Raw genomic sequence first — 54,641 nt, 5'->3', positions numbered from 1 at the left:
CCCTGGGCAAGCTTGGCCTGGCGATAGTGCTCCTCGGCGTTTTCGCCGCGACCTTCGGAGCGGCATTGGAGACGGCGCTGTCGTGTGGCTACACCATCGCGCAGTACCGCGGCTGGCAGTGGGGAAAGTTCGTCCGGCCGCGCGAGGCGTCCCGGTTCCATGTCGTGATGATCGTCTGCCTGGTGCTGGCGGTGCTGACCCTGATGACGGCGGTCGACCCGGTGAAGGTGACGGAGTACTCCGTGGTGTTCGCCGCGATGGCGCTGCCGCTGACCTATCTGCCGATCCTGATCATCGCCAACGATCCCGACTACGTCGGCGAGCAGACGAACGGGCGGGTCAGCAATTTCCTCGGCCTGATCTTTCTGGCGCTTCTGGTGATCGCGTCGATCGCCGCCATACCGTTGATGATCGTGACGAGAGCGGGGCAATGACATGACCGGGCGCATCCTGCACGCGCAACTGCATCTGCTCGACCGGCAGCTGATCGACCAGCGCAACGGCCGGCTCCTCGGCAAGGTCGACGACGTCGAACTCGACCTGGACTCCGATCCACCGGTCGTCACTGCACTGATCGCCGGCCGCGAACGGATCCCGGCATCGCAGATTGCAGAGATCGACACCGCGGTGAAGATCGTCAACCAGGATCTCGACCTCACCCGCCACGACGACTGGGTCCGGCAGCACGTCATCAACCACATCCCCGGAGCCGGCGATGCAGCTGAATGAACTCCTCGGTTACCGGGTGACGGACGGCACCGGCGCCGACATCGGCGGGGTCGCCGACGTACGACTGGTCCAGGACGGACCACTCCTCGCCTCGATGAACCGCGCGCTGCGGGTCGACGGCCTGATCATCGTCGAGAACCGCACCACCCGCCTGCTCGGTTACGAGCGCCGGGTCGGCCCGGCGCTGTTGCGCCGGCTGGTCCACCGCCGCCTCGGAAACGTCTGGTACCTGCCGTGGAACGACATCGACCGCATCACTGACGGAAGGGTAACCATCCGCCCCAGGAGGTCCAGTCTCAGCCTCCTCGAGGACGTTGGCCACTGATCCGGTTTCCGCGACTGTTAAGCACACGCTGCGTAACCGAACTCATGAGATGTCCGCCGGGCTGAGTGAGTCCGTAACTGTTGGGGTACCGGCGGTCACGAGTGCCCGAGCCCACCGGCATTCAGTGGAACCTCGAGAACCGGGGAAGAAGGAATGAGCCTCACCACACTGACCAGTACGCGCCGCCGGCTCACGGCCTACTGGGCGAGTGCGACGATCCACCTGGTGGCCGTCGCCTTCGATCTGCGCGCCCTTCGAATGATCTCCAAGGCCGCCCTGATGCCGTCGCTGGCCGCCTGGGTACGTGCTCAGCAGGGGCCTCCGCTGCTCGTTGCCGCGCTGCTGGCCTCCGCCGTCGGCGACGTCCTGCTGGAGATCAATCTGTTGCTGCCGGCAATGGCTCTGTTCGCCCTGGCACACGCCTGCTATATCGGAGAGTTCAGCCGTGGCACGAAACGCCGGACGCTCCTGGTGCCGCTGGCGTACGCCGTACTCTCGATAGCGGTGATGGTCACGCTCTGGCCCGGGCTGGGCGCTTATCGCGGGCCCATCGCGGCGTACGCCGGCATGTTGACCACGACGGCCGTGACCTCGCTGTGGTACGGCGGGCGTACCGGGCTCGGCGGCGCACTCTTCCTCGCGTCCGACAGCCTGATCGCCGCTCAGCTGGCCGGTCACGACTTCCCGCTCCGGACCTATCTGCTGAAGGTTGCCTACGGCGCCGGCCAGTACCAGATAGCCCGGGGCCTCACCGCGACCTCGCCATAGAAGGGGGAACCCGTTGCCTGACTCCGACCAGCCCGCGGAACTGTCCGAAGAGGCAGCTGCCATCGCCGCCGAAATCTCTGCGCGTCTCCGGCAGAGCGACGGCACTGTTGCCGTGGCCGAATCACTCACCAGCGGGAGGATCGCGAGCGAGCTGGGCGCGGCGCCGGAGGCCAGTGCGTGGTTCGCGGGTGGAATCACCGCCTACGCGTCCGAGATCAAGTTCAAGGTCCTCGGCGTCGATCCTGGCCCGGTGATCACCGCGCACTGCGCGCGTCAGATGGCCGATGGCGTCGTACAACTGATGAACGCCGACTACGGCGTGGCCGTCACCGGTGCCGGTGGACCCGACAGCGAGGAGGGCCACCCGGCCGGCACCGTTTTCGCAGCCGTGCACAGGCCCGGACACACCGAGACTTCCGAGTACCACTTCACTGGTGACCCGGCGACCGTCGTCAAGACGGCTACCCGGGAGGCACTGGCCATCCTGCTGGCCGCAGTCCGTGCCGACCTCGACCGCGAAGGGACCGGCTGATGACGGACCGGGCAGGGCTGTTCGTCCGGCTCGCCACGCTGGCGGCCGCGGATGTCGTTCACACCGACCTGGCCGCCCGGTTGTGTGCTGCGAGCCAGTCGATCCTCGGGGCCGACGGCGCGGCGATCACGGTAGAGAACACCACTTCCAACCGGACGACCTTGTCGACGACCGACCAGGTGATGGCAACGCTGGAAGACCTCCAGGACGTCACCGGCGAGGGGCCCTGCCTGGACGCGTTCAGATACAGCACCTATTTCACCTTGGCGGTGGACAACCAGCCCAACCCGCGCTGGCCGGAGTTCGCCCGCTCCGCCTGGCAGGCCGTCGGGGAACTGAACATGTACTCCTTCCCGATGCGCCCGGCCGGTGGCACCTTCGGCGTCATCAGCGTCTACCTCACCGACCATCGGGAGCTTCCGGAGCCGATCGACGCCGCCCAGTTCCTGGCCGATGCTGTCGGTGCCGCGCTACTGCGTGATCCGACGGCCGAAGGATTCGCCGCCGAGAGCGCCTGGGCGTCCCGCGCCCAGGTCCACCAGGCCTGCGGCATGATCACCGGCCAGCTCCGCTTGCCACCGGACGACGCGTTGGCCATCCTGCGGGCCCACGCCTACGCACACAACATCACGCTGGCCGAAACCGCACGCCAGGTCGTGGATCGCGAACTAGACTTCAGAGGAGGATCATGAACAGCCAGCTCGATGCCGCACTCAGGGATCACGCCGTGCAGGAGCTCGCGGCCGCTACCGCGGTCCTGGTCGCCGACCATGACATCCTCGGATCGGTGACCAACCTGCTGGCCGGCTGCCAGCGGTGCCTGCGCGCGGACGGCAGCGGTATCGTCGTCCGGCGCCCCGATGACGGGCGGCTGGAATTCCTCGCCGCGACCAGCCATCGGGCCGAAGACATCGAGCTGTACCAGGCGCAGCTCGATCGTGGCCCTGCCCCCGACACCATCGCCAGCGGCCGGCCGGTGCTGGCCGAAGGCGCCGCCTTCGACAGGCGGTGGCCGGAGCTGGCGGAGCCGTTCCATACCCGCGGCTTCCGCAGCGTCTACGCACATCCGATGCAGTGGCGCGGACAGACACTTGGTGCGGTGAACCTGTTCTACGCGGGCGAATCGGTCCCCGACGGCGCGGAGCCGGTCACTCGGGCGTTCTCCGATATCGCCACCGTCGTCATCATGCAGTCCGGAGCCGTCCGCACCACCGACGTCGTCGCGCAGCTGCGGACCGCCTTGACCGAACGGATCGTGATCGAGCAGGCCAAGGGCGTGCTCGCGTACACCGAGGACCTGACCGTCGACGCCGCGTTCGAACGGCTGCTGACGCTGGCCGCGGAACGTCACCGCACGCTGTCGGAAGTTGCCGCAGGCATCATCGACGGCGTCGCCGGCACAGCTTCAAAGATGCCTTCGGCCACTGACGAAGCGTGAAGCCCGACACCGTGGGTACCGGTTGACCATGACCGAACTCGACCAGACGTCCGCGCCGGTGCTCGAAGCGTTGCGCGAGTACCACCGCCGCAACTATCGCAATTTCTCGCCGCCCGGGCACAAGCAGGGCAAGGGTGCCGACGAGCTGGTTCGGCAGGTCCTCGGCGCTGACGTGTTCTACTCCGACGTGCTGGCCTCGGGAGGTCTGGACGACCGGAAGTCGAGTGGAAAGATTCTGCCGCGGGCCCAGGAGCTGATGGCCGATGCGGTCGGTGCCAAGCACGCCTTCTTCTCCACCTGCGGCAGTTCGCTCTCGGTCAAGAGCGCCATGATGGCGGTCGCCGCCCCGGGCGAGAAGCTGCTGATCGGCCGTGACGCCCACAAGTCGGTGGTTTCAGGACTCGTCCTGGCCGGTATCCATCCGGTTTGGGTCCGGCCGAAGTGGGACACCGACCTGCATCTGGCGCACCCGCCCAGCCCGCAAGCTTTCGATCAGGCCTTCGAGGAGAATCCGGAGGCAGTCGGCGCCCTGGTCACCAGTCCCTCGCCGTACGGGACCTGCAGTGATCTGCAGTCGATCGCGCAGCTGTGCCACCAGAGGGGCAAACCACTGATTGTGGACGAAGCGTGGGGAGCACACCTGCCCTTCCATGACGACCTGCCGACCTGGGCGATGGATGCCGGCGCGGACGTCTGCGTGGTGTCGATCCACAAGGCGGGCGCGGGTTTCGAGCAGGGCTCGGTGTTCCACCTGCAAGGCGATCTCGTCGACCCGGTCAGGCTGCAGGAGAGCGAGGACCTGCTCTCCACGACCAGCCCGAACGTGCTGCTGTACGCCGCGATGGACGGCTGGCGACGCCAGATGGCACTGGGCGGTCACGAACTGCTGGGCGCCGCACTCAAGCTGGCCCGGACTGTGCGTACCGACATCGACGGCCTACCGGGCCTGCGGGTCTTCGAGGACAGGCTGATCTCCGACGAGGCGTCACACGACCTGGACCGCCTGCAGATCATGATCGACGTACTCGACGCCGGCATCTCCGGTTACCAGGCCGCCGACTGGCTCCGGGAACAGAAGGCCATCAACGTCGGATTGTCCGACCACCGACGCGTCCTTGCCCAGTTCACCTTCGCCGACAACCAGGAGGACGCCGACCAACTGGTCGCGGCGCTGGCCGAACTCACCCGTACGCCGATGCCCGCGCCCTCGTCGGTCGTGCTGCCGGACCCGAGCGATCTCGAACTCGAACAAGCAATTCTGCCGCGCGAAGCGCACTTCGCACGTCCGGAGACCATCGACGTCAAGGACGCGGTCGGCCGGATCGCCGTGGAGCAGATCACCCCCTACCCGCCGGGAATCCCCGCGATCGTTCCGGGCGAACGCATCTCCGCCGGGGTGATCGACTATCTGCGGTCAGGGGTCGCCGCGACCATGGTGCTCCCCGACGCCGCCGATCCCGAATTCAAGACGATCCGAGTCGTCCAGCAATAGATCGGGCACGACGTTCGCGGCCTGGGTACCGAGACTGCATGCGACTTCGACGAAGCCATCCTGATCAGCCGGGGTTCTCCCGCCGGCGCCGCGGCAGCGGCTTCAGCTACCTCGACACCGAGGGGCATCGGATCGAGAACGCGGACGTGGTGGAGCGGATCCGCACGCTGGCGATCCCCCCGGCCTGGCAGGACGTCTGGATCTGTCCCTATCCCAACGGCCACATCCAGGCCATCGGCACGGACGAGGCAGGCCGGCGTCAGTACCTGTACCACGACGACTGGCGCACCGCTCAGGACGCCGACAAACATGACCGGGTACGGCGTCTCGCGCGTAAGCTGCCCGCCTTCCGGGAGGCCGTCGACGCGGACCTGTGCGCCCCGGGGCTCGGCCGGAGCCGCGTGCTGGCCGTTGCCTTGCGGATGCTCGACTACGGCGTCTTCCGGACCGGCAACACCCGTTACGCCGAGGAGTACGGCAGCCGCGGCGCGGCCACCCTGCTGCGCGAGGACGTCCGGGTCAGCAAGGGAAGGGTCGTGTTCGACTTCGTGGCCAAGGGTGGGCAGCGGCGCACCCTCGAACTGGACGACGACCTGCTGGCAACCGCGGTCCGGTCTCTCAAGCGGGCCAGGCACGACAGTCCACGACTTCTCGTCTACCGCGACAGCTCGGGCTACCACGAGATCGACGCCGCGATGGTCAACGATCGTTTCCACGAACTGGTCGGCGACGACTACACGGTCAAGGATCTGCGCACCTGGACCGCCACCGTGCACGCCGCCGTCGACCTGGCCGAGGCCGATCCGCCGACGACGAAGAAGGCGCTGAACGGCGCGGTGAAGCAGATGCTCGACGAGGTCTCCGACCATCTCGGCAACACCCCGACCGTGGCCCGTGCCTCCTATGTCGACCCCCGGGTGATCGAGCAGTACGAGCACGGCCGCACCATCGCCGGCGCGATCGACCGGGTCGGCACAGACCTCGACGACGACAAGACCCGCGCCACCGTGGAGCGCTCCGTGAACCGCCTCCTCGACCAGGACAGCCGCGACCAGGCGATGGATTGAAGGCCTCGCCGAGCCGGTCCGACACCGAGGCGCTGACAGGTTTGAGCCGTCTCCGCAGGGGCACCGCACAGCTGTCCAGTGACGGCTGGGCAATCCCCGAGAGAAGTGGAGAAGACGATGACCAAGGCACGGGACCTGATGACCGCCGGTGCCGAGTGCGTCGGTGAGAACGAGACACTCGTGGATGCGGCCCGCAAGATGCGCGACCTCGATGTCGGCATGTTGCCGATCTGTGGTGAGGACAACCGGCTGAAGGGAGTGCTCACCGACCGCGACATCGTGGTCCGCTGCCTCGCCGAGGGTGGCGATCCGGCGACCGCTCTGGCCGGTCAGTTCGGCCAGGGGAAGCCGGTCACGATCGGCGCGGACGACAGTATCGAAGAGGCGCTGGCGACGATGACCGAGCACCAGATCCGGCGGCTCCCGGTGATCGACGGACACGACCTGGTCGGGATGCTCGCCCAGGCCGACATCGCCCGCGCGATGCCCGAGAAGGCCACCGGCGAAACAGTCCAGAACATCTCCCGTTGACATCGCCGACCCCGAACGAATGGAGAGCAGCGAACGATCATCGTTCCTGCTCTCCATCGCCTTCTAGGGCAGCGGGTTGCCGCCGGTGATGCCGATGCGTTCTCCGGTGATGTAACTGGAGTCGGTGGAGGCCAGGAAGACGTACGCCGCGGCCAGCTCGGCCGGTTGACCGGCGCGACCCAGCGGCGTGTCCGCGCCGAACTTGTCCACCGCGTCCGCCGGCAGAGTTGCCGGGATCAACGGAGTCCAGATCGGACCGGGCGCCACCGCGTTCACGCGGATCCCCTTGGGCGCGAGCTCCTGCGCCAGTCCCCTGGTGAAGTTGAGAATCGCGGCCTTCGTCGTCGCGTAGTCCAGCAGCTGCGGGGACGGTTGGTAGGCCTGGATCGAAGTGGTGTTGATGATCGTCGAGCCCGGTGGCAGATGCGGGATCGCGGCCTTGCACAACCAGAACATCGCGTACACGTTGGTCTTCATCACCCGGTCGAACTGGTCGGTGGTGATCGCGGCGATCCCGTCCTGCGACATCTGGTAGGCGGCATTGTTGACCAGGACGTCCAGCCCGCCGAGCTCGGAGACCGCCCGATCGACCAACTCGACACACTGCTGTTCTTCGCGGATGTCGCCGGCCACCGGTACGGCCTTACGACCGGCGTCCTCGACCAGGCCGCAGGTCTCGCGGGCGTCGGTCTCCTCGCTCGGAAGATACGAAATCAGTACGTCGGCACCCTCCCGCGCGAACGCCAGTGCGACAGCCCGCCCGATCCCGGAGTCGCCCCCGGTGATCAACGCCTTCCTCCCCTCGAGCTTCCCGCTCCCCCGATACGTCTTCTCCCCGTAGTCCGGCTGCAACCCCATTTCCCGACTGAGCCCAGGGTGCTCGAGCGACTCCCGCCCCTGCTGCTCAGGGCCTGGATATTGAGTAGTCGGATCGATCAGTTTCTCGTTCACTACTTTCCCTTTCCGCTCAGGGCCTACGCCAGTCGTCGGAACTCAGATGGCTACCGGCCATCGGACCCATGTTGAGCATCCCGCCGTCCGCGGCGATGCTCGCGCCGGTCACATACGCGGCTCCCGGCGAAGCCAGGAACGCAATGACAGCAGCGATCTCCCGCGCATCGCCCGGCCTGCCGAGCGGTACGCCGGGACGCTTCGCAGCGCGCGGCTCCTGGTCCTCCTGGCCGGTCATCGGGGTCGCGATCTCACCCGGCGCCACGGCGTTCGCGGTGATCCCGTACTCGCCCAGCTCGAGGGCCAGTGTCTTGATCAGCAGACCGAGCCCGCCCTTCGCCGCGTCGTACGGCGCCGAACCGACCCGCGGCTGATGCTCGTGCACGCTGGTCACCGCGATCAGCCGGCCACCGCGATCCTGCTGGATCATCCGGCGGGCAGCACGTTGCAAGCAGAGGAACGCGCCGTCCAGATCGACCGACAAAACCTTCCGCCAGTCCTCGAAGGCGAGATCGACCGCCAGTTCGCTGCTGCCGGTACCGCTGTTCGCGACCAGCACATCGACACCGTCCAGCGCCTCGGCCAGCTCGTCGACAACGTCAGCCGCGGCAGGCAGGTCCAGCAGATCGAGTCGCCGGACCTCGGCCCGCCGCCCGTGCGACCGGACCTCGTCGGCCGTCTCCTCAGCACCCTCCGCGTCGCTGTGCCAGGTGACGCCGACATCGAACCCGTCCTTCGCCAAGGCGACCGCGGTCGCCTTGCCGATACCACTGTCGGACCCGGTAACTATCGCTGTAGGCATGGACCGCAGGTACCCCACAGCCGAGCGACTTAACGTGCTCGACCCAGATCACTCGCTGGGTAGGGTCTCCACGTCGTCCGGCCCTACGTCGGTGCGGTGCCGTACCAGCCGGAGCGGATGGCGATAGTGCCCGGCCTGCAGAGCAGCGTCCGCGGTGACTTCGACGACCACCCGAGGCTGAACCTTGATGAGCGGTGTCTTGCTGCCTTTGCCCCAGTGCGTGGCGATCTCGTCAGGCCACGGATGCCGGCTTCCAGCTGGTCTCAGCAGCTTCCCGATCACAGCCGCCTGCTCATCCTTCAACAGCACGGTCCGGCCAACCACTTCCAGGACCTTGCCACGGTAGCGGCCGACGACCAGCACCTCCGGTGCTCGCAGACTGCCCGTGACCGCACCGACAATCACGTCGACCGTATCCCTGGTCTTCCACTTCACCCAGTCGCGGCGGCCTGGCTGGTAGCGGGTGCTCGCGCCTTTCACCACCAGGCCTTCCACCCCGCTGGACTTGAAGGCCGCCAGCCATTCCCGTGCCTCGTCGACATCTGCTGTCACCGGCGACAACTGCAGTGGCGGCCGCCATGTCTTGGCGAGGCTTTCCAGCCGGGCCCGGCGAGCGGTCCAACGCATCGGCCGTACGTCGACGCTGCCGACCGCGAGCACATCGAACACCACGAGGGCCGCCGGCTGCTCTCGCACCAGGCGTCGCCGTACGGTCGCGGCGGTATTCACCATCCGAGCCTGCAACGCGTCGAAATCCATCCGCTCGCCGGTCCACACCACAAGCTCCCCGTCGAGAACACACTCGGTGCCGACCTGCTCGGCGAGCGCCACCTGGATGTCGGGAAACTTGCCGGTGAAGTCCTTGCCGTTGCGCGACCACAACCGCACCTCACCGCCGCGGCAGACAGCCCCGACCCGGAAGCCGTCCCACTTCAGCTCGAACCTCGACCCGCCGGGCATGGCGCGAGGCCCCGGGAGCTGTTCCTCGGCCCGGGCCAGTTCCAGCGCTACCGGCCCCATCAGACCGGTGACCAGCTCGGCCACCTTGCCAGTGTTGCTCAAGGCAAGCTTCTGGTCCACCGCCGGGGCCGCTGATGGCGGCGTGGCGCGGCCGGTGACCAGCTACGCGATGTCCTCGGCAGCCAGCGGCAGGGCAAGTGACGGGTTTTCGGGAGGTCCGGACGGGTACTTCGGTACATGGACACGAAGCATGTGCTTGTGACAGGCGGGGCCGGGTTTCTCGGGAGCCATCTCTGTGAGCGGTTGATCGCGGACCGACACCGGGTCACCTGCCTGGACAACTTCCTGACCGGCTCACCGGCCAACGTCGCGCATCTGGAGGCGCACAGCGGCTTCCGGTGCCTGCCGGTCGACCTCACCGAATCGGTCCCCATCCTCGCCCCCGTCGACCTCGTACTGCACTTCGCCAGCCCGGCGTCACCGATCGACTATCTACGGTTACCGATCCAGACCCTGAAGGTCGGTGCCATCGGTACCTTGCACGCCCTCGAACTGGCCGAGGAGAACAACGCACGCCTCGTCCTGGCCAGCACCTCCGAGGTGTACGGCGATCCGCAGATTCATCCGCAACCGGAGTCCTACTGGGGCCATGTGAACCCGATCGGACCGCGAGGCGTCTACGACGAGGCCAAGCGGTACGCCGAGGCGCTGACCACCGCCTACCGGACCAGTGAGGGCGTGGACGCCGCGATCGTCCGCATCTTCAACACCTACGGTCCACGGATGCGCCCGAACGACGGCCGCGCCATCCCGACCTTCATCCGCCAGGCGCTGGCAGGCGAGCCACTCACGGTGGCCGGCGACGGCAGCCAGACCCGCTCGGTCTGCTACGTCGAGGACACGGTCGAGGGCATCCTGCGGATGGCGTTCAGTGACCACCCAGGTCCGATCAACCTCGGCAATCCCGACGAGCGGTCCGTACTACGGATCGCCGGTGACGTGCTCGCCGCGACCGGCTCGGACTCGGCCATCGAGTTCATCGATCGTCCGGTCGACGACCCCGGCGTACGGCGGCCCGACACCGCACTGGCCGAGCAGGTCCTCAGCTGGAAACCTCAGGTCGGCTGGCGGGAAGGACTGAGCTCGACGGTCGAGTGGTTCCGTACCCAAGCTGTGCCCGGGCAGCCAGCAAAACCTCCGCAGCGGTAATGCGCAACAGCCCCTCGTCGACCCGGTCAGCGTGCGGATCGCCGAGCCTGCTGCCGTGGTAGAGCACCGTGTGCGATTCGGCATCGATGGCCGGTCCCCACCAGGCGGGCGGAGTCGGACCGAACAGGGTCACCGACCTGGTCCCCGCGGCGGTGGCCAGATGCGCGACGCCGGTGTCACCACTGACCACCAACGCCGCGGAACCGATCCTTGTGGCCAGTTCGTCCAGCGACAATCGACCACTGAGATCCTCGGCGCCGGTCTTCTCGGCCAACCGACCGCACAGCTCGGTCTCAGTGCCCGTCAGTACTACGGTCTGCCCGTCGGCACGTAACTCCTGGATCACTGCGGCCCACCTGATCGGTGGCCATTGCCTGGCCCGGCTGGCCGCTCCCGGATGAACGACCACGGCACCGTCTCCCGGGCCGCCGAGCGGTAACCGAAGGTCCTCGACCGTGCAGGCTCCCCCGGCATCGGACACCAGTCGGCACCAGCGATCCACCTCGTGCTCGCCGAACCTCCAGCAGGTCCTGCTCCGATATGAGGCGGCTGAGCAATCAAAGGCGATCAGCTGCTCGGGGGCCGCAGACCTCAGCAGCAGATGACTCTGCGGCCCCCGGCCGTGCAGGTTCACGGCGAGATGACGGCCCAGTCCGCGACCCGGCGACGGGCCGGACAGGCCTGCCGTGGCGACGACGCCGTCGACCAGGCCCAGCCCGGCCAGCCAGCTCGCGAACGGTTCCCGCCCGGCCAACAGCAGCGGCCGATCGGCGTACCGGCGCCGTAATCCCCGAAGAGCCGGTACTGCGGTCAGTGCGTCGCCGAGACCGAGTGCCCGCAGCACCAGAACCGGTGCGGACATCAGGGCCAGGACGGCTCGATCGACGGGCAGACGACGAGTTCACGGATCTCCACGCCACGCGGCTGACTCAGTGCGTAGACGACCACCTCCGCGACCTTGTCCGGATCGTTGAGCATCGCGTCCGGCCCCGGCTTGTACTGGTCCGGCCGCCCGTCGAAGAACGACGTCTGCATGCCACCGGGCACCAGCATCGTCACCCCGACCCGGCCGGCGGTCTCGACAGCCAGCGCCCGGGTGAAGCCCACCACGCCGAATTTCGAGGCGCAGTACGCCGTCGCGTCGCTGAGTGCCCGCAGTCCCAGCGTCGAGGCGACGGTGACGAGGCGTCCGCCGGATCGCTCGAGCCGCGGGACGGCCGCCTTCGCGATCGCGGCGGTGCCGATCAGGTTGACGCTGATCACCTTGGCCCAGTCGTCGATCTGCACGTCCTCGATCCGGCCGCAGGCGTCGATCCCGGCCGCGGTCACCACGCCGGTCAGCGGACCGATCTCGTTCTCGGCGGCGGCCAGTGCCGGTTCGGCCGCGGCCGGATCGGTCAGGTCGACCTCGACCCAGCCGGCCTCGTCGCTGGGTCGTTGCCGGTCGAGTACGACGGCCGTGCCGCCCTGTTTACGGACGGCGCGGACAACGGCGGCTCCCAGGCCGCTGGCTCCGCCGGTGACGGCGACTCGCTCGAAACTCATGAGATGCTTCCTCCCTGGAGGATTGCGGTGGTGGAATGGCCGGGCAGGAACGGGACCAGGACGACCCGGCCGCCCCACCCGGCGATAACAGGGGCCTCAGGCAACATTTCCGCGGTGTAGTCGCCGCCTTTGGCCCAGATGTCCGGTCGCAGCTCGCACAGGGCAGCCACCGGATCGTCGCCGTCGAACACGACGACGGCGTCGACGAAGCGCAGCGACCGCAGCACCCGGCAGCGGTCTTCCTGCGAGTTCACCGGCCGGGTGTCGCCCTTCAGGCGGCGCACGCTCGCGTCGGAGTTCACCAGCACGATCAGGGCGTCGCCGAGTGCCCGGGCCGCCTCGAGACTGGCGATGTGTCCCGCGTGCAGGATGTCGAAACATCCGCCGGTGGCCACGACGGTGCCACCCGCCGACCGCACCCGATCGGCGACCGCGAACGCCTCCGCCGGATTGGCCTGCGCCGTCGGATCGGCCTCCTGGGGCATCCCGCCCGGTGCCGGATCGGCCGCTGGGTTCACCCCGCCCAGCGCCAGCCAGGTCGCGGTGTCCTTCACCGCCGTGTCGATGGCCGCGCTCATCGTCGTACCGGCCCCGATCTCCGCCGCGACCGTCCCGGCGAAGCGGTCGCCCGCCCCGCAGGCGTCCCCGGCGTACCGGAACGGCGCCGGCACGAAGGAGGGGCCGTCGCCGGCCGCGAGGTAGACGCCGTGCGCCCCGTCGGTGACGGCTACCGACCAGGCCTGCCAACGGTCCCGCAGTTCGACCGCGAGCCGATCGAGGTCGTCCGTGCTGCCGAACTGCAGCGCCTCGCTCCTGTTCGGGGTCACCACGGTGACGGCCGGCACGGGTTCGTTGCCCCTGGGGTGCGGATCCCAGACCATCGGCCTGCGCAGGGCACAACGCTCCAGCGTGGCACGGACCACCGGATGGCTCACGACTCCCCCGGCATAGTCGGACACCAGGACGACGTCGGCTTCGTCCAAGGCCGCCTCCAGGACAGCGACATCGCAGTCGCCGTGCACCTCCGCGGTCGGCGCGGCATCGATCCGCAGCAGCGACTGACCGGCACTCCGCACCCGCGTCTTGCAGCGGGTCGCGGACGCGTCGAGGACCGAACTGACCTCCACCTGCTGTTTCAGCAGGTCCAGCAAGCGTGCACCTGGCTCGTCAGCGGCGATCGCGGTGACCAGATGTGGGATGACCCCCGGCCGGTTCAGCAGCGTCGCGACGAGGCCGGCGCCGCCTGCTCGCTCGGTGGTCCGGTCGAGGTCGACCACGGGCACCGGGGCGTCGGGGCAGACCCGCCGGACGTCGCCTTCCAGATCGCGGTCCAGCAGCACGTCACCGACCACAACCACGCGCACTGTCATCGCGACACCTCCGCCGCGACCGCCGCCCAGCGGGCCGAGGGCAGGTAACGCTCCACCGCGCTGCAGAGTGCGTGGATCGCGACCAGGTGAACCTCCTGCACAGCGGTGGGTGCGGAGCACTCGACGGCCAGCACCTCGTCCGCCAACTCCGCCAAGGGGTTGACCCGCGGTCCGGTCAAGGCCCAGACCCGCAGACCGCGGTCCTTGGCCTTCGCAGCCGCCGCGAGCAGGTTCGGGCTGCGGCCGCTGGTCGACAGCAGCACCAGCACATCTCCCGAGCGGCCGTGCGCTCCGACCTGCCGGGCAAAGACCGTCTCGGCCCCGAAGTCGTTGCAGATCGCCGTCACGGTCGAGGTCTCCACATGCAACGCGATGGCGGGCAGCGGTTCGCGCTCACCCTCGAACCGCCCGACCAGCTCCGCGGTCAGGTGCTGGGCCTCGGCCGCACTCCCGCCGTTGCCGGCAGCAAGCAATTTGTGTCCGGAGACGAAGGCGGTGGTGAGCTGCTGCCCCCAGCTGTCGATCAGACCCGCCTGGCGGTCCAGGCTGGCCAGCCCCAGCCGGAGATGCTCGAGATGTTCCCCGACGGTTCCGAAGCGTGTCATCAGTGTGCTCTCCCCACGACGATCGGTTGCGTGGTCGTGATCCGCCGGTAGACCGCCTCGGTCTGCGCGGCGACCGTGGCCCAGGTGTACTTCTCCGCGACCCGCGCCGCGGCGGCCAGCCCGAGCCGCCGGCGCAGCTGCGGATCAGCCAGCAGTTCGCCGAGCGCGGCAGCCAGCCGTTCCGCGTCCCTCGGCGGCACGTGGATCCCGGTGACCCCGTCGACCACTGTGTCCAGCAGACCGCCAACGGCCGAACCGACCACGGGACGTCCGCAGGCCATCGCTTCCAGCGGCACGATCCCGAACGGCTCGTACCACGGTGTGCAGGCGACCACGTCGGCCGACCGCAGCAGCCCGGGCACCTGGTCCCGCGTCACCGCACCGACCAGCCGAACCCGGTCCGTCAGCCCCAGCCGCTCTACCTGGGCACGCAACCGGCGTACCTCGGGATCGTCCTCGAAGTTCGCGGCCGGCCCACCCGCGATCACCAGCTCCGCCTCCGGTAGCGCGGCCATCGCGGCGATCACGGTGTCGACGCCCTTGCGCTCGACGAGCCGTCCGAGCGACAGCACCCGGCCCCCGCTACCGCGCCACCATTCGTCGGCTGGCGTCGTCCCTTCGAACAGATCGACCCCGCAGGGCACGACATGGAGCGACTCCGCCCGGGCTCCCAACGCCAGTAACTCGTGCACCTCCTCCGTGGCGGTGGCGATCACGGCATCCGCGTCGTACGCCAGCCGCTGCTCCGCAGGCTGCCTGATCGACGGACTGGTGTCGGCGGCACCCTGATGGCGGCGTTTGACCACACCGAGAGCGTGAAAGGTCTGGGCGAACGGGAAGCCGGCCGTACGACGCGCCTGCGCGCAGGCCAGTCCGGACATCCAGAAATGCGCGTGCACTACATCCGGGCGGCGATCGGTCCAGCGCGCGGCGAGCCAGTCGCCGAAGGCCGGCATGTAACCGTGCAGCTCGTCCTTCGGAATCGGCAGGGCCGGTCCGGCCGGGACATGGATCACCTCGACCCCTGGACCGAGCGGCACCACCTCGGCCGGGCCAGGATCGTCCCGCCGGGTGTACACCTCGACCTCGTGTCCCAGTTCGGCCAGTGCGAGTGCGAGCGCGGCGACATGGACGTTCTGACCGCCCGCGTCGGCGCCGCCCAGCACGGCCAGCGGACTGGCATGTTCGGACACCATGGCGATTCTCATCGGGCCACCTCCTTCAGCAACCGGTCCCAGTCGTCCAGGAATCTGAGCAACCCGAACGTGCGCAGGGCGTGTTCGCGAGCGGCCCGCCCGACCTGCCTGGCCTCGTCCGGATCGGCCAGCCATCGTCGTGCGGTCCCGGCCAGCCGTTCAGGGTTGGTACTGACCACACCCGCTGCCGGCGGGACAGCTTCGTAAGCGGCCGTCGAGCCGTTCACCAGCACCGGCGCACCCAGCGTCATCGCCTCGACCAGGGACAGACCGAGACTGGTCCATCGGTAGGGATGCAAGTAGGCGAAGTGACGAGCCATCCGTTGGTGGAGGGCTTGCTGGGACAGGTCCTCGACCGCGGCCAGCCCGTCGGTGATCCGGCCGCGGAGCGCTTCCGCGCCCAACCCGTACACGGCAACCGGAACGCGGGTCGCGATCTCCGCGACCAGGTCCAGCCCGGCGACGTGCCAGCGGCGTACAGGCTCGTTGACGGCGACGCAGAGCGAGCCGGTATCGCCGACGTACTGACCGCCATAGTCCGGTACGCCGTGCGCGATCACCACCGTCGGCGCCTTGCCGTTGTCCCAGGCCATCTGGTTGAACTCGGTCACGTGCGCCACCGGGATGTCCGAGCGGGCAGCCAGTACGTGCTGCCACTCGTTGACGTCACCTCGGGGCGTGTTGTGCTCGACGTAGACCGCCGGCACCCCGTTGCTGCCGAGCGTCCGCCCGGTCCAGCGCTCGAACAGCGCCGGCTCCTGAGGTCGCTGCAGCACGACCACATCGAAATCGGTGACGGCGATCTGCGCCGGGGTGAGCTCGTGCACACTCGCGGGCCAGGGATACGTCTGCGCCCGGCCCTTTCCGTCGTCGCTGCGATCGGGCAGCAGCGGTACGCAGTACTCGTGCGGTCCCTGGACGAACGATGTCATCCACGCCGCATGGACATGCCAGACCAGGATCTTCATCCCGCGGCCTCCTCAATCAGTTTGCGGACGGCAACAACCACTTCCTCCGGGCTGATGCTGTTCAGACAGGGGTGTCCGGGAACCGGGCACTCGCGCGCCCTGCTGTCCCGGCACGAAGCTTCTTGGTCGCCCAGCAGGACGTACGGCACCCGCCACGGCGCCCAGCTCTGCGACGGGACGACGGGAGCGAACAAGGAGACCACCGGCGTGCCGACGGCTGCCGCCAGGTGCGCCGGACCGGTGTTGCCCACCACGACACAGGACGCCGCGCGGAGCAGCGCGGCCAACTGCCCGTACCCGGTTCTTCCGCCCAGGTCGATACCGTTGCTGCCAGCAACCATCGCGGTGAGCGCACGCTCCCGCCCGGATCCGGTCACCACGACCTGATGGCCGGCGGCGCTGAGCGCGCGGACCAGCTCGGCGGCCCGGCGGGGATCCGCCGCCCGGGCGTGAACCGAGGCACCGGGATGAACGACGACGAACGGCCCGTCGGGCGGCTCACCGCCCGGGGTGGGTCCGGCCGGCAACCCGCCGTCGCCATCGGGCAGGTTCCCGGGGGCCGTGCGCTTGACCAGCAAGCGGCCGTCGTCGCCGTCGGGCAGTTCGTAGCCGGCCGCGCGTACCAGGGACAGCGACCGCTCCACCTCGTGCAGCGGTTCCGGTCGATGGCGCAGATCCAGCAACGAGCCGGGATAGTCCTCGCTGGCCGCCGCGATCCAGCCGATGCCGGCCATCCGCAGTAACAGCGCCATCGGCAGCGGGCTCTGGTGATACGAGGTCAGAATGAAGGCGGCGCCGAGACGGGACAGGGCCAGCGCATCCACCAAGGTGTTCGTACTGCGTCGATCGACCGGCGGTGGCTCGAAGCCGGTCCAGGGACAGGGCCACACCAGGAGATCGTGGACGCCGGGCAACAGCCGGGCGGCCTGCTCGCCGGACGGCGCCACCAGCAGGATCACGCGATCCCTCGCTGCCACCGCGCGGATCGCCGGGCCTGCCAGCAGGACATCGCCGTCATTGTCCATCCGGGTGATCACGACCGATCTCATCGACGTCTCCCGGACAGCTGGTCCAGTACCTGGTTGACCGCCGACCGCAGATCCGGCGCCGTCGTCGGAGCCTGCAGAATCTCTTCCGGCCGGGTCTGCCGGGTCGGGACCAGGACGGATCGGGCGCCGGCCGCCTCGGCCGCCTCGACGTCCGAGCCGATGTCGCCGATCACGACGATCTGACTCGGCGGGACACCGAGCTCGGCCGCCGCCGCCAGGACCAGCCCCGGAGCAGGCTTGCGGCAGGCACAGCCGTCCTCGGAGTCGTGCGGGCAGACCTGCCAGGTACTGAACGGACCGAGCAACTCGTCGACGCGCCGGTTCACTTCAGCCACTTGTTCGGCGGTGATCAGGCCGCGACCGATGCCGGACTGGTTGGAGACGACGCCGAGCCGAAGGCCCGCAGTACGGAGGCGTTCGACGGCCTGCCGGGCGTCGGGCAGCAGTTCGACGCGGTCGGCATCGCCGTTGTAGGGGACATCGCGGACCAAGGTCCCGTCCCGGTCGAAGAGCACAGCGCGGACCGGTCCCGGCCACGGCGCACTCCCCCGATGCCGCCAGGTGCCTCGCAAGCGATACCAGACAGCGGCGAACGGGATCAGCACCGAGGTCGCTGCCATCCGCAGCATCTCGTCGGTCGTTCGTGGTCCGCCGGAAACCCGGCGCCGGAAGAAGTCCGCGGTCAACAGCGACCACACCAGCCCCGCCGGCCGGCCGAACCTGGTGAACGCCAGGACTGCCGCCGCCACCGTTGCCAAGTGCCACTTGAACCGGCCAGGAGGACAACCGGACTCCCGGCGCCAGTGCCGGCCGTGAACTGCCCGGAACAGTGCGTCGTCCGCGTTGCCCCGCTGGACGCGCAGGCTGACCCAGAACCGTTCGGCCCGAACGGGATGAACGACCGAATGCCGGCCGTGCACCAGCTTCCAGCCGCGCCGGCGGATCCTCAACGCGAGCTCGGCATCCTCTCGATAGGCCCGGGGGAAACGCTCGTCGAAACCACCCACCTCAGCGAGCGCCAACCGCCGGTACGCCATGTCCGCCGTGGCCCAGTCCGCGTTCTCCAGGCCCGCCGTACTGCGTTCCCAGTCCGTCGCCGCGCGTGCTGCCGGCAGCGGTACGGCGATGCGCCCCTGGACTCCGGCGGTCTCCGGTCCCGCACTTCGCAGGTCGGCCAGCAGCTCCTCCGACCAGTCGGTCGGCAGCCGTACGTCGTCGTCCAGGAAGACGATCCACTCGCTGTCGGCCGCTCTCCAGCCGACGTTCCGGGCAGCCGCCGGACCCCGCCCACCGCCGCGAAGTACGACCGCGTCGACCGTCAGAGCCTTCTCCGGGCGACGTCGGTCATCGACGACCAGAACTGCCTGAGGTTGCTGAGCTTGACCGGCCAGGTCGGCCAGCAGCTCGGCCAACGACGCCCGGCCGACAGTGGGAATCACCACCGACCATGAAGTCATCGAAACGCTCCCGCCCGCCGAACGATGTGCGGTCCGAGAACCAGCAGGTCGACCGGGGTCGAACCGAACAGCTCGAGCGCATCCGCCGGGCTGTCGACCATCGGCCGGCCGGCCGTGTTCAGGCTGGTGTTCACCAGCACCGGCAGTCCGGTCCGCGCCTCGAACTCGGCCAGCAGCTGAGCGAGCAACGGCTCGTCGGCACGATCCACCGTCTGGATCCGGGCGGTACCGTCGACGTGCACCACGGCCGGGATCCGGTCGCGCCACTGGGCCGCCACGTCGTGCACGAACAACATGTACGGACTGGGCAACGGGCCGTCGAAGATCTCATCCGCGCGATCGGCCAGCACCAGCGGTGCGATCGGCCGGAACTGCTCCCGGCCCTTGATGTCGTTCAGCCGCTCGAGATTCTCCGGCCGGCCGGGGTGAGCCAGCAACGAACGATGCCCCAGCGCCCGCGGCCCGTACTCCGATCGTCCCTGGAACCAGGCGATGACGCCGTTGTCGGCAAGCGCCTGCGCCGTGACGGCCGCCAGGTCAGCCGGCGTCTCGAACGGCAGCGCCGCCTTCTGCAGGCACTTCGCCAGCTCGTCGCCGGACCACTCGCGCCCCAGTGCCGCCGTCGCCATCGGCTCAGGACGTCCGTCCGCGGCGCTCAGCTGAAGAGCCGCACCCAGGGAGGTCCCCGCATCTCCGGCGGCCGGCTGGACCCAGACATGATCGTACGGCCCGCTGCGGGAGATGACCGAGTTCGCGACACAGTTCAACGCCGTTCCGCCGGCCATGGTCAGAGCTTTCGCGCCCGTCTGGTCGTGCAGCCACGTCGCCAACTCGAGCAAGACCTCCTCGAGACGTCGCTGCACGCTGCACGCGAGATCCGCGGCAGCATCGGAGACGTCTGCTCCGCCTTGCAGCTTCGGCGTGTACGCCGCCCAGTCCACCGGCTCGGTCCGGAACCCGCCGTCGTCGGTGGTCCGGATCAGCTCCCGGAAGTCGGCCAGATGCCGCGGTTTGCCGTACGACGCGAGCGCCATCACCTTGTACTCGTCACTCGACCTGAGGAAGCCGAGGTGCTCGGTCAAGTCTTCGTACAGCAGCCCCAGCGAGTGCGGCAGATCCTGGGCGGCTAGCACCGTCAGGTCCGGACCGTCGTACCGGCCGGCCAGATGTGAGGCCCGCTCCCCTCGTCCGTCCAGTACCAGGCAGGCGCTCTGCTCGTACGGCGCCGCGAGCGCCGCCGAAGCCGCGTGAGCGACGTGGTGCTGGACGAACTTCACCTTGTCCGGATCGAGCCCTGGCAGAGCCGCGGCCAGGAACCGTGGTGCGCGACGGGCGTAATCGGCTCGGGTCCGGTCACCGGGGTCGGTGAGACCGAGACCCGCCAGGTCCACACAGAGCGCCGGGTCGAAGGAGTAGCCGACGACGTCGAGGTCTTCGGCCCGCAGTCCGGCCTCGCTCAGACACCAGCCGATGGCCTGCTCCGGCAGTTCCCAAGCTGACCACGGCACCGGGCGCTTGCCGTGTTTGCGCCGGCTGAAGCGTTCTTCTTCCGCCGCCGCCACGATCCGGCCGTCGACGACCAGAGCCGCCGACGGATCGTGGAAGATCGCGTTGACACCGAGGACGCGCATTGGTTCGACCTCCTGATCAGTGGGGAGGCCAGGTAGTACCCGGTCGCTGAACTCATACACGTCGAGTAGCGCTGCTTTCTTTTCGGCTACGTCGAGTAGCGCTGCTCACCGGACGATTGGCGCTGCCTGGGCATGGGTACGTGAGCCCAATCCGGCCCGTGGCCCAGCAACCGCCACCCTGCCGGCAGCGGCAAGCAGGTACTCCATGACCGTTGACGTTTCGACATCCCCTGAGCAACAGAAATCCCCGCAGCACAAGGAAGTCCCGAGCAGACAGAGCCGGCGAGATCAGCAGGCGGCCGAGGTAGAAGCAGCTCTCCGTCTCGCGGCCGAGGCGACCGGCGAACGCAGGACCCAGCTCCTGAACCAAGCGATCATCCTGGACGTGCCGATGGCCCGTACTCTGGCTTCGCGGTACTACCGCCGGGGTGTGGACTCCGAGGACGTCGTCCAGATCGCCTACGTAGGACTGGTCAAGGCGGCCAACGGGTACCGGCCGGGCCCCGAGACGGACTTTCGCTCCTACGCGGTCCCGACCATCCGGGGCGAGATCCGGCGGTACTTCCGCGACCGCGCCTGGATGGTCCGGCCACCCCGCGGGATCCAGGAGATCCAGTTCGCTCTCACCACGGCCGAAGGCGAACTGGCCCTCGAACTGCACCGCTGGCCGACCGACGGCGAACTGGCCGAGGCGATCGGCGTGCCGTTGGGCGACATCATCGACGCCAAGCGCGCCAGCGGTTGCTTCCGGCCGTCCTCACTGGACGCCCCGCTTCCGTCGGCGCCGACGTTGTCGGTGGGTAGCACGCTCGCCGACGAATCCGACACCTACCAACTGGTCGACAGCATCGAGGCCCTGCGTCCCGTCGTTGCCGACCTCCCCGACCGGCACCGGCTGATCCTGCACCGGCGGTTCGTCGATCACCGGACCCAGGCCGAGATCGGGATCGAGATCGGGGTCAGCCAGATGCAGGTCTCCCGGCTGCTCCACGAAATCATGATCACCTTGCGCTCGGCACTCGTCGCCTAGACCCACGACGGAACGTCTGCCTACCCTAGAAACAGGTTGAGCGAGCAGCCTGGATCCCACCTCGCCGTGAGGATTGCGTCTTGCAGCAACCTACTCCCGGACCACGCTTCCAGTGGCTCGCCCGGGCCGGATCCGAACTCGAGATCGGTCTGGACTTCACTCCCCAACTTCTGGCCGTCAGTCTGACCGGCCGGCTCACCGACCGGTCGATCGGCACGCTACGGTCGGTCTTGCACGACGCCTGGACGCAGCGGCCCGAGCGGATCCTGATCGACGCGACCGGGTTGGACGGCTGTCACGCGGCGGCCTTGACGGCGTTCGTCGAGGTCATCGAGCAGACCGTCGCAGGATCACCGGTCGGGATCGCGGGGCTGCGGCCAGGACAGCGCCGGCACGTCAGCCGGCTGTCCGGTGACGACGGACGGATCCGGACGTTCGCGACGGTTGCCGAAGCCGTCGATGCCCTGCTGGCCTCGCCAGGAGCGGCCATGCCAGATCCGGTGATCCTGCTGGCCGAAGTACGCCATCTGCACCGGGCGCTGCTGTCTCGTGCGGCCATTGATCAGGCCAAGGGAATCCTGATGGCGGTCTGTGGGCTGGACGCCGAGGCGGCCTTCGCGATGCTCGCGTGGCACGCGCGGTCGAACCGGGTTCCGCTGCGTGAACTCGCGGCCCGTTTCGTTGCCGACGTCCGCAAACGGCCGGCGGGCAGTCTGGATCCCGTGCAGGCCGACGCGTTGCTGGCCGACCTCGCGGCGGGTCTGAGCGCCGACACCGGCAGTTGACCGACGGGCGGGGGTGGCTCAGGAGGCGGCGATCAGGGCTTGGGGTGCGGCCTGTTTGATGCGGGTGCTGAGCCAGCTGAGTTGCTGGCTGGTCTGCGTTTCGCAGGACGACACAACGTTCAGGAGTTGCTCGTCGCGCAGGGCCTGGCCGGCTTGTTTCACGACTGTCCAGGTGATGTCGACGAAGGACGCGAGCGCGTAGAGGTCCTGGAGGTCGCGGAGCAGGCCGACGCCGCCCTGCCGGGTTCCGCCGAACTCGGCAGCCTTCAGCCGCTCCGGTTCGGCGTCATCCTGTTCGCCGTACCGGTCGACGATCGGCTGCAACGCCTGCAGGTGCGCGGTGGCCTGATCTCCGAGCACTTTGCAGAGCTGCTCGACATCGGGCTCGTCTCCGTGCCCGGCGCCGACCTGGTGGAACGCGTCCGCGAGCGACGCCTCCGCATCGCGCAGCAGGCCGAGATAGGTCGGGAGATGCATCAGGCCTCCTTGGTCACGCGGACCGCTGCCAGCTTGAACAGCGGCTGCTTCGAGACCGGATCCCACTCGGTCAGGGTGAACTCGTTCGCCGCCGTCGGCTGCCCGTCCGGCGCCTGACCCGTGCTGTCGAAGTAGCCGAAGTGGAACGGTACGAACACGACACCATCGCGCCCGTTCCCGATCCGCGCCGGTCCGACCATCGAACCACGGGCCGACTCGACCCGGACCTGGTCGCCCTCGGCAACGTTCAGCCTCGCCGCGTCCGCAACCGACAGCTCGACCCAGACCGACGGTGCGGCGGCCCGCAGTTTGCGCGACCGGCCGGTCTTGGTCCGGGTGTGGAACTGGTACACCGATCGGCCGGTGGTGGCGATCAACGGGTACTCCACCGAGGCCCACTCCGGCGGCTCGCTGAACCGGGCGGCCTTCAGGAATGCCCGCCCACCAGGCGCCTTCGCCTTGTACTTGTCCGGCGTCGTCGATCCGCCGGTCATCAGGTCATGCCCGAAGTCCTCGCAGAAGTCCGGGTCGGTGGGGAACACCGAGTCGGTGTACAACCGATCGGTGCCCGCGGGCGACTCCGCCGTACACGGCCAGGGAATCCCGCTGTCACCCCGGAGCAGGTCGTAGCTCAACCCGGAGTAGTCACAAGGCCGCCCGCGACTGCATTCCTTCCACGCCTCGAACGCCTCCTCGGGCGTGCGCCACCCGATCAACGGCCGGCCATCGCGATCGCGAAAGTCCATCCGCCGGGCATAGTCCAGGAAGATGTCCAGGTCGCTCCGAGCTTCGCCGGGTGGCTGGACAGCCTGCTCGGAAAGATGCACGGTACGGCTGGCGTTCGTGAACGTTCCCTGCTTCTCTCCCCACAGAGCGGCCGGCAGAACGACATCGGCGTACTGCGCTGTCTCGGTCAAGAACCCGTCCTGGACGACGAGGAACAGTTCGTCGCGTTCGAGGATCGCGCGGATCCGCGCGAGTTCCGGCATCGACACGGCCGGGTTGGTCGCGGAGATCCAGAGGAAGTCGATCGAGCCCTGTTCGGCGTACCGCCACAACTGCATCGCGTGCGTCGGCGGCGCCCAGTGCGGGATCACCAGCGGGTCGACGTTCCACAGCTTCGCGAGTTCGTCGACGTGCGCCGGATTCGCCCAGTTGCGAAAGCCCGGCAGATCTCCGTCGGCTCCGCACTCCCGGGTGTTCTCCGCGGTCGGCTGCCCGTTCATCTGCAAGATGCCGCAGCCTGGCTTGCCGATCAGGCCACGCAGCAGATGCAGGTTGTTCACCTGGCACGAGGCCGCTGTTGCCTGGTGTGACTGATAGAACCCTTGCAGGACGGTCGAAAGCACCCGCTGCGACGTTCCGAAGATCTCGGCGGCCCGGCGGATGTCGGCCGCCGGGACCTGGCAGATCTCAGCGGCCTGTTCCGGCTTGTACTCCGCCACTGTGGCCGCCAGATCGTCGAAGCCGAGCGTGTGTGCGTCGACGTACGCACGGTCGACGTAGCCGCGTTCGATCACCTCGTGCAGCAGCCCGTTCATCAACGCCTGGTTCGTTCCGGGCAGGGGCGCCAGGTGTACGCCGCCGGTGCGGACCGCCGCCTCGGCGACCGGCGTGGATCGGGGGTCGACGGCAACGATCACCGGCGGGTCGCTGCCTTCGATCCGATCGAGGATCCGTGCCCAGAGCACCGTCTGCGTCGCGGCCATGTTGTGGCCGAAGAGAAAGATCGCGTCACACGATTCGATGTCGTTGTAGCTACCGGGTTGCCCGTCGGACCCGAAGGTTTCCTTGAGTGCCGCGGCCGCGGTGGCCGTACAGAGCCTGGTATTGCCGTCCATGTGCGGCGTCCCCAGGCCGGCCTTACCGATGACGGCCAGTGTGTAGTACTCCTCCAGGAACAACTGGCCACTGGTGTAGAACCCGTGCGCCAACGGCTGCCGCTTCTTCGACTCCGCAACGATCCGGTCCATCGCGGTGTCCCAGTCGGTGGGCACGAGATCCCCGCCCTCGCGGATCAGCGGCCGGGTCAACCGGTCCTGTTCGCTCCATTGCCAGGAGCCGTAGAGACCCTTCGGACCGAGCCGGCCATGGTTGATCCGATCCGTCGCGCGGCCGCGGACACCGACCATCCGCCCGTCCTTGACGGCGATGTCGCAGCCGCAGCCGTTGCTGCACAGGACACAGGCCGACTGCACCCAGCGGTCGACCTGATCAGCCGTGACGCCGTCGGCCAGTTCCTGGTCGACGCGCACCGGCCATGTCTCCCCGCGCGCCTGCGGCGTGCGCGGGCCCCAGATGTCAGCAATCCGGTCAGTCGTGCTCATGCGCTTCAGGTATCCCGCCCCGACCCTGCGCAAACGCGCATAGGACGGCGAAACCCGGGTACCGGTGATTGCCTCCGACAACGGGCTGACGGTCCGGGTCGGGAGTCAACCGGCCGGTGAGGTTGCGAACCCAGCCTTCAGCCTTCGATGGCTGTCGTTCGGCCGGAGTAAAGCAAGGAAGACGCATCATGTCCGAGCAGATCAACGCTGCCTCCCTCTGCAGTCACTACCAGTCGGCAGCCCATCTTGCGGTCATCGAGCAGGCCGTCGGTGTTCTGATGGACTGGTACGAACTCCCGTCCGCCCAAGCAGGCTGCCGGCTGCGCTCCTGGGCCGCCCAGTGCGAAGTCTCGCCCTGTCAAGTGGCTGAAGCCATGGTCAACGGCGTCTGCCTCGGCCGGGCCCACAGTTGCCAGGTCACCGTCGTACGGCAACTGGAACAGCTGCTTCGAGAGTTGCCGGCCACGCTGCAGGCCTGATCAGCGGTGCTGGTCGGCGCCTTCCCCGCCCTTGGTCTGGGCCTCGGCGACGAACTGCTCAGCGATCCGGTTGAGTTTGACGTTGCCGTGCTGGGAAAGCCGGGTGAGGAAGGCGAAGGCCCGCTGATCCGTCAGGCTGTAGCGCTCCATCAGGATGCCGATCGCCTGCCCGATCGTACGCCGGGTGCGCAGCGCAGCCTGCAGGTTGTCGACCTCCTGTGCGTACCCGATCGCCAGTGCCGACTGATGGGCGAACAGGCGGCCGAGCGAGCCCAGGTCCTCGAACGAGCCGACGGTCGTCGAATAGAGGTTCAAGGCTCCCTGGGACCTGGGCGCATCGAACAGCCGGAGTCCCGCCTGGGCACGGATCCCGACTGCCAACGCCGTCGCGGCATACTTCGGGAACCGTTCATCATTGCCCAGGTCGGGCGAAATGACGTGCACGGTGTCTGTGGCAGCGTCGTAGCACGGGCCCTGCTGCAGCTCGTACTGCGCGGCGTCGACACCCCACAGCACGTCGTCGGTCGGTGCGACCGTCTCCAACCGTCCGTCGCTGTGTTTCACCGTGATGCTGGCGTATTCGACCTGCGGGAGAACCTCCACCGCGGCCACCGTGATGCGACTCAGCGTGTGGTCCAGGTCGCCGGGCGTCAACGTCTTCACCAGTTGCTCGGCTGCCTCGGTCAGTTCCTCGTCTTCCATTGATAGCCGGTACCCGCCGGCGGTCGGCTCAAGCAGGCCGCCCGGTCCGATTCCCCGCCTCCTGCACGATTCCGGCCGCCGTCTCGGTCAGGGTGCTTCCTTCGCTGGTGGCTCGCTGGACGAGAAGGTCGTAGGCGGCAGCCATGTCGACACCGGCGAGTTGGGCCAGAACACCTTTCGCCTGTTCCAGCACGGTGCGCCCGGCGAGCGCGGCCTGGATCCGCTCGTCGAGCTGGCCGGGGGTCAGCTCGGCGGACTGGACGATCACGACCGCGGCGATGTCGGCGAAGGCCTGGGTCAGCTGGCGGGCCTCCTCGTCAGCTGTCTCGGGCACGGTGTGAAAAGCGTTCATGGCACCGATCAATCGACCGTGCCACCGCAGCGGCACCGCGTGCACCGCATGGAAACCGGCCGCGACGATCGCCTCGCCCACCCCACCCCAGCGCTCGGTGATCTCGGCATCCGTGGTCGCCGACAACGCGACCCCGTCGCGGGCCGCATCGACACACGGTCCGGTGTCGTGCTGAAGCTGGTACAGCTCGAGTTCCGCCGCCTGGTGCGACGTGGCGCTCAGGAGCTCCAGCTGCTGCTGCCCGTTACGAACCAGCAGCCCGACAGCGTTCGCGGCGCTGAACTTCGCACAATCGGCCAGCAGCCGGTTCAGGGTGCCGGCGACGTCTTCTTGCTGGACCATCGCTGCGGCAGCGTCGACGAACGCTTGTGAAGCGGTAGCGGCAGTCATGAGGTCTCGCTTTCGGCATCGTCAGTGAAATTCAGGCGTCGACTGGTGATCTCTTCGGCCACCGCTGCCAACGTGGTGTCGTGGGAGAACGCATGGGCGCGCAGCAGCGCAAGCGCGTCCTCAGGGCCGATCCGGAGCTGGGCGACGACCATGCCGGTGGCCTGATGGACCTGCGATCGGGTCGACCACGGACCTGAGCGCAGATCGGACTCGACCGGCGGATCCTTGACCAGAGCGGCGCCGATCGCGTTCGCGAGGAACTGCGCCTGCTCCCGGTCGAGCTGTTCGATGCTGTCCTGGTGGATCGTGAGCACGCCGATCACCCCGTCGTTCCACGGCCGCATCGGTACGGCGTACAGGGCTGCTGTGCCGGGGATCTTGCGGGCGGCCTCGGTGAACAAGGGCCAGCGCACGGTCTCGGCACACAGGTCGACGGCCACGATCTCCTCGCTGACGGACGCCGTCGGCCCCGGCCCCTCACCGACGACGTCTTGCAGGTCTTCCAGCCTCGCCGCGATGTCGTCCGTCGTACACAGTGTGACGCGCTCAGGACGGGTGTAGGCCACCGTCAGAGCGGCGCCGCGGCCACCCATGATCGCGAGATAGGCGCGACACAGCCGCGTCTCCAACGGCAGGCCGGGATCGTCCTCGGCGATCAACCTGGCCAGCCGAGCCAGCAAGGTGGTCCGATCCAGCTCACCCATCCGCCGTCATCCCGTCCGTCGAGGGCCCACCGGTCCGGCAAGCCGCCAATCACTCCACAATCGCACGAATCGCCGCTCAATTCTGCCGTACGCTCCGACGACCCGGTTCCCGAGCGATCAGCATCTCGCGCCGCCGGAAAAATCGATGCACGAGTTCACGAATCGAAGCCGTCGCGGTGGGAACTGGGGATCGCCGACACCGTCCGGTATCGGCGCCGGATCCCGGGATCGCAGCGAAAGGACGACGCGAGATGAGTGACGCTGCAGCGCACGGCAGGACCATGAGCACGGATCAGATGGCCGACATCTACAGCAGCGCCGTGGCGTTGGCGCCGTTCCTGGCCGAGCACTACTACGCGACCGGTGAGGATCTGGCCGATGCGGCCGCGGCGGACCGGAGGATCCTCGGCCTGGCCGCGGCCTACGCCCGGCTGCCCGCGATGGTGCAGAAGGCCGGGGAGGCTGCGGCCAGCCCCCAGCTCCCGCCGGAGGCCGTCTCGGCCGGCCGGTCGTTGTGCCACGAGGTCGACGACCTCCTGAACGACACCGCCGCCGCGATCCGCCGGCGCCTGGACATCCTGGCCGGCCACAAGACCTAGTCCCCCCGTGCCGGAAGGGCCGGTAGCGCAACGGAACTTCCGATCCGGGGCACCAGCCACGTTGTGGTCGCTGCGGCGGCCGGGTAATGTACCCCTCCCCTAGCGACGATTCGGCCGCCTCGGGTGGGGTCCGTTTCCCACTCGTCGCGGAGGTTGTTGTGCTCAGGCGTGACTTTCGATGGTTGCTGCTCGGCCAGACCACCAGCCAGTTCGGCGCTCAGATCAGCGGCGTCGCCGTTCCCCTGCTCGCGGTGTCCGCTCTGCATGCCTCGCCATTCCAAGCCGGTTCGGTGACCGCGGCCGGAACACTGGCCTTCGCCGTGATCGGCTTGCCGGCCGGAGCCTGGCTGGATCGCGTACGACGGCGCCCGGTCCTCGTCGCCAGTGATCTGTCGCGGGCAGCGTTGCTGGCATCCGTCCCCCTCCTGGCCTGGCTGGGACTGCTCCGCCTCACCCACCTCATGGTGGTGTCCCTGCTGATTGGTGTCGCCCGGGTCTTCTTCGATGTCGGCTATCAGAGTTATCTGCCGACCGTGGTCGGCGAGCAACGGCTGATCGCCGGCAACTCCGCGCTGGAGACGGTCCGCGCCTCCGGACAGATCGCCGGTCCGGGCCTCGGCGGCTGGCTCGCCGGACGCCTCGGCGCCGCGAACGTTCTGGGGCTCCAGGCGGTGACGCTGACCGTGTCCGCCGTTTGTCTGCTGGCGATCAAGGCGCGCGAACCTCGACCGGCACCGCGCTCCGGCCTGCCCCCACTGCCGGCGCAGATCAAGCAGGGCCTCGCCTTCGTCGCCCGCTCCCCCGTACTGCGAGCGCTCGCGTTGACCAGCGCGGCCGGAAACTTCTCCTTCGCCGTAGCCTCCGCGGTGAACTTCATCTTCCTGGTGCGGACGCTCGGGCTCTCGGCTGCGGCGATCGGCCTGGTGCTGGCCACTGGTTCGGTGACGGCCCTGGTAGGCGCTGCACTGACACCTCGGCTGGCCCGCCGGTTCGGGTCGGCGCGGATCATCTGGTTGTCGCTGGCCGTGACCGGGCCGGCCGCACTCCTCGGACCACTCGCCCGGCCCGGCTGGTCGGTGGGCCTGGTGGTTGCCGGCGCCGCGGCCGGCGAGCTCGGTCAGATCGTCTATGCCATCACTTCTGTCAGCCTGCGTCAGCGGTTGTGCCCGCCAGAGCTGCTCGGCCGCGTCAACGCCACCATGCGCATCCTGATCATGGGCCTCTTCCCCGTCGGCGCCTTGCTGGGTGGGGTGCTCGGCGAGCGGTTCGGGATCCGGCCGACGCTCTGGATCGCCTTGACGCTCGCCGCGCTCTCCCCGCTACCTGTTTACCGGGCGCTACGCCGCTCCCGAACAGCCGAGGACGTCACTCTCATTCCTTCTTGAGCTTGTCCTGGACCTTCCCGGCCGTCTTCTCCATCAGGTTGGGCAGGTCGGTCGTGCCGTAGAACCGTGCGTCCGGCCGGGTCGGCGGCGGCATCGGCGCCGTCGTCGTCGGTCCGTCGTGATAGGTGAACTCGCCCTTGCCGTCCGGGGTCGGGCCCTTCGCCCAGGTGCCTTCACCGGCAGCCTGACCGTCGCTGAAGTTCTGGTACTGGTACGACACCTCGGTGTGTTCCTTGTTCTGCGGGAAATTGCTCGGGACCGGGAGCTGTTCCGCACCCTCTTCGCGAAGTTCCGCGGCGGCGGCCAGCCACATGTTCTGGTGCATGGTGTCGCGGGCGAGCAGGAACGAGAGCAGATCCCGTACGCCGTGGTCATCGGTCATGTGGTAGAGCCGGGCGACCTGCACCCGGCCCTGCATCTCGGCATTGGCATTGGCCTGGAAGTCGGCCAGCAGATTGCCGCTCGCGGTGATGTAGCTGCCCTGCCAGGGATTCCCCATGCTGTCGACCGCCCGGGCACCGGCCCCGGCGACGATCGCCTGCTGGATGTCCGTGCCGCCGATCACCGCGGCGACGGTCGGGTCGTCCTGGACTGCGTCGTCGGTGATGCCGAGCGGCGCCTTCTCCAGCAGTTGCGCGATCATCGTCGCCAGCATCTCGACATGACCGACCTCCTCGGCTCCCACGCCGAAGACCAGATCCCGGTACTTCCCAGGAGTGTGCATGTTCCAGCCCTGGAACATGTATTGCATCGCGACCGTGATCTCGCCGTACTGGCCGCCGAGTACCTCCTGCAACTTGCGGGCGTAGATCGCATCCGCGCGATCCGGGGTCGCTTTGTACTGCAGTTCCTGGCGATGAAAAAACATCGTTCCTCCTCGAGCGAGCGCAACCGAAGCAGCGAGGTGCCCACTCGGAAGCCTTACTAACGTTGCGAGTACTACGCGTGGGTACCGGCATTGCGTTATCGGACAGCGCACGTTGGGAGAACCTATGAACCACAGCAGGTGGGCGGTGGCGGGCCTTGTCGCCGGAGCACTGGTCGTCACGTCTTGCGCCGGGGTCGGCAGCAAGCAGGACGGCGGCGGCACGGGTTCGTCCGGCAGTACTCCCTCGGGGACTCTCAACGTGATGGGCTTCAGTGGTGAGGACGAGGTGGCGCAGGCCCGGATCGCTGCTTTCAAAGCCGCCTACCCCTCGGTGACGGTGAAGAACAACAAGGGCGACTTCGATGCCCAGCAGTTCCTCACCGCCGTCTCCAGTGGCAATGCACCGGACGTCGTCTACATGGCCCGGAACCTGATCGGCACGTACGCCGCCAAGGGCGCGATCCAGCCGCTCGACGACTGCATCAAGGCCAACGGGATCGACACCGGCCAGTACCGCGAGGCCGCATTGAACGAGGTGCGGCTCAAGGACAAGACCTACGGCATCCCGGAGTTCTACACAGTCACGGTGAACTTGATCAACAGCACGGCGCTCGCCTCCGCCGGAGTACCGACCTCCGACATCCAGACCACCGACTGGAACCGGCTCGAGCAGACTGCGAAGAAGCTGTACAAGGCGAAGAACGGACGCCCCGCGCGGATCGGCTACGACTCGCGGCTGCCCGACTTCTTCCCGCTCTGGGCGCTGAACAACGGCGCCGAGCTCATCAAACCCGGCGGCGCACCGAACCTCAACGACCCGAAGGCGGTCGAGGCGCTGACGTATGCGATCAAGCTCGTCGACGACCAGGGCGGCTGGTCCAACTTCAAGACCTTCCGCGACACCTTCGACATCTTCGGCGAGAAGAACCAGTTCACCCAGGACCAGCTCGCCGTGATGCCGATCGAGAACTGGTACCTGAACGTGCTGCTCGACTCCCGCCGCAACGGCCTGAAGCTGCAGTCCACGATGTTCACCGATCGGCAGGGCAAGCCGATCAGTACCCTGGGCGGTTCGGCCTGGGTCGTACCGAAGGGCGCCAAGAACGTCGACGCGGCCTGCAAGTGGGCCAAGACGCTGACCGCGGTGGACACGTGGCAGAAGGCAGCCGAGGCGCGGATGCAGACGGTGGCGAAGGACAACACATTCTTCACCGGTCTGTTCACTGGCAACAAGGTCGCCGATGAACAGATCAAGGCCAAGTACCTGAAGCCCACCGGCGACCCGGGCTTCGACCAGGCGATCAACAACTACTACGCCAGCCTGGACGTGGCGAAGTCACTCAACCCGTCTCCCGCTGGTGCCGAGATCGAAGCGGCGTGGAAGAACGCGGTCGGCAAGGCCCTGAGTCGTACTGCGACGCCGCAGGCCGCACTCGACCAGGCGCAGTCCGAGTCGAAGGCCGCGTTCGACAAGGCGAGCCAGGGCTGATCGATGAAGCGTAGTGATCTGGTCCGTCGCGAGGAGCGGGCCGGCTGGCTCTTCGTGCTTCCGTGGATCGCCGGATTCCTGATCTTCACCGCCGGCCCCATGATCGCCAGCCTGGTCCTGTCGTTCACCGACTACCAGATGATCCGCAGCCCGCACACGGTCGGCCTGGACAACTACCGCGCGCTGCTCGACGACCCGCGGGTGCTGAAGTCGCTGAGCAACACCTTCGTCTACGCCGCGATGTTCGTTCCGCTCGGCACGGTCACGGCGCTCGGGCTCGCCCTGATGCTGCAGCGGGTAGGACGCGCCGGCGGATTCTTCCGGACCGCGTTCTACCTCCCGGAGATGACTCCTGCGGTGGCCGCGGGTGCGATGTTCCTGCTGCTGCTGAACGGTCAGCAGGGTCTGGTGAACAAGGTCCTCGGCTGGGTCGGGATCAACGGCCCCAACTGGACGACCGACCCGCACTGGCTGAAACCTTCGCTCGCGATCGTCAGTCTGTGGACCCTCGGCGGCACGGTCGTGATCTATCTCGCGGCACTGAACGGCGTACCGCGGCAACTGCACGAGGCGGCCGAGCTGGACGGCGCCGGACCGGTGACCCGGCTCTTCCGGATCACCATCCCGATGATCTCGGGCGCGCTCTTCTTCACCGTCATCACCAACACGATCGCGGCGATGCAGATGTTCGACCAGGCCTACACCATGTTCTACGGTCCACAGCAGAAGGCGGCCGCCTCGGAGGAGTCGCTGGTCTACATGGTCTACCTGTTCCAGAACGCCTTCCAGTTCTTCAAGATGGGCTTCGCCTCGGCGATGGCCTGGCTGCTGTTCGTCATCATTCTCGCGATCACCTTCGTCCAGGTCCGGATCGGCAACCGCTACGTCTACTACCACGGGGAGAGATCGTGACGATCCCGTGGCGGCGGTTGCCGTTCCTGATCGCCCTGACCGCCGCGACCTTCTTCTTCGTGTATCCCCTGGTCTGGTTGATCAGTGCCTCGTTCAAGCCGCGGGCGCAGGTATTCGACAACCGGCTGATCCCTGCTGTCTTCCAGCCGGACAACTACGTGCGGGTCTGGCAGACGGCACCGGTACTGCGGTGGCTGCTCAATTCACTCACCGTCGGGTTCATGGCCGCCGCGACGGTCACCTTGTCCAGTGCCCTGGTCGCCTTCGGCTTCGCGTACTTCCGTTTCCGCGGCCGCAACCTGCTGTTCGGGGTGCTGCTCTCGACGATGATGCTGCCGGGCGCGGTGACGATGATCCCGGTCTACCTGATCTGGAACCGGCTCGGCCTGATCGACACCCAGATCCCGCTCTGGGCACAGAACCTGTTCGGGTCGGCGTTCTACATCTTTCTTCTCCGCCAGTTCTTCCTCGGCATACCGCGGGAACTGTTCGAGGCGGCCCGGGTGGACGGCTGCGGCTACCTGTCGCTGTTCCGCCGGATCGCCTTCCCGTTGTGCAAACCCGCGCTGGTGATCGTCTTCGTGTTCGAGTTCAAGGCCAGCTGGTCGGATCTGATGAGGCCGCTGATCTATCTGCAGACCCCGGAGTACTTCACGATGCCACGCGGTCTGAAACAGCTCATCGACGCCTTCGCTTTGTCCGGCCACTATGAGTGGGAGATCGCGATCGCCGCCAGCGTCATCGCTGTGGTACCGATGATCGTGCTGTTCGCGTTCGGCCAGCGTTACATCCTCGACGGCGTCGCCACCACGGCGCAGAAAGGCTGACGGAAACCTGCCGGGATTACCGGACGATCCGACGGGGTACTGCGCAGATAGGTTCAGACCGGAGCCTCCCGACACGGGGCTTGCAGCTCCCGGAACTTCGAGGGGCTTCGATGGCCGACTCCAGATCTTCCTTGCTCGCAGCAAATATCCGGGCAACGATCGCGAGCACCGTCGCGGGAACCGTGGGGTTCGAGGAGGAACTCCTGGTGGTCCACCGCGGGAGCGGGCTCCCGGCGGACGCCGCCGCAGTTGTGGCGGCGATCGGCGATCCGAGAGTCAAGCCGGAATTGCCGGCTTGCCAGCTCGAAGTCGCGACCTCCGTGCACAAGGACGTGGACAGCGCGGTCGCTGAACTTCGTGCCTGCCGGGCTCTCGTCGCGGCGGGCTGTGGCCCGGAAGTGGCCGCGATCGCCGCGCCCGTTCACCCCCTGCTCGACGGACCGGCCGCACTGTCACCGACCCGGCGCGCCACCGAACTCGGCGCCCGCTACCGCGAGGTGATCGGCCGGCAGCTGGTCTCCTCACTCCAGATCCATCTGGCCTTCGGTGACCCCGACTGCACACTGGGCGTCTACCATGCGTTGCGAGACCTGTTGCCTGAGCTGGCAGCCCTGGCCGGAGCCGCCCCCTTCGCCGCCGGACGAGACACCGGTCTGTGCTCGGTGCGTCCCGTGGTCGCCTCCCAGTTGCCTCGCCAGGGGATTCCACCGATCATCACCTCCTGGGACCAGTACGCCGAAGAACTCACCTGGCTGGTCCAAGGCGGTTCCGTCGCCGACGGCTCGGAGTGGTGGTGGGAGCTCCGGCCGCACTTGCACTACGGCACGCTCGAGCTACGGGTTCTCGACGTACAAGCCCGCACCGATCAGACCAGCGCGATCGCCCGGTTCGTGCACGCGCTCGCTGCCTTGCTGGCCGACCTGCACCGCCTCGGTGAACTGCCACCTCCTGCACCGACCTGGCGGATCGCCGAGAACCGCTGGACCGCGCTGCGCGACGGTGTCCGCGGGGAACTCCTCGATCTGCGCACCGGCGAAGCCCTGCCGGCAAGCCGCCGGCTGGAACGCCTCATCGACGATGCCGAGGCCTATGCACCCGGTGGCCTCGACGACGTCCGTGCCCTGGTCCGCAACCCACCGGTGGAGCACCTTCGGGCGCTCGGCCCCGACCGTCTGATTCCCTGGCTGACAGAGGTGTTCACCGCATGAAGCTGCTGACCCTTCCGGGCGTGTTCGCCCCCATCTCCGACTCCTGGATGCTGGCCGACGCCATCCGCCAGGAACCCATCGGTCCGGGTTCACGGGTCCTCGACGTCTGTACCGGTAGCGGCGTCCTGGCCCTGACAGCGGCCGATTGCGGCGCAACCACGACCGCGATCGACGTCTCCCGGCGAGCCCTGCTGACCGTCCGGCTCAACGCCGCCCGCGCCGGTCTCGCGGTCCGGACCCGTCGCGGGCAGACGTTCGCCCCCGTGGCGGGCGAGCGGTTCGATCTGATCGTGAGCAATCCGCCGTACGTGCCGTCGCCGCGGCCCGACGTACCGCGCCATGGCCCTAGCCGGGCTTGGGAAGCCGGCCACGACGGGCGGCTCGTGCTGGATGCCCTGTGCGACCAGGCTCCCCATCACCTGCGCCCGGGCGGAGCGTTGCTCATCGTGCACTCGTCGCTCATCGGCACCGAGGCCAGTCTCGACCGGCTACGCCGGGCCGGCCTGGTCGACATCGAGGTCCGGCGCCGCGAGCGAGGACCACTCGGTCCACTGATGCGCGCGCAGCAAGCCACCGGGAGAATCCCCGCCAACATCACCGAAGAAGACGTAGTACTCATCAGAGCCTGCGCTCCGCGGCTCTGAGGTTTAGGGCTGGGCACTAAGCGATCATGAGCTTCGACCGACCAGGGCTGGAAGACGACAAGACCGCCACCGATACCGAGGTGAACGAGGCGCTGGAGAACGACGCCGTCGACGAGAGCGGCCTGCACCTCGACGAGATCGAGCACGACGACGGTCAGCGTTCCCCCGGGCCCGAGAAGAACGAAGAACGCCGGCCGCCACGGTCTCAGGACGTCACCGACGGCACGGAGAGCGATCCGGTCGAACCGCCCGACTGACGTGCGGCCGGAAGGTAGACCTTGTGAGTGATGCAGTCGTGGTCGGCGCCGGTCCGAACGGACTGGTCGCGGCCAACCTCCTCCTCGACGCCGGCTGGGACGTGCTGCTGCTGGAGGCGAACGACGAGATCGGCGGCGCCGTCCGCAGCTCGACCGACGTGCACCCGGCGTTCGTACACGACACGTTCAGCTCGTTCTACCCACTGGCGGCCGTGTCGCCGGTGATCCGGGCCATGAACCTCGGCGAGCACGGTCTGGCGTGGTCCAACGCGCCCGCACCGGTTGGAAACCCTTTGCGGGCAGGTGGTTGGGCGCTGGTCCATCCCGACCCGGCCGACACGGCGGCGGCTCTCGACAAGCTCGTCCCGGGTGACGGCCAGGCGTGGCTGGACCTGTACGCCGACTGGCAACGCGTCGGCTCTGCGGTCACCGATGCCCTGCTCAGCCCGTTCCCTCCGGTGCGAGCAGGTCTGGATCTCCTCCGGCGCCTGTTAGGCCCGCGAGCGCTGAAGCGGCTGCAGCTTCTGGCCGGCCCGGTACGAACCGTCGGCGACAACAGGTTCTCGGGCGAGGCAGCAAAGTTGCTCCTAGCAACTAACTCACAGCATGCGGACATTGCTGCGACAGCGCCTGGGTCAGGATTCATGGGCTGGCTGCTGGTGATGATCGCCCAGCAGCACGGCTACCCGGTTCCACGCGGTGGCGCCGGACGGCTCTCGCAGGCTTTGGCCGACCGCTTCACTTCCCGCGGCGGCTCGATCGTCTGCCGGGCCAGGGTCGACGAGATCGTCATCCGGGACGGTCGAGCGATCGGCGTACGGACTGCCGACGGCACGGAGTACGCCGCCGGCCGGGCTGTCGTCGCGGATGTCTCGGCGCCGGCTCTCTACTGCCACCTGATTCCTCGCGCAGACCTGCCTGCGCGGGTACTGCAACGGCTGCGGTTCTTCAAATGGGACCCGGGCACGGTCAAGGTGGACTGGGCACTCAGCTCACCGATCCCGTGGCGTGACTCCCCCGACCTGGCTCCAGGAACCGTCCACATCGCCGACTCGGTCGATGACCTGCGCCGCTGCTCGGACCAGCTGGCCGCAGGCTGGATCCCCGACCGGCCGTTCCTGCTGATGGGCCAGATGACCGCTGCCGATCCGACCCGCTCCCCCGCCGGCACCGAGTCGGCGTGGGCGTATACCCACGTGCCGCACCAGATCCGCGGCGATGTCAGCGGCAAGCTCAGTGGAACGTGGGACGCCACCGAGGCGGAAGCGATGGCCGACCGAATCGAAGCCCGGGTCGAGGCCTACGCCCCAGGCTTCACCGACACCATCACGGCCCGGCGAATCCTCACCCCGCCGGAGATCGAGCGCCGCGACGCGAACCTGGTCGGCGGTGCCGTGAACGGCGGGACCTCCGGTCTGCGGCAAGAGCTGTTCCTCCGCCCGATCCCAGGCCTCGGCCGAGCTGAAACGGCGATCAAGTCCCTGTATCTCGCGTCGGCCTCGGCCCATCCCGGCGGCGGAGTACACGGCGCCTGCGGCTCCAACGCGGCCCGCGCCGCCCTCTTCCACGCCCGCTAGCGACGTAGCAACTTTCTGCCCGCGCCGACCGCAGCTGCGGCGAGCGTCCTGCCGGTGATCTGCCGAGGGCGGCCCCGGTTCCCGTACGCGCCGTTTCCTTCCGGATGCGGCGTCAGCACGTTGCCGGAGTGCGGTCCGATCGCCTCGTGGGACAAGGCGGCCGTCTCCATCAGCGGCGTCACCAGGAGATCGAAGACCATCGGCAGCCACTGAAACCCGAACAGGGTCAGCCTATTCGCCACCCCGACGGATGCGGACCGCCTCGGCCGATCGGCCAACTGGGCGATGCGCCGGGCGACCTTTTCCGGTGGAGCGACCGGTGGTGGCGGGCGACCGACCCGGCCCGCGTAGTTCGCGGCCTGGGAATAGGCCGGCGTGTTCACCGAGCCCGGCCAGACGAGCGCGACTTCGACTCCCGGATCGCGCCTGGTCTCGATCTGCCACGACCGGGTGAGACCGTGGACGGCCCATTTGCTCGCGACATAGCCGCTCAGATACGGCGTGGCGATCCTGCCGAGCAACGAGCCGACCACGATCAGCGTGCCGCCGCCCTGACCACGGAACTGACGCAGACTCGATCGCCCGACGTTCGCCGTCCCTTGCAAGTTGACGGCGATCACCCGGTCGAAGACGTCGACCGGGACATCCTCGAAGCGTCCGTAGGCAAGGACCGCCGCCGCGTGGACGACGACGTCGACGCGTCCGAATCGCCATTCGGCAGCCGCGAGCAGGTCATCCACCTCCGCTGCGTGCGCCACGTCGGTCGGCACGACGAGCACCTCGGCGCCGTCGGCCGTGCAGAGCTCCCCGGCTGCGGAAAGGCTGACCGCCGAGCGCGCCGCAAGGACCAACCGTGCCCCCTGCCTCGCGAAAGCCCGTGCCGCGGCGAGCCCGATCCCGCTCGAGGCGCCCGTGACGACCACCACCTGGCTCACGGCGTGAGCAGCACCTTCACCGCGCCGTCCTGCTTCTTCTGGAACATCTCGTACGCCGTGGGCCCATCGGACAAGGGAAGCCGGTGAGTCGCGAAGCCGTCGACGCCGAGTGGGTCGTCGTCGGTCAGCAGCGGCAGGATGTCGTCGACCCAGTGGCGCACGTTGCCCTGGCCCATCCGGAGCTGGATCTGCTTGTCGAACATGGTCAGCATCGGCAGCGGATCGGCCGTCCCGCCGTACACGCCACTCAACGAGATCGTGCCGCCACGGCGTACCAGGTCGATCGCCAGATAGAACGCCGCCAGCCGGTCCACGCCCGCCGTCTCCATCATCTTCTCCGCGACCGGCGCCGGCATCAGCCCGACGAGCCGCTGCGCGAGTTGTGTCTTCGGTGATCCGTGCGCTTCCATGCCGACGGCATCGATCACGGAGTCCGGCCCACGGCCGTCGGTCAGATCACGCGCCTGGCGGGCCACGTGTTCGGAGTACTCGAGGGTCTCGACCCCGCGCGCCTGGGCCCGGCCGAGCCGCTCGGGCACCAGATCGATCCCGATCACCCGATAGCCACGATGCAATCCGATCCTGGCGGCCATGTCACCGATCGGCCCGAGCCCGATCACGGCCAACGTGCCGCCGTCGGGCACACCGGCGTACTCGACGGCCTGCCACGCCGTCGGCAGAACGTCCGACAAGAACACGAACCGGTCATCAGCAGGCCCAGCCGGTACGACGATCGGCCCGTACTGCGCCTGCGGGACGCGCAGGTACTCCGCCTGCCCACCCGGCACCTGGCCATAGAGCTTGGTGTAGCCGAACAGCGCGGCACCCATCCCCTCTTCGCGGACCTGGGTCGTCTCGCACTGCGTCTGCAGGCCGCGCTCGCACATGAAGCAGTGCCCGCACGCGATCCCGAACGGGATCACCACCCGGTCGCCGGCCTTGAGGTTCGGCACGTCCGATCCGGTCTCCACCACGACGCCCATCGGCTCGTGCCCGAGCACGTCGCCGGGACTCAGGAACGGCGCCATCACCTCGTACAGGTGGAGGTCCGAGCCGCAGATCCCGGTCGAGGTGACCTGGATGATCGCGTCGGTCGGCTCCTGGATCACCGGGTCCGGCACTTCGGAGTACTCGATCTTCCGTTTGCCCTGCCACGTCAATGCCTTCATACCTGTCGCGGTACCCGCAACGGCGGCCCCGAACCCGAAATGATTCGTCCTGGGTACAAAGTTGTGCATGAGTGAGAACGAACGCCTGATCAACGCATCCGTGGAGGACGTCTTCGCCGTCCTCACCGATGGCTGGAGCTACGCGTCCTGGGTGGTGGGCGCCTCTCATATCCGCGACGTCGAGGCCGGCTGGCCACAGCCCGGCTACAGCATCCACCACTCCGTCGGCGCGTGGCCGCTGCTCATCAAGGACACCACCACGATCGAAGAACACGAGCCGCTGCGCTACTTGCGGCTGCGCGTGCGCGCCTGGCCGACCGGTGAGGGAATTGTCGAGTTCGAGGCAACCGACAAGGACCGCCGGTGTCACCTCGTCATGCGCGAACATGCGGCCAAAGGGCCGGCCAGGCTGATCCCGAAGGCGCTGGCCGACCCAGTGCTGCACGCACGCAATGCCGAAACCCTCGCGCGCCTCGCCCTCCTCGCCGAACACCGCTAGCGCGCCGCAGCCTCCCGCTAGCGCCGCAGTCTCCGCCACGCCGAGGCTGCGGCAACACCGGCACCGGTGGCCAGCAGGGCCAGCGGGCCACGGTGCTGGGAGGCCCAGAGCTGATAGCTGCGGTCGGTCGCCCGGGCATCGAACACGCCGTGGCTGCCGAAGTCGTCGCCGCCGCTGCGATCGGCCGGTTCCCACAGATTGGCCGGCCGACCGGACTTGCGAGGCTGGCCGGTCTGCTGGGACTGATAGCCGGTCCGGGCCAGATAGTGGTCCAGGATGCCTGGTGCGAGTTTGTTCGCGATCAACGTTCCCACCGTCGGCGCACCCACCCAGTACTCCCGGCGCCGAGGGTGATCAGCGGCGTACAGGACCGCGGATGCCGCGATCTCGGGCTGGTAGATCGGGGGCACCGGCTGGGGATGCTTCGGGAGCCTCGACAGCACCCAGGAGAACTGAGGGGTGTTCACGGCCGGCATCTGGACCATCGTGACGCGCACGTTCGATTTGTCGTGCAGTAGTTCGCACCGCAAGGAATCATGAAAGCCCTGGATGGCGTGCTTGGCACCGCAGTACGCCGATTGCAGCGGGATCCCGCGATAGGCGAGCGCCGAGCCGACCTGGACGATCGCGCCGCGATCCCTGGGCTTCATCCGGTCCAACGCGGCCCGGGTGCCATAGACATACCCGAGGTAGGTCACTTCCGTCGCCCGCTTGAACTCCTTCGGCTCGATCTGCATGAACGGCGCGAAGACCGACGTGAACGCGACGTTGACCCAGACGTCGATCGGGCCGAGTTCCGCCTCGATCCGGCCGGCCGCCGCCTCGACCTGCTCGTAGTCGGCGACATCGACCGGAATCGGCAGTGCCGTACCGCCGGCCGCCTCGATCTCCTCGGCGGCAGCCTTCAGACCGGCCTCGCCACGCGCTAGTAACGCCACCTTGGCTCCGCGCGCCGCGAACGCGACAGCGGTCGCGCGGCCGATGCCGGCACTGGCTCCGGTCACCACAACGGTCTGTACCCGTTCGTTCACAATCACTCCTCGTCCAGCGAGCTGTCGATCTCCGGCGGTCCGCCGTACGGCGGGCATTCGTCCGGTAGCAGCCGGACGCCGACCTGAGCCGCCTTCACTGCGACCGCTTGCTCAGGCCGTCCCAGCCGCAACCCGATCACGCTCGGCGGAAAGTTGTCAGCGGCAAGCTCGCTCAGCCAAGCGACTTCATCGGCGGTCCAGGGGCCGGCTGCGTTCCGGTAGGACTGGGACTGCGCGTTCTCCATGCATACCATCTCCTCGGTTGTGCGTCAGGCGGCTGACAACCGTGGTTCGAGCCGGGCTTTGAGGTCGTCGAGAATCAGCCGGAGCAGTCGTGACACCTGCATCTGGCTGACGCCGATCTCGGCCCCGATCTCCGCCTGCGTCCAGCCTTCGACGAAGCGGAGCTGCAGGATCCGCCGGTCCCGGTCGGACAGCGATTCGAGCAGCGGCTGCAGCATGTCCACCGCCTCCAGCTGCCGCAACGTCGGGTCGTCGTCATCGGCGACGACGTCAGCCAAGGTGTAGCCGGCCGCTTCGCTGCGATCCAAGGACAGCGTCGAGAAGCAGCCGTGCGCCGCGAAGGCCTGATTGACCTCCTCGATGTCCAGTCCCAGCCGGTCGGCGATCTCGTCGGCTCCCGGTTCGCGGCCCAGCTCCTGCACCAGCAGGGGCAGGTTCGTGCTGACCAGCCCCTGCACCTCTTGCAGCCGGCGCGGAATCCGGACGGTCCAGGCGCAATCGCGGAAGTAGCGCTTCACCTCACCGCGGATCGTCGGTACGGCGTACCCGATGAACGGTGTGTCGGCATCCAGCCGGTAGCCGTTGGCGGCCTTCACCAGGCCCAGATAGGCGACCTGTTCCAGATCCTCGGGATCCGGTCCGCGGTTGCGGAACCGCTGGGCGATTCCGCGGGCGATCTCGATGTTGAGTTCGACCACGGCCGCCAGCAATTCCTGTTGCTCGCGTTCGTCCGTACTGCGTGCCTTGCGCTCGAACAGCTCCTGGGTTGCCGATTCGCGCAACGCGCGATCCTCGGCGGAACTGCACTGTTGCGGGACTGACTCGATCAGCAGAACCATGTTTCGACCCTCGCGACGTGACGTCACGGCGTGGCCGGTGTCTCGACCACGGTCAGTAGCACCAAGCCCGTACCCGATCCCCGTGCGAACATGCACCTTCAGTGCCGGACCCGAAGCTCGCCGCGATTGCGGACACGGCGGCTGGGTACCGCCAGAGAATGAACGAAACGCATCCACTCGCCCTGCTCACCGGCGCCTCGAGTGGGATCGGGCTCGAGCTCGCCAGACAGTTCGCCAAGCACGGGCATGACCTGGTCATCGCCGCTGAGAACGACGCCGTGGAGGCGGTCGCGGTCGAGTTGCGCACCGCCGGAACCACGCCCGTACAGGTCGAGGCGGTCAAGGTCGACCTGGCGGCGGCCGACGGCGTACAGCGCCTCTACACCGCTCTCAATGGCCGGCCGATCGACGCGGCGGTGCTGAACGCCGGTGTCGGACTGGGCGGCCCGTTCGCCGAGAACGACCTCGCCGCGGAGCTCGGAATCATCGATCTCAACGTCAGGTCGACGGTTCACCTCGCGAAGCTGTTGCTGCCGGACATGCTCGCCCGCAACCGAGGCCGGATCCTCATCACGTCGTCGATCGCCGCGACCATGCCCGGCTCGTTCCAGGCCGTCTACAACGCCAGCAAGTCGTTCCTCCAGTCCTTCGCCGAGGCACTCCAGAACGAACTCAAGGACTCCGGGGTCACGGTCACGTCGTTGATGCCGGGGCCTACCGAAACCAACTTCTTCCACCGGGCCCGGATGGACGACACTCCCGTCGGCCGAGCCGACAAGGACGATCCTGCCGAGGTCGCCAAGCAAGCCTTCGACGCACTGATGGCCGGCAAGGACCGCGTGGTCGCCGAGTCGTTGACGACGAAGGCACAGGAACTGGCCAACAAGATCCTGCCCGACAAGGTCAAGGCCGCGGTCCATCGCAAGATGGCGGAACCCCAGTGAGTTCAGAGAGGAGACGTAGGTGACCGGTAAACCTGCTGAGGTCGGAGATCTGCGGCTGGCGACGATCGTCGTCAACTCTGTGGATATGGACCGGACAGCCGCCTTCTGGTCCGCCGCACTCGGCTATACAGCTCCGGACCGGATCGGCGACAAGGATCAGTTCGCCAAACTCACCGACCCTGACGGCACCGGGCCGGCTGTTCTCGTGCAGCGGGCAGAACAGATCCCCACCGACCCGGCGCCGGTCCATATCGACCTGTACACCGCCGAGCGAGACCGCCACATCGACCGCCTGGTGAAGCTCGGAGCGACGGTGGCCGACGACTGGGGCTACCCCGCCGACCACGACTTCGTCGTACTCCGCGACCCCGACGGCAACGAGTTCTGCGTCATCCAGGTAGAGGCCGGAACGTTCTGAATGCGGTTCGGACGGCTGGGTACCGGCGAATTCGTCGCAGAGAGCCGATCCCAGGAGGTGTCATGGCGCGCACGGTGGCCGATGAGGTACTCGGCAGGTTGAGGGAGTGGGGCGTCGATCACGTCTTCGGGTATGCCGGCGACGGCATCAACGGGCTCCTGGCCGCCTGGCAGAAGGCGGACAACCAGCCGCGGTTCGTCCAGGCACGCCATGAGGAGATGTCGGCCTTCGAAGCGGTCGGCTACGCCAAGTTCACCGGCCGGGTCGGTGTCTGTGCGGCAACTAGTGGCCCAGGCGCGATCCACCTCTTGAACGGCCTGTACGACGCGAAGCTCGACCACGTGCCGGTGGTCGCCCTGATCGGGCAGACCGCGCGGACGGCGATGGGCGGCAACTATCAGCAGGAAGTCGACCTGGCCTCGTTGTACAAGGACGTTGCGAGCGAGTACTGCGAAACGGTAATGGTCCCCGAGCAGCTGCCCAACGTCCTGGATCGCGCGATCCGGATCGCCACCGCACGCCGTACCGTCACCGCCGTGATCATCCCCGGTGACGTCCAGGAACTCGAGTATGCGGCACCGGCGCACGCGTTCAAGATGGTTCCTTCCAGTCTCGACATGTCGTGGTCCCAGCCCGTCCCCACCGACGAGGCGGTGCACCGCGCGGCCGACGTGCTCAACAGCGGACAGAAGGTCGCCATGCTGGTCGGCCAGGGAGCCCGGTCGGCCGTCGCCGAGGTCACCGAGATCGCAGATGTGCTCGGCGCCGGAGTGGCGAAAGCCCTGCTGGGCAAGGATGTCCTGTCCGACGAGCTGCCCTGGGTCACCGGATCGATCGGGCTGCTCGGCACCCGCCCGTCGTACGAGCTGATGACCGGTTGCGACACCCTCCTCGTGGTCGGATCGAACTTCCCGTACAGCCAGTTCCTGCCGGCCTACGACCAGGCCCGGGCCGTACAGATCGACCACGACGCGACCATGCTCGGGCTTCGCTACCCGTTCGAGGTCAACCTGCACGGTGATGCCGCCGAGACCTTGCGCCGGTTGCTGCCGCTGCTGAACCGCAAGGAGGACCGGTCGTGGCGTGATGACATCGAGAGCAAGGTCGGCCGTTGGTGGGAGGTCATGCAGCGCCGCGCCTACACCTCGGCCGACCCGATCAACCCCGAACTGGTCTTCCACGAACTGTCCCCGCGGCTGCCTGAAGACGCGATCCTGGCCGCGGACTCCGGCACGGCCGCCAACTGGTACGCGCGCCACATCCGGATCCGAGGCCGGATGCGCGGATCGCTGTCCGGCACGCTGGCCACCATGGGCCCGGCTGTGCCGTACATGATCGGCGCCAAGTTCGGCAATCCCGGCCGGCCCTGCTACGCCCTGGTCGGTGACGGTGCCATGCAGATGAACGGCATCAACGAGCTCATCACCATCGCGAAGTACTGGCGCGAATGGGACGACCCGCGGATGGTGATCGCCGTCCTGCACAACAACGATCTCAACCAAGTCACCTGGGAACTGCGCGCGATGGGCGGCTCGCCGCAGTTCCTGCCCTCCCAGCAGCTCCCCGACTTCCCGTACGCCGGGTTCGCGCAGAGTCTCGGCCTGCTCGGGGTGAAGGCCGAGAAACCGGACGAGGTCGCGGCCGGGTGGGACGAGGCGCTGGCCGCCGACCGCCCCTGCGTCATCGAGTTCCGTACCGACCCCGCCGTACCGCCGATCCCGCCGCATGCCAGCTGGGACCAGATCGAGAAGTCGCTGGAGTCGATCGTGCGGGGCGACTCCGACCGCCTCGACATGATCAAGGAAGGCGCCAAGAGCAAGATCCAGGAGTTCCTCCCCGGCACGAAGGACGCATAGTTCCCCGCGTGATTCGGCGTGGTTGCGGGTACTAGCTGGTTGTGAGGGTTTACGGCTACGTTTGGCGCGCGTTCGCCGGGTTGTTTCTGGCGGTCGGCATGATGCTGGCCTGTCTCGCTCTGCCGGCCAATCTGCTGGTCGTCGTCATCATGCTCGCGCTCCTGATCGGTACGACGACAGGCGTCACACATTCGACCTGCGCGCAGTCGGCGGGAACGCCGGTCGGGGCAGGCCGATCCGCAGCGCTTGGTGTGCTGGCATCAGCCGCGACGTTGGCCGTCGCGGGGTTCGCGGTGATCTTGAGCGTTGGAGTCATCGGCCTGGTGCTCGTCCTCGGTCTCGGCTCGCCCCAAGCCCTTCGCTGGTGTGGAAGGCGCGTGCGGCGATCTCCGCAGGAGAAGGGCGGCGAGCTGTTGACACGAAGTACGGCAGAGCTGTGCCGGCAGTGGCAAGCCACCTACAGCTCCCTGCGCGACGCTTCGACGCCGGCCGCCAGGCTGCGCATTGTCGAGATCCGCCAACGCTGCCTGGACGAACTGGAACGCCGCGACCCCGCCGGCCTGAGCGCGTGGCTGGCATCAACCGCCAGCGCCGGCGGCGACCCCAGCCGCTACCTCGACCACACCGAGTAAGCGTCAGACGCTCGTACGCCGGGCGGTCGGCCTAGGTCGACTCGGCCGCTGCTGGTGCGCATCCTGCGGGTCCGGCTCGGCCTCCTCGGCGGACGCTTTCTTTGGCGTCGGGCACACCGGCTCACGACGCAACGGGCCACCGCCGAGTCTTCGGCTCTTCCACTGCTTATCTTCGTAGTCGTAGTAGGTATCGACGCCGCCAACAGTCATCATCGTGCTCCTAGCAAACCGGCCCCCCGGTCCGGCCTGCTGACTGCTTAACACGCCGCATTTTCAGATTGACACGAACCGCTCGCCTGCACCAGCCCTGTTTTCTTCACAGGGCGATGACGACAGGCAAGGCAGATCAGTAGATTCCGCCGGTCGCGAGAGCTTCCTCGACGGCCGGATCCGACGCGGTGATGTCCAACCGGCAGCGCGCCGCCCAGCAACGCCTCTCGGCCACATCCACCAGATGCGGCAACGCCTCGCGATGAGTCGGATCGAGAGCGGCCTGAATATCGAGAACCACTGCCTTCGCGTTCAGTTCGCAGGCGTCCAGGATCAGCTCCCGGGCAGTCGCCACGACCTCAGCGGTCAGTGTTCCCGTGACGACGACGCGCACGATCCCTGGAGCGATCTCGAGCCGCACCGGCGGCCCGTCGATCGCTGAGGAATATTCACTTTCTATGACGGCCACAACCTCAGCCCCTCGGTCATACCGCCCGATGCCCGCCGCTGCCTGACGAGCAGGAGCCCGGTACCCCGCCGTCCGACGCCCTAATCGCCTACCGCGAAACTTCCCGGAGCGCCGGGCCGAGCTCCTTCGTGAAGAAGTCGAAGAAGCCGTCCATGTCCGGGCCGGCGTTGATGAGTGCCAGCTGGTCGTAACCCGCATCGACGAACTTCCGAGCCACCTCGACGTGCCGGGCCACGTCGGGACCACAACCGAACTGCTCGCGCAGATGATCAGCCGTCACCAGCTCGGTAGCAGCGTCGAAGTTCACTGGGTTCGGTAGCTCGGCCTGGACCTTCCAGCCGGTGACCCCGAACCGGAACAGCCGCCGCGCCGACTCGGCCGCCTCGTCCTCGGTGGTAGCCCACGCCAGCGGCACCTCGGCGTACCGAGGTCCGTCACCACCCGCTTCCCGGTACGCCGTGACGAGGTCCTCGCGCGGCTCGGTGACGAAGAGCGCGTCGCCCAACTCCCCCGCGATCCGCGCCGCAGCTGGTCCGCCGGCCGCCACCGCGATCGTCGGCAACGTGTCCGGCAGATCGAAGACCCGCGCGTCCTCCAGCCGCAGGTACTTACCGTCGTACGACTGGTAGCCGCCACTCCACAGCAACCGGATGATCTCCAGCGCCTCCCGCAGCATCCCGTGCCGCTGCGCGACCGGCGGCCACCCCTGGCCGACGACATGCTCGTTGAGCCGCTCCCCCGCACCGATACCGAGGGTGAACCGGCCGCCGGACAGCAGCGCGGTCGTCGCCGCCGCCTGCGCCACGATCGCCGGGTGGTACCTGATGAACGGACAGGTCACGCCGGTGGCCAACTCGATCGTCGTCGTCCGCGCCGCGGCGGCCGCCAGCATCGAGAAGGCGAACCCGGAGTGCTCGTGTTCCGGCACCCAGGGATGGAAGTGATCGCTCACCTCCACGAAGTCGAAACCGGCCGCCTCCGCGCGCACCGCCTGCTCGACGATCTCGACCGGCGAGTAGGCCTCCGCGATCAACTTGAATCCGAGTCGCATCGATCCTCCTGACTGAGCATTCCCGAACCCGGTGCCCGATCAGCGGTATCTGAAAAGCGAGAACATCGTCAGGCGAGGAGTTCACGGGCCTCGGCTGCCATGGTGAGGTCTTCGCGGGCTTCCAGAACGCACGCGGCGACCCCGCCTGCCGCACTGATCACCGGCGCCGACGACTCGTTGCTCTCAGCATCGAGTGTGATGCCCAGCCAGCCGAGTTCACGGATGACCGCTGCCCGCAACGGCGCCGAGTGCTCCCCCACCCCGCCGGTGAAGGCCAGCGCGTCGAGACCGCCCAACGCCGCTGTCATCCGCGCGATCTCACCCACCAACCTGTGCACGTACGTCTCGTATGCCAGCCGGCAGTCCTCGTCGCCACCCTCCAGACCTGCCACCACCTCGCGCAGATCACCCGACCGCCCGCTGAGGGCGAGCAACCCGGAGCGGTGCTCCAGCGCATCCCCGATCTCCTCCGCGGACAGTCCACCTGACGTCTGCAACCACAGCAGCAATCCAGGATCGATCGATCCCGATCGCGTCGCCATCACCAGACCGTCGAGCGGCGTGAATCCCATCGTCGTCTCCACCGACCGCCCCTCGGCGATGGCGCACAACGACGCGCCGGCTCCCAGATGGGCGCTGACCAGTCGCGGCACCTCGCGCCCGAGAATCTCCGGCACCCGGCGGGCGACGTACGCGTGCGACAGCCCATGGAAACCGAACTTCCGCAATCCGAAATTCTCACGCCACTCGGCGGGCAGCGCATAGGTGGCGGCCATCGCCGGGATCGTCCGGTGGTACGCCGTATCGAAGCAGGCCACCACCCGCCGATCACCCGACCGCGTGTGCCGGATCAGCTCCAGCGCCCGTGGCTGATGCAGCGGAGCCAGCGGAACCAGCTCCTCCACAGCCGCTTCCACCTCGTCATCCACCACGACAGGACCGTCGAACCTCTCCCCACCGTGCACGACCCGATGCACCACGACGTCGCCGCCCATCGCATCGATCGGCTCCGGCGACCCGTCCCAGTCCGAGACGTCCTTCTCGTCGAGCACTTCGTCCTTGTCCGACAGCACCCGCAACTTCAGGCTCGACGAACCGGCGTTCACGATCAGCAGGTTCATCCGCGCCGGCCCCAGCGCCACTCCCGCACCTCGGGCAGATCCTCACCGACCGTCGTCACATAGGCGCGATGCCGGGTCCGCTGATCCGAGAAGTACTGCCGTACCGAGATCGCCCGGCCCCGCAACGACGGCACCCGATCGATCACGTCCATCGCCAGGTGATACCGGTCCAGGTTGTTCAGCACGACCATGTCGAACGGAGACGTCGTGGTCCCCTCCTCGATATAGCCCCGCACGTGCAGATTCGAGTGATTCGTCCGCCGGTAGGTCAGCCGGTGAATCAGCCAGGGATACCCGTGATAGGCGAAGATCACCGGCTTGTCCGGCGTGAACAGCGCGTCGAACTCCGGATCGGTCAACCCGTGCGGATGTTCGGCCGCGTCCTGCAACCGCATCAGATCGACCACGTTCACGACCCGGATCTTCAACTCCGGCAGGTGTTCGCGCAGCAGATCGACGGCTGCGAGCGTCTCCATCGTCGGGACGTCACCCGCGCACGCCATCACCACATCGGGATCGCCGTCGTCGTTGCTGGCGAAATCCCACACCCCGATCCCGCGCGCACAGTGCAACGCCGCCGCTTCCCAATCCAGCCAGCTCGGTTGCGGTTGCTTGCCCGCGACAACAACATTGACGTAGTTCTTGGTTCGCAGGCAGTGATCCATCGTCGACAGCAAGGTGTTCGTGTCCGGCGGCAGATAAACCCGCACCACTTCCGCCTTCTTGTTCACCACGTGGTCGATGAAGCCGGGATCCTGGTGCGAGAAACCGTTGTGATCCTGCCGCCAGACATGCGACGTCAGCAGATAGTTCAGCGACGGGATCGGTCGCCGCCAGTCCAGCCGGTTGACCGTCTTCAGCCACTTGGCATGCTGGTTCACCATCGAGTCGACGATGTGCACGAAGGCCTCGTACGACGAGAACAACCCGTGCCGCCCGGTCAGCAGGTACCCCTCCAGCCAGCCCTGGCACGTGTGCTCGCTGAGCATCTCCAGCACGCGGCCGTCGGCGGCCAGATGCTCGTCGGTCTCCCGGCCTTCCGCGTTCCAGGCCTTGGCCGTCACCTCGTAGACCGACGACAGCCGGTTGGACTCGGTCTCGTCCGGACCGACCATCCGGAAGTTCCGCTGTTCGGCGTTCAGCGTGAACACGTCCCGCAGGTAACCGCCGAGAACCTTCGTCGGCTCCCCGTCCTCGGCCCCCGGAGACTTCACCGGTACGGCGTACTCCGCGACGGCGGGCAACTCGAGATCACGCGTGATCAGCCCGCCGTTGGCATGCGGACTCGACCCCATCCGCAGCTCCGGACCGGGAGCCAGCTCCAGCAACCCGGGCATCGGCCGGCCCTTGCCGTCGAACAGTTCCTCGGGCCGGTAACTCCGCAGCCAGTCCTCCAGCTGCCGCAGGTGATCCTCGTTCGTCCGTACGCCGGACAGCGGCACCTGGTGCGACCGCCAGGTGTCCTCGACCGGCAACCCGTCCACCGTGTGCGGACCGGTCCAGCCTTTCGGCGTACGGAGCACGATCATCGGCCAGGCCGACCGCGGCGGCGCGGCGTCCGTCGTACGGGCTTCCAGCTGGATCTCGTCGATCCGGTCGAAGCATTTGTCCATCGCGGCCGCCAGCGCCTGGTGGACCTCGGCGGGTTCGGATCCTTCGACGAGGTAGGGCTCGTGGCCGTAGCCCCGCAGGAGCGCCGTCAGCTCCTCGTCGCCGATCCGCGCGAGCACGGTCGGGTTGGCGATCTTGTAGCCGTTCAGGTGCAGGATCGGCAGGACCGCGCCGTCGCGCCGCGGATCGAGGAACTTGTTCGAGTGCCACGAGGTCGCCAGCGGACCTGTCTCGGCCTCGCCGTCACCGATCACACAGGCGACGACCAGCCGGGGGTTGTCGAACGCGGCGCCGTAGGCGTGACTCAGCGAATACCCCAGCTCGCCGCCCTCGTTGATCGACCCAGGGACATCCGCCGCGACGTGGCTCGGAATCCCGCCGGGGAACGAGAACTGCTTGAACAGTCTGGCCATCCCCCGCTCGTCCTGGCTGGTTTCCGGGTACGTCGCCGTCCAGCTGCCCTCGAGCCAACCGTTCGCCACGATCGCCGGACCACCGTGGCCGGGACCGATCACGTACATCAGCTCCCGTTGACGCGCCCGGATCACCCGGTTCAGGTGCGCGTACACCAGGTTCAGGCCGGGCGTCGTACCCCAGTGGCCCAGCAGCCGCGGCTTGATGTGTTCCGGCCGCAACGGCTCCGCCAGCAACGGGTTGGCCAGCAGGTAGATCTGCCCGACGGACAGATAGTTCGCCGCCCGCCAGTACGCATCCAGCCCCTGTAGCTCGTCATCGGTCAGCGGACGTCCCTCAGCGTGTTCCACGACTCTCCCATCGACGATCCGCCCCCAAGTACCCAACGGTGATCAGCCCAACCTGATTGCCATTGCGGTCACGGGGTAACGGGAAGGAGCTTCGACAAGGAGGTCTGTCAGCAGAATGCGTGTGCTGCAACTGAACGTCTGGGGTGTGCGGGGCGATTGGGAACGCCGTCGCGCGGTGCTGCGCCGGGAACTCGCGCGGCTGAGGCCCGACCTGGTCACGTTCCAAGAAGTCATTCACACCGACGACTACGACCAGGCGGCCGACGTCCTCGGACCGGAGTACCAGTTCCATCACCAGCCGGTCCGGGAGAAGGACGGTTCCGGCGTGACGACCGCCAGCCGGTGGCCGATCGGACGCACGGCCGAGGTCGACCTCCAACTGTCGGAACGTACTGCGGACTTCGCCTGCACGGCCCTCGCCACCGAAGTCACCGCGCCCGAGCAGATCGGGCGCGTCTGGCTGGTCAACAACTTCCCCAGTTGGCAACTCGATCAGGAAGCCGAACGCTGCCGCCAGGCCGCCGAAACCGCCCGCTCTCTCCAGCGGCTGCTCGCGCAATTTCCCGGACACGCAATAGTGGCTGGAGACTTCGATGCCGACCCGGACTCGGACAGCATCCGCTTCTGGACCGGTCGTCATGTCGTCGACCGGATCAGCGTCTGCTTCCGCGACGCCTGGTCCAGCGCGCACCCGGAGGAGCCCGGCCACACCTACGTACCGGACAACCCCTTCAGTGCGGACTGGGACTGGCCGTTCCGTCGGATCGACTACATCCTCATCGGCTGCGGTCTGCACGGTGGGCCGACCCTCGCCGTCGAGAGCTGCGACCGGGTCCTCGACGGCTCGGACACCACAGCCAGTGACCACTACGGCGTACTCGCTGACCTCGGCCTGCCACCCGCCAAGTAGACGTGTCAGCTGACTCCTCCTGATGCATTATGGGTGAATGGATCACTCTGAAGGCCTGGGTGCCCCTGCACAGACGCAGTCCGGCACGTTGAGCCTTGACGACGTGGCGACGGCGAACGCCTTCGCGCAGTTCGCGGTCGAACTCCACGCCTCCGGCGGCGTCGAGGAGACCGTCGACGCGGTCGTCGGCTTCGCGCTGCACGCACTCGGCTGCTCCCACGCCGGAGTCGCGATCGCCGGCCGGGGCGGTAAACCTGAGATCCCGGCCGTCACCGATCCGGTCGTCGCCGAGATCTACCAGGCGCAGCTGACCAGCGGCAACGGGCCGATGCCGGTCTGCATGAAAGACAGTGTCCCGATCCTCGTCACCGACACCGCTCTCGACGAACGTTGGCCCGACTGGGCTGCTCAGGTCCGCGCGCTCGGCGTACGGAGTGTGTTCGACGTGCCGCTCAAGACCGCGGCCGGAACGGTCGGCGTGATGGGCCTCTACAGCGACAAGCCGGACGCCTTCGACGCCGACGACCAGGCCATCGCCCACATCCTCGCCCGGCACGCGACCATCGCCATCGCCAACGCCCGCCACGACGCGACCATGATCCAGGCCATCGACGCCCGCAAACTGGTCGGCCAAGCGATGGGCATCCTGATGGAACGCTTCGACCTCGACAGCGACCGCGCCTTCGAGGTCCTGAAACGCTACTCCCAGGACAACAACCTCAAACTCCGCGACGTCGCCCAGAACCTCGTCGACACCCGCAAACTGCCGGAGACGAAATACCAGCTACCGGCACACCAGGTCTAGCGGTTTTGGTTGGGTGCCGGCGGGCACCGAACCAGCATGTCCAGGACTCTCGTAACAGCATCGGCTGCCGACTCCGCACGTACCGTACGTGACGTACTGCTTCCGGTGGTGGCGCAAGGAGCGATCCTGCGCCGTCCGCGGTTCTCCCAGCTGGCCGAGCGGTTCAACGCCGACGAGCGGTCGTTGCGCCGGGTCCGGAGGTTGCGTGACCGGTACGGCGACGGACCGTTGCTGCTCCGGATTCCAGGGCGCCAGGTCGCGCTGATCCTGCAGCCTTCCGACGTCTGGCGGGTGCTCGACCAGACCCCCGAGCCCTTCTCGGCCGCCAGCACCGAGAAGGTAGCAGCACTGCGCCATTTCCAGCCGCACGCCGTCCTGGCGACCGACCCGCCGTTGCGCCCGCTACGCCGTGAGCTCAACGAGGCGGCGCTCGACTCGCACCAGCCGGTGCACCGCCACGGCGCCGCCATGCTCGCCGTGATCACCGAGGAACTCGACACCCTGCACGGCACGCTGGGCTGGACGGACTTCCGCGAGATCTGGTCGCGGATCGTCCGCCGGATCGTGCTCGGCGACAAGAGCCGCGACGACACCGAGCTCACCGAGCAACTGGATGCCCTCCGCTCCAACGCGAACTGGGCTCAGTTCCGCCCGCGAGATGACGCCGCACTACGACGGTTCCGGGCGCGCCTCGACCAGTACGTCGAAGCCGCCGAACCCGGCAGCCTCGTCCACGACCTCTGCTCAGCAACGAACGCGGCCCACCCCGACGCGCGGGATCCCGACGAGCTGGATCCTGCTGGGCAGGTTCCGCATTGGCTGTTCGCCTTCGACGCGGCCGGCATCGCGCTGTGGCGCCTCCTCGCAGTACTGGCAACACGTCCCGGGGAGGCAGCGACGATCGCCGAGGAAGCCGCCCACCCGGAGTCCTCGCCGCTGCTGGCTCACGCCGGTGCGGCCTTCCAGGAATCGGTGCGCCTCTGGCCGACCACTCTCGTCGTACTGCGGGAAGGTCGCACCGACACCGAGTGGGACGGCCGGACCGCGCCGGCCGGTACCGAGTTCGCGATCGTCAGCTCCGTCTTCCACCGCGACGACGAGGCGCTCGACTACGCGAACCGCTTCGAGCCGGCGAGCTGGCTCGACGGGCGCTCCGACGGGGCCTGGCCGATCATCCCGTTCAGCGCCGGGCCGGCCGTCTGCCCAGGACGCAATGTCGTCCTCCTGACCACCAGTGCGGCCACCAGCCACGTGATCGCCAACTACGACCTGGATCTCGACCCGCACACCCGGGAAAAGCTGGCGGACGCCATGCCGCCCACCTTCGACCACACCACCCCACGCCTCGGCTTCTGGCGCAAGCACTGACCTCCGTTTGGCCCGTGGCAGCACGGGAACCTGGACGCCATGACCAAGATCGGATACTTCCTGTCCAGTGAGGAATACACGCCCGCGCAGCTGATCGAGCAGGCACGGCTGGCCGAGGAGGCCGGCTTC

The 54,641-nt window shown here is 67.9% G+C and carries 60 protein-coding genes (2 of these 60 cut by a window edge); 32 read left to right on the top strand and 28 right to left on the bottom strand.

Annotated features, from left to right (window positions below; translation table 11 throughout):
- The 10 genes from ABZ004_RS08640 to ABZ004_RS08595 all read left to right on the top strand — a co-directional run.
- A protein-coding gene (locus ABZ004_RS08640; protein ID WP_355679158.1) for a divalent metal cation transporter crosses the window boundary here: on the top strand, nucleotides 1–434 show its 3' portion. Its footprint begins 796 nt before the window's first position; only the last 434 of its 1,230 coding nucleotides appear in the window; the start codon falls outside the window, past its left edge; its stop codon occupies nucleotides 432–434.
- A 1-nt stretch (nucleotide 435) separates the two neighbouring features.
- A complete protein-coding gene (locus ABZ004_RS08635) occupies nucleotides 436–729 on the top strand; it encodes a hypothetical protein (protein WP_355679157.1) in 294 nt (97 codons plus the stop codon).
- The gene (locus ABZ004_RS08630; protein ID WP_355679156.1) at nucleotides 716–1,054 is read left to right on the top strand and encodes a hypothetical protein; all 339 of its coding nucleotides are present in this window, start codon (nucleotides 716–718) and stop codon (nucleotides 1,052–1,054) included. The genes ABZ004_RS08635 and ABZ004_RS08630 overlap by 14 nt, the downstream gene beginning before the upstream one ends.
- Before the next feature lie 153 nt (nucleotides 1,055–1,207).
- Nucleotides 1,208–1,822, top strand: a complete 615-nt coding sequence (locus ABZ004_RS08625) for a lysoplasmalogenase (protein WP_355679155.1) — start codon at nucleotides 1,208–1,210, stop codon at nucleotides 1,820–1,822.
- A gap of 13 nt (nucleotides 1,823–1,835) precedes the next feature.
- On the top strand, nucleotides 1,836–2,354 hold the full coding sequence (locus tag ABZ004_RS08620; protein WP_355679154.1) for a CinA family protein: 519 nt from the start codon (nucleotides 1,836–1,838) through the stop codon (nucleotides 2,352–2,354).
- Entirely contained in the window at nucleotides 2,354–3,046 is a 693-nt protein-coding gene (locus ABZ004_RS08615; protein WP_355679153.1) for an ANTAR domain-containing protein, read from the top strand. Before ABZ004_RS08620 ends, ABZ004_RS08615 begins: the two co-directional genes overlap by 1 nt.
- Nucleotides 3,043–3,792 (top strand): GAF and ANTAR domain-containing protein, encoded by a 750-nt coding sequence (locus ABZ004_RS08610; RefSeq protein ID WP_355679152.1) that lies wholly within the window; start codon nucleotides 3,043–3,045, stop codon nucleotides 3,790–3,792. Before ABZ004_RS08615 ends, ABZ004_RS08610 begins: the two co-directional genes overlap by 4 nt.
- 28 nt (nucleotides 3,793–3,820) lie before the next feature.
- Nucleotides 3,821–5,284 carry an aminotransferase class I/II-fold pyridoxal phosphate-dependent enzyme gene (locus ABZ004_RS08605; protein WP_355679151.1) on the top strand — a complete coding sequence of 488 codons (1,464 nt, stop codon included), beginning with the start codon at nucleotides 3,821–3,823 and terminating at the stop codon, nucleotides 5,282–5,284.
- A 38-nt stretch (nucleotides 5,285–5,322) separates the two neighbouring features.
- Nucleotides 5,323–6,351, top strand: coding sequence for a DNA topoisomerase IB (locus ABZ004_RS08600; protein ID WP_355679150.1), 1,029 nt, complete (start codon nucleotides 5,323–5,325; stop codon nucleotides 6,349–6,351).
- Between the two features lie 117 nt (nucleotides 6,352–6,468).
- On the top strand, nucleotides 6,469–6,882 hold the full coding sequence (locus ABZ004_RS08595) for a CBS domain-containing protein (protein ID WP_355679149.1): 414 nt from the start codon (nucleotides 6,469–6,471) through the stop codon (nucleotides 6,880–6,882).
- A 63-nt stretch (nucleotides 6,883–6,945) separates the two neighbouring features.
- Here the strand turns inward: ABZ004_RS08595 and ABZ004_RS08590 are convergent, their stop codons facing one another.
- The 3 genes from ABZ004_RS08590 to ABZ004_RS08580 all read right to left on the bottom strand — a co-directional run bounded on the left by ABZ004_RS08590 (nucleotide 6,946) and on the right by ABZ004_RS08580 (nucleotide 9,697).
- On the bottom strand, nucleotides 6,946–7,740 hold the full coding sequence (locus ABZ004_RS08590) for an SDR family oxidoreductase (RefSeq protein WP_355679148.1): 795 nt from the start codon (nucleotides 7,738–7,740) through the stop codon (nucleotides 6,946–6,948).
- A 109-nt stretch (nucleotides 7,741–7,849) separates the two neighbouring features.
- The gene (locus tag ABZ004_RS08585; protein ID WP_355679147.1) at nucleotides 7,850–8,635 is read right to left on the bottom strand and encodes an SDR family oxidoreductase; all 786 of its coding nucleotides are present in this window, start codon (nucleotides 8,633–8,635) and stop codon (nucleotides 7,850–7,852) included.
- 48 nt (nucleotides 8,636–8,683) lie between these two features.
- Entirely contained in the window at nucleotides 8,684–9,697 is a 1,014-nt protein-coding gene (locus ABZ004_RS08580) for an ATP-dependent DNA ligase (protein ID WP_355679146.1), read from the bottom strand.
- A gap of 135 nt (nucleotides 9,698–9,832) precedes the next feature.
- Here ABZ004_RS08580 and ABZ004_RS08575 point away from each other — a divergent pair, with 135 nt between their 5' ends.
- Nucleotides 9,833–10,804, top strand: coding sequence for a UDP-glucuronic acid decarboxylase family protein (locus tag ABZ004_RS08575; protein ID WP_355679145.1), 972 nt, complete (start codon nucleotides 9,833–9,835; stop codon nucleotides 10,802–10,804).
- Here ABZ004_RS08575 and ABZ004_RS08570 read toward each other — a convergent pair.
- The 9 genes from ABZ004_RS08570 to ABZ004_RS08530 are packed head-to-tail and all read right to left on the bottom strand — an operon-like array spanning nucleotide 10,698 to nucleotide 20,625.
- The gene (locus ABZ004_RS08570; protein WP_355679144.1) at nucleotides 10,698–11,666 is read right to left on the bottom strand and encodes a glycosyltransferase family 9 protein; all 969 of its coding nucleotides are present in this window, start codon (nucleotides 11,664–11,666) and stop codon (nucleotides 10,698–10,700) included. The genes ABZ004_RS08575 and ABZ004_RS08570 overlap by 107 nt on opposite strands.
- Nucleotides 11,666–12,349, bottom strand: a complete 684-nt coding sequence (locus ABZ004_RS08565; protein ID WP_355679143.1) for an SDR family oxidoreductase — start codon at nucleotides 12,347–12,349, stop codon at nucleotides 11,666–11,668. Before ABZ004_RS08565 ends, ABZ004_RS08570 begins: the two co-directional genes overlap by 1 nt.
- On the bottom strand, nucleotides 12,346–13,719 hold the full coding sequence (locus ABZ004_RS08560) for a PfkB family carbohydrate kinase (RefSeq protein ID WP_355679142.1): 1,374 nt from the start codon (nucleotides 13,717–13,719) through the stop codon (nucleotides 12,346–12,348). Before ABZ004_RS08560 ends, ABZ004_RS08565 begins: the two co-directional genes overlap by 4 nt.
- Complete coding sequence (locus ABZ004_RS08555) at nucleotides 13,716–14,324, bottom strand: SIS domain-containing protein (RefSeq protein WP_355679141.1); 609 nt, start codon at nucleotides 14,322–14,324, stop codon at nucleotides 13,716–13,718. Before ABZ004_RS08555 ends, ABZ004_RS08560 begins: the two co-directional genes overlap by 4 nt.
- Nucleotides 14,324–15,532 carry a glycosyltransferase gene (locus ABZ004_RS08550; protein ID WP_355679140.1) on the bottom strand — a complete coding sequence of 403 codons (1,209 nt, stop codon included), beginning with the start codon at nucleotides 15,530–15,532 and terminating at the stop codon, nucleotides 14,324–14,326. The genes ABZ004_RS08555 and ABZ004_RS08550 overlap by 1 nt, the downstream gene beginning before the upstream one ends.
- On the bottom strand, nucleotides 15,529–16,488 hold the full coding sequence (locus ABZ004_RS08545; protein ID WP_355679139.1) for a glycosyltransferase: 960 nt from the start codon (nucleotides 16,486–16,488) through the stop codon (nucleotides 15,529–15,531). The genes ABZ004_RS08550 and ABZ004_RS08545 overlap by 4 nt, the downstream gene beginning before the upstream one ends.
- Nucleotides 16,485–17,537, bottom strand: coding sequence for a glycosyltransferase family 9 protein (locus ABZ004_RS08540; RefSeq protein WP_355679138.1), 1,053 nt, complete (start codon nucleotides 17,535–17,537; stop codon nucleotides 16,485–16,487). The genes ABZ004_RS08545 and ABZ004_RS08540 overlap by 4 nt, the downstream gene beginning before the upstream one ends.
- Nucleotides 17,534–18,994: an HAD-IIIA family hydrolase gene (locus tag ABZ004_RS08535; RefSeq protein WP_355679137.1), complete on the bottom strand. Its 1,461-nt coding sequence runs from the start codon at nucleotides 18,992–18,994 to the stop codon at nucleotides 17,534–17,536. Before ABZ004_RS08535 ends, ABZ004_RS08540 begins: the two co-directional genes overlap by 4 nt.
- Entirely contained in the window at nucleotides 18,991–20,625 is a 1,635-nt protein-coding gene (locus tag ABZ004_RS08530; protein ID WP_355679136.1) for a carbamoyltransferase C-terminal domain-containing protein, read from the bottom strand. Before ABZ004_RS08530 ends, ABZ004_RS08535 begins: the two co-directional genes overlap by 4 nt.
- 205 nt (nucleotides 20,626–20,830) lie before the next feature.
- Here ABZ004_RS08530 and ABZ004_RS08525 point away from each other — a divergent pair, with 205 nt between their 5' ends.
- Nucleotides 20,831–21,655, top strand: a complete 825-nt coding sequence (locus ABZ004_RS08525; protein ID WP_355679135.1) for a sigma-70 family RNA polymerase sigma factor — start codon at nucleotides 20,831–20,833, stop codon at nucleotides 21,653–21,655.
- An 80-nt stretch (nucleotides 21,656–21,735) separates the two neighbouring features.
- Nucleotides 21,736–22,440: an ANTAR domain-containing protein gene (locus tag ABZ004_RS08520; protein WP_355679134.1), complete on the top strand. Its 705-nt coding sequence runs from the start codon at nucleotides 21,736–21,738 to the stop codon at nucleotides 22,438–22,440.
- Nucleotides 22,441–22,458: 18 nt separating this feature from the next.
- Here ABZ004_RS08520 and ABZ004_RS08515 read toward each other — a convergent pair whose 3' ends face one another.
- A complete protein-coding gene (locus ABZ004_RS08515) occupies nucleotides 22,459–22,917 on the bottom strand; it encodes a hypothetical protein (RefSeq protein WP_355679133.1) in 459 nt (152 codons plus the stop codon).
- Entirely contained in the window at nucleotides 22,917–25,244 is a 2,328-nt protein-coding gene (locus ABZ004_RS08510; protein ID WP_355679132.1) for a nitrate reductase, read from the bottom strand. Before ABZ004_RS08510 ends, ABZ004_RS08515 begins: the two co-directional genes overlap by 1 nt.
- 188 nt (nucleotides 25,245–25,432) lie before the next feature.
- Between ABZ004_RS08510 and ABZ004_RS08505 the strand changes: the two genes are divergently transcribed.
- A complete protein-coding gene (locus ABZ004_RS08505; protein WP_355679131.1) occupies nucleotides 25,433–25,723 on the top strand; it encodes an ANTAR domain-containing protein in 291 nt (96 codons plus the stop codon).
- Here the strand turns inward: ABZ004_RS08505 and ABZ004_RS08500 are convergent, their stop codons facing one another.
- The 3 genes from ABZ004_RS08500 to ABZ004_RS08490 are packed head-to-tail and all read right to left on the bottom strand — an operon-like array spanning nucleotide 25,724 to nucleotide 27,871.
- Entirely contained in the window at nucleotides 25,724–26,425 is a 702-nt protein-coding gene (locus tag ABZ004_RS08500) for a GAF and ANTAR domain-containing protein (RefSeq protein WP_355679130.1), read from the bottom strand. It lies immediately after the preceding gene.
- A 28-nt stretch (nucleotides 26,426–26,453) separates the two neighbouring features.
- Nucleotides 26,454–27,167: a GAF and ANTAR domain-containing protein gene (locus tag ABZ004_RS08495; protein ID WP_355679129.1), complete on the bottom strand. Its 714-nt coding sequence runs from the start codon at nucleotides 27,165–27,167 to the stop codon at nucleotides 26,454–26,456.
- Complete coding sequence (locus ABZ004_RS08490) at nucleotides 27,164–27,871, bottom strand: ANTAR domain-containing protein (protein ID WP_355679128.1); 708 nt, start codon at nucleotides 27,869–27,871, stop codon at nucleotides 27,164–27,166. The genes ABZ004_RS08495 and ABZ004_RS08490 overlap by 4 nt, the downstream gene beginning before the upstream one ends.
- Nucleotides 27,872–28,122: 251 nt before the next feature.
- On the opposite strand from ABZ004_RS08490, the gene ABZ004_RS08485 reads away from it, so the two are divergent.
- The gene (locus ABZ004_RS08485) at nucleotides 28,123–28,470 is read left to right on the top strand and encodes a hypothetical protein (RefSeq protein WP_355679127.1); all 348 of its coding nucleotides are present in this window, start codon (nucleotides 28,123–28,125) and stop codon (nucleotides 28,468–28,470) included.
- A gap of 158 nt (nucleotides 28,471–28,628) precedes the next feature.
- Complete coding sequence (locus tag ABZ004_RS08480) at nucleotides 28,629–29,855, top strand: MFS transporter (protein ID WP_355679126.1); 1,227 nt, start codon at nucleotides 28,629–28,631, stop codon at nucleotides 29,853–29,855.
- Here the strand turns inward: ABZ004_RS08480 and ABZ004_RS08475 are convergent.
- A complete protein-coding gene (locus tag ABZ004_RS08475; protein ID WP_355679125.1) occupies nucleotides 29,842–30,723 on the bottom strand; it encodes a manganese catalase family protein in 882 nt (293 codons plus the stop codon). The genes ABZ004_RS08480 and ABZ004_RS08475 overlap by 14 nt on opposite strands.
- A 124-nt stretch (nucleotides 30,724–30,847) precedes the next feature.
- Here ABZ004_RS08475 and ABZ004_RS08470 point away from each other — a divergent pair, with 124 nt between their 5' ends.
- The 7 genes from ABZ004_RS08470 (at nucleotide 30,848) to ABZ004_RS08440 (ending at nucleotide 37,637) form a co-directional block, all read left to right on the top strand.
- Entirely contained in the window at nucleotides 30,848–32,212 is a 1,365-nt protein-coding gene (locus tag ABZ004_RS08470; RefSeq protein ID WP_355679124.1) for an extracellular solute-binding protein, read from the top strand.
- Between the two features lie 3 nt (nucleotides 32,213–32,215).
- Nucleotides 32,216–33,124, top strand: a complete 909-nt coding sequence (locus ABZ004_RS08465; protein ID WP_355679123.1) for a sugar ABC transporter permease — start codon at nucleotides 32,216–32,218, stop codon at nucleotides 33,122–33,124.
- Nucleotides 33,121–33,951: a carbohydrate ABC transporter permease gene (locus ABZ004_RS08460; protein ID WP_355679122.1), complete on the top strand. Its 831-nt coding sequence runs from the start codon at nucleotides 33,121–33,123 to the stop codon at nucleotides 33,949–33,951. Before ABZ004_RS08465 ends, ABZ004_RS08460 begins: the two co-directional genes overlap by 4 nt.
- Before the next feature lie 110 nt (nucleotides 33,952–34,061).
- Nucleotides 34,062–35,159, top strand: coding sequence for a YbdK family carboxylate-amine ligase (locus tag ABZ004_RS08455; RefSeq protein ID WP_355679121.1), 1,098 nt, complete (start codon nucleotides 34,062–34,064; stop codon nucleotides 35,157–35,159).
- Nucleotides 35,156–35,803 carry a HemK2/MTQ2 family protein methyltransferase gene (locus tag ABZ004_RS08450; RefSeq protein ID WP_355679120.1) on the top strand — a complete coding sequence of 216 codons (648 nt, stop codon included), beginning with the start codon at nucleotides 35,156–35,158 and terminating at the stop codon, nucleotides 35,801–35,803. The genes ABZ004_RS08455 and ABZ004_RS08450 overlap by 4 nt, the downstream gene beginning before the upstream one ends.
- Nucleotides 35,804–35,829: 26 nt before the next feature.
- The gene (locus ABZ004_RS08445; protein ID WP_355679119.1) at nucleotides 35,830–36,060 is read left to right on the top strand and encodes a hypothetical protein; all 231 of its coding nucleotides are present in this window, start codon (nucleotides 35,830–35,832) and stop codon (nucleotides 36,058–36,060) included.
- A 23-nt stretch (nucleotides 36,061–36,083) separates the two neighbouring features.
- A complete protein-coding gene (locus tag ABZ004_RS08440; protein ID WP_355679118.1) occupies nucleotides 36,084–37,637 on the top strand; it encodes an NAD(P)/FAD-dependent oxidoreductase in 1,554 nt (517 codons plus the stop codon).
- On the opposite strand, the gene ABZ004_RS08435 is transcribed toward ABZ004_RS08440, so the two are convergent.
- Both ABZ004_RS08435 and ABZ004_RS08430 read right to left on the bottom strand, forming a co-directional pair.
- Nucleotides 37,634–38,572 carry an SDR family NAD(P)-dependent oxidoreductase gene (locus tag ABZ004_RS08435; protein WP_355679117.1) on the bottom strand — a complete coding sequence of 313 codons (939 nt, stop codon included), beginning with the start codon at nucleotides 38,570–38,572 and terminating at the stop codon, nucleotides 37,634–37,636. The two genes, ABZ004_RS08440 and ABZ004_RS08435, sit on opposite strands and share 4 nt — an antisense overlap.
- On the bottom strand, nucleotides 38,569–39,741 hold the full coding sequence (locus ABZ004_RS08430) for an alcohol dehydrogenase catalytic domain-containing protein (RefSeq protein WP_355679116.1): 1,173 nt from the start codon (nucleotides 39,739–39,741) through the stop codon (nucleotides 38,569–38,571). Before ABZ004_RS08430 ends, ABZ004_RS08435 begins: the two co-directional genes overlap by 4 nt.
- 67 nt (nucleotides 39,742–39,808) lie before the next feature.
- Here ABZ004_RS08430 and ABZ004_RS08425 point away from each other — a divergent pair, with 67 nt between their 5' ends.
- Nucleotides 39,809–40,240, top strand: coding sequence for an SRPBCC family protein (locus tag ABZ004_RS08425; RefSeq protein ID WP_355679115.1), 432 nt, complete (start codon nucleotides 39,809–39,811; stop codon nucleotides 40,238–40,240).
- A gap of 17 nt (nucleotides 40,241–40,257) precedes the next feature.
- On the opposite strand, the gene ABZ004_RS08420 is transcribed toward ABZ004_RS08425, so the two are convergent.
- From ABZ004_RS08420 to ABZ004_RS08410, 3 genes are read right to left on the bottom strand one after another with little or no spacing between them, the layout of a single operon-like run.
- Entirely contained in the window at nucleotides 40,258–41,271 is a 1,014-nt protein-coding gene (locus ABZ004_RS08420; RefSeq protein WP_355679114.1) for an SDR family oxidoreductase, read from the bottom strand.
- 2 nt (nucleotides 41,272–41,273) lie between these two features.
- A complete protein-coding gene (locus ABZ004_RS08415; protein ID WP_355679113.1) occupies nucleotides 41,274–41,516 on the bottom strand; it encodes a hypothetical protein in 243 nt (80 codons plus the stop codon).
- Nucleotides 41,517–41,540: 24 nt separating this feature from the next.
- On the bottom strand, nucleotides 41,541–42,353 hold the full coding sequence (locus ABZ004_RS08410) for a sigma-70 family RNA polymerase sigma factor (RefSeq protein ID WP_355679112.1): 813 nt from the start codon (nucleotides 42,351–42,353) through the stop codon (nucleotides 41,541–41,543).
- A 158-nt stretch (nucleotides 42,354–42,511) separates the two neighbouring features.
- On the opposite strand from ABZ004_RS08410, the gene ABZ004_RS08405 reads away from it, so the two are divergent.
- The 4 genes from ABZ004_RS08405 to ABZ004_RS08390 all read left to right on the top strand — a co-directional run bounded on the left by ABZ004_RS08405 (nucleotide 42,512) and on the right by ABZ004_RS08390 (nucleotide 46,203).
- A complete protein-coding gene (locus ABZ004_RS08405) occupies nucleotides 42,512–43,297 on the top strand; it encodes an SDR family NAD(P)-dependent oxidoreductase (protein ID WP_355679111.1) in 786 nt (261 codons plus the stop codon).
- A 19-nt stretch (nucleotides 43,298–43,316) separates the two neighbouring features.
- A complete protein-coding gene (locus ABZ004_RS08400; RefSeq protein WP_355679110.1) occupies nucleotides 43,317–43,715 on the top strand; it encodes a VOC family protein in 399 nt (132 codons plus the stop codon).
- A 62-nt stretch (nucleotides 43,716–43,777) separates the two neighbouring features.
- Nucleotides 43,778–45,571 carry a thiamine pyrophosphate-requiring protein gene (locus ABZ004_RS08395; RefSeq protein WP_355679109.1) on the top strand — a complete coding sequence of 598 codons (1,794 nt, stop codon included), beginning with the start codon at nucleotides 43,778–43,780 and terminating at the stop codon, nucleotides 45,569–45,571.
- A 41-nt stretch (nucleotides 45,572–45,612) separates the two neighbouring features.
- Nucleotides 45,613–46,203, top strand: a complete 591-nt coding sequence (locus ABZ004_RS08390) for a hypothetical protein (protein WP_355679108.1) — start codon at nucleotides 45,613–45,615, stop codon at nucleotides 46,201–46,203.
- Between the two features lie 3 nt (nucleotides 46,204–46,206).
- Here the strand turns inward: ABZ004_RS08390 and ABZ004_RS08385 are convergent, their stop codons facing one another.
- From ABZ004_RS08385 to ABZ004_RS08365, 5 genes are all read right to left on the bottom strand, one after another.
- A complete protein-coding gene (locus tag ABZ004_RS08385) occupies nucleotides 46,207–46,413 on the bottom strand; it encodes a hypothetical protein (protein ID WP_355679107.1) in 207 nt (68 codons plus the stop codon).
- 136 nt (nucleotides 46,414–46,549) lie between these two features.
- Nucleotides 46,550–46,882, bottom strand: coding sequence for a hypothetical protein (locus ABZ004_RS08380; RefSeq protein ID WP_355679106.1), 333 nt, complete (start codon nucleotides 46,880–46,882; stop codon nucleotides 46,550–46,552).
- 88 nt (nucleotides 46,883–46,970) lie between these two features.
- Nucleotides 46,971–47,933, bottom strand: a complete 963-nt coding sequence (locus tag ABZ004_RS08375) for a TIGR03557 family F420-dependent LLM class oxidoreductase (protein ID WP_355679105.1) — start codon at nucleotides 47,931–47,933, stop codon at nucleotides 46,971–46,973.
- A 68-nt stretch (nucleotides 47,934–48,001) separates the two neighbouring features.
- Nucleotides 48,002–49,075: an acetate/propionate family kinase gene (locus tag ABZ004_RS08370; protein ID WP_355679104.1), complete on the bottom strand. Its 1,074-nt coding sequence runs from the start codon at nucleotides 49,073–49,075 to the stop codon at nucleotides 48,002–48,004.
- Nucleotides 49,051–51,429 carry a phosphoketolase family protein gene (locus ABZ004_RS08365; protein ID WP_355679103.1) on the bottom strand — a complete coding sequence of 793 codons (2,379 nt, stop codon included), beginning with the start codon at nucleotides 51,427–51,429 and terminating at the stop codon, nucleotides 49,051–49,053. Before ABZ004_RS08365 ends, ABZ004_RS08370 begins: the two co-directional genes overlap by 25 nt.
- A 115-nt stretch (nucleotides 51,430–51,544) precedes the next feature.
- Here ABZ004_RS08365 and ABZ004_RS08360 point away from each other — a divergent pair, with 115 nt between their 5' ends.
- The 4 genes in view from ABZ004_RS08360 to ABZ004_RS08345 are tightly spaced (at most 39 nt apart) and all read left to right on the top strand, a layout consistent with a single transcriptional unit that may run on beyond the window.
- The gene (locus ABZ004_RS08360) at nucleotides 51,545–52,339 is read left to right on the top strand and encodes an endonuclease/exonuclease/phosphatase family protein (RefSeq protein ID WP_355679102.1); all 795 of its coding nucleotides are present in this window, start codon (nucleotides 51,545–51,547) and stop codon (nucleotides 52,337–52,339) included.
- A 37-nt stretch (nucleotides 52,340–52,376) separates the two neighbouring features.
- On the top strand, nucleotides 52,377–53,144 hold the full coding sequence (locus tag ABZ004_RS08355) for a GAF and ANTAR domain-containing protein (RefSeq protein ID WP_355679101.1): 768 nt from the start codon (nucleotides 52,377–52,379) through the stop codon (nucleotides 53,142–53,144).
- Nucleotides 53,145–53,180: 36 nt separating this feature from the next.
- Nucleotides 53,181–54,512: a cytochrome P450 gene (locus ABZ004_RS08350; RefSeq protein WP_355679100.1), complete on the top strand. Its 1,332-nt coding sequence runs from the start codon at nucleotides 53,181–53,183 to the stop codon at nucleotides 54,510–54,512.
- Nucleotides 54,513–54,551: 39 nt separating this feature from the next.
- Nucleotides 54,552–54,641 carry the start of a TIGR03557 family F420-dependent LLM class oxidoreductase gene (locus tag ABZ004_RS08345; protein ID WP_355679099.1) on the top strand. It continues 870 nt past the right edge of the window, so 90 of the gene's 960 nt are visible here — the first part of the coding sequence; its start codon is at nucleotides 54,552–54,554; its stop codon lies beyond the right edge, outside the window.

Origin of the sequence: Kribbella sp. NPDC006257, assembly GCF_040613535.1 — a bacterium.
Lineage (GTDB): Bacteria > Actinomycetota > Actinomycetes > Propionibacteriales > Kribbellaceae > Kribbella.
The sequence above is the reverse complement of the archived record's forward strand: the minus strand, read 5'-3'. Positions and strand labels throughout refer to the sequence as shown.

Bases quoted from the DNA above. Each gene is read 5' to 3' on its own strand.
- ABZ004_RS08635 (WP_355679157.1), top strand. From the start codon at position 436: ATGACCGGGCGCATCCTGCACGCGCAACTGCATCTGCTCGACCGGCAG.
- ABZ004_RS08630 (WP_355679156.1), top strand. From the start codon at position 716: ATGCAGCTGAATGAACTCCTCGGTTACCGGGTGACGGACGGCACCGGC.
- ABZ004_RS08625 (WP_355679155.1), top strand. From the start codon at position 1,208: ATGAGCCTCACCACACTGACCAGTACGCGCCGCCGGCTCACGGCCTAC.
- ABZ004_RS08615 (WP_355679153.1), top strand. From the start codon at position 2,354: ATGACGGACCGGGCAGGGCTGTTCGTCCGGCTCGCCACGCTGGCGGCC.
- ABZ004_RS08610 (WP_355679152.1), top strand. From the start codon at position 3,043: ATGAACAGCCAGCTCGATGCCGCACTCAGGGATCACGCCGTGCAGGAG.
- ABZ004_RS08605 (WP_355679151.1), top strand. From the start codon at position 3,821: ATGACCGAACTCGACCAGACGTCCGCGCCGGTGCTCGAAGCGTTGCGC.
- ABZ004_RS08600 (WP_355679150.1), top strand. From the start codon at position 5,323: ATGCGACTTCGACGAAGCCATCCTGATCAGCCGGGGTTCTCCCGCCGG.
- ABZ004_RS08595 (WP_355679149.1), top strand. From the start codon at position 6,469: ATGACCAAGGCACGGGACCTGATGACCGCCGGTGCCGAGTGCGTCGGT.
- ABZ004_RS08590 (WP_355679148.1), bottom strand. From the start codon at position 7,740: ATGGGGTTGCAGCCGGACTACGGGGAGAAGACGTATCGGGGGAGCGGG.
- ABZ004_RS08585 (WP_355679147.1), bottom strand. From the start codon at position 8,635: ATGCCTACAGCGATAGTTACCGGGTCCGACAGTGGTATCGGCAAGGCG.
- ABZ004_RS08575 (WP_355679145.1), top strand. From the start codon at position 9,833: ATGGACACGAAGCATGTGCTTGTGACAGGCGGGGCCGGGTTTCTCGGG.
- ABZ004_RS08570 (WP_355679144.1), bottom strand. From the start codon at position 11,666: ATGTCCGCACCGGTTCTGGTGCTGCGGGCACTCGGTCTCGGCGACGCA.
- ABZ004_RS08565 (WP_355679143.1), bottom strand. From the start codon at position 12,349: ATGAGTTTCGAGCGAGTCGCCGTCACCGGCGGAGCCAGCGGCCTGGGA.
- ABZ004_RS08560 (WP_355679142.1), bottom strand. From the start codon at position 13,719: ATGACAGTGCGCGTGGTTGTGGTCGGTGACGTGCTGCTGGACCGCGAT.
- ABZ004_RS08555 (WP_355679141.1), bottom strand. From the start codon at position 14,324: ATGACACGCTTCGGAACCGTCGGGGAACATCTCGAGCATCTCCGGCTG.
- ABZ004_RS08550 (WP_355679140.1), bottom strand. From the start codon at position 15,532: ATGAGAATCGCCATGGTGTCCGAACATGCCAGTCCGCTGGCCGTGCTG.
- ABZ004_RS08545 (WP_355679139.1), bottom strand. From the start codon at position 16,488: ATGAAGATCCTGGTCTGGCATGTCCATGCGGCGTGGATGACATCGTTC.
- ABZ004_RS08540 (WP_355679138.1), bottom strand. From the start codon at position 17,537: ATGAGATCGGTCGTGATCACCCGGATGGACAATGACGGCGATGTCCTG.
- ABZ004_RS08535 (WP_355679137.1), bottom strand. From the start codon at position 18,994: ATGACTTCATGGTCGGTGGTGATTCCCACTGTCGGCCGGGCGTCGTTG.
- ABZ004_RS08530 (WP_355679136.1), bottom strand. From the start codon at position 20,625: ATGCGCGTCCTCGGTGTCAACGCGATCTTCCACGATCCGTCGGCGGCT.
- ABZ004_RS08525 (WP_355679135.1), top strand. From the start codon at position 20,831: ATGACCGTTGACGTTTCGACATCCCCTGAGCAACAGAAATCCCCGCAG.
- ABZ004_RS08515 (WP_355679133.1), bottom strand. From the start codon at position 22,917: ATGCATCTCCCGACCTATCTCGGCCTGCTGCGCGATGCGGAGGCGTCG.
- ABZ004_RS08510 (WP_355679132.1), bottom strand. From the start codon at position 25,244: ATGAGCACGACTGACCGGATTGCTGACATCTGGGGCCCGCGCACGCCG.
- ABZ004_RS08505 (WP_355679131.1), top strand. From the start codon at position 25,433: ATGTCCGAGCAGATCAACGCTGCCTCCCTCTGCAGTCACTACCAGTCG.
- ABZ004_RS08500 (WP_355679130.1), bottom strand. From the start codon at position 26,425: ATGGAAGACGAGGAACTGACCGAGGCAGCCGAGCAACTGGTGAAGACG.
- ABZ004_RS08495 (WP_355679129.1), bottom strand. From the start codon at position 27,167: ATGACTGCCGCTACCGCTTCACAAGCGTTCGTCGACGCTGCCGCAGCG.
- ABZ004_RS08490 (WP_355679128.1), bottom strand. From the start codon at position 27,871: ATGGGTGAGCTGGATCGGACCACCTTGCTGGCTCGGCTGGCCAGGTTG.
- ABZ004_RS08485 (WP_355679127.1), top strand. From the start codon at position 28,123: ATGAGTGACGCTGCAGCGCACGGCAGGACCATGAGCACGGATCAGATG.
- ABZ004_RS08475 (WP_355679125.1), bottom strand. From the start codon at position 30,723: ATGTTTTTTCATCGCCAGGAACTGCAGTACAAAGCGACCCCGGATCGC.
- ABZ004_RS08470 (WP_355679124.1), top strand. From the start codon at position 30,848: ATGAACCACAGCAGGTGGGCGGTGGCGGGCCTTGTCGCCGGAGCACTG.
- ABZ004_RS08465 (WP_355679123.1), top strand. From the start codon at position 32,216: ATGAAGCGTAGTGATCTGGTCCGTCGCGAGGAGCGGGCCGGCTGGCTC.
- ABZ004_RS08455 (WP_355679121.1), top strand. From the start codon at position 34,062: ATGGCCGACTCCAGATCTTCCTTGCTCGCAGCAAATATCCGGGCAACG.
- ABZ004_RS08450 (WP_355679120.1), top strand. From the start codon at position 35,156: ATGAAGCTGCTGACCCTTCCGGGCGTGTTCGCCCCCATCTCCGACTCC.
- ABZ004_RS08445 (WP_355679119.1), top strand. From the start codon at position 35,830: ATGAGCTTCGACCGACCAGGGCTGGAAGACGACAAGACCGCCACCGAT.
- ABZ004_RS08430 (WP_355679116.1), bottom strand. From the start codon at position 39,741: ATGAAGGCATTGACGTGGCAGGGCAAACGGAAGATCGAGTACTCCGAA.
- ABZ004_RS08425 (WP_355679115.1), top strand. From the start codon at position 39,809: ATGAGTGAGAACGAACGCCTGATCAACGCATCCGTGGAGGACGTCTTC.
- ABZ004_RS08415 (WP_355679113.1), bottom strand. From the start codon at position 41,516: ATGGAGAACGCGCAGTCCCAGTCCTACCGGAACGCAGCCGGCCCCTGG.
- ABZ004_RS08410 (WP_355679112.1), bottom strand. From the start codon at position 42,353: ATGGTTCTGCTGATCGAGTCAGTCCCGCAACAGTGCAGTTCCGCCGAG.
- ABZ004_RS08405 (WP_355679111.1), top strand. From the start codon at position 42,512: ATGAACGAAACGCATCCACTCGCCCTGCTCACCGGCGCCTCGAGTGGG.
- ABZ004_RS08395 (WP_355679109.1), top strand. From the start codon at position 43,778: ATGGCGCGCACGGTGGCCGATGAGGTACTCGGCAGGTTGAGGGAGTGG.
- ABZ004_RS08385 (WP_355679107.1), bottom strand. From the start codon at position 46,413: ATGACTGTTGGCGGCGTCGATACCTACTACGACTACGAAGATAAGCAG.
- ABZ004_RS08375 (WP_355679105.1), bottom strand. From the start codon at position 47,933: ATGCGACTCGGATTCAAGTTGATCGCGGAGGCCTACTCGCCGGTCGAG.
- ABZ004_RS08360 (WP_355679102.1), top strand. From the start codon at position 51,545: ATGCGTGTGCTGCAACTGAACGTCTGGGGTGTGCGGGGCGATTGGGAA.
- ABZ004_RS08355 (WP_355679101.1), top strand. From the start codon at position 52,377: ATGGATCACTCTGAAGGCCTGGGTGCCCCTGCACAGACGCAGTCCGGC.
- ABZ004_RS08350 (WP_355679100.1), top strand. From the start codon at position 53,181: ATGTCCAGGACTCTCGTAACAGCATCGGCTGCCGACTCCGCACGTACC.